Source organism: Candidatus Delongbacteria bacterium, from assembly GCA_020634015.1.
Lineage (GTDB): Bacteria > CAIWAD01 > CAIWAD01 > CAIWAD01 > CAIWAD01 > JACKCN01.
This window is the reverse complement of sequence record JACKCN010000005.1, coordinates 173,014-230,684: the sequence shown is the minus strand read 5'-3', so window position 1 is coordinate 230,684 and position 57,671 is coordinate 173,014. Positions and strand designations below refer to the sequence as shown.

At 63.3% G+C, this 57,671-nt stretch carries 29 protein-coding genes (2 of these 29 only partly in view); 13 read left to right on the top strand and 16 right to left on the bottom strand.

From position 1 onward, the window contains the following. The 3 genes from H6678_11105 to H6678_11095 all read left to right on the top strand — a co-directional run. Positions 1-1,189, top strand: the 3' portion of a protein-coding gene (locus H6678_11105; GenBank protein MCB9474348.1) for a CCA tRNA nucleotidyltransferase. The gene continues 194 nt to the left of window position 1, outside the view; only the last 1,189 of its 1,383 coding nucleotides appear in the window; its start codon lies off the left edge, out of view; its stop codon occupies positions 1,187-1,189. Positions 1,190-1,507: 318 nt separating this feature from the next. Then, positions 1,508-4,312, top strand: coding sequence for a hypothetical protein (locus tag H6678_11100; protein MCB9474347.1), 2,805 nt, complete (start codon positions 1,508-1,510; stop codon positions 4,310-4,312). Then, positions 4,309-4,539, top strand: coding sequence for a hypothetical protein (locus H6678_11095; GenBank protein MCB9474346.1), 231 nt, complete (start codon positions 4,309-4,311; stop codon positions 4,537-4,539). The genes H6678_11100 and H6678_11095 overlap by 4 nt, the downstream gene beginning before the upstream one ends. Positions 4,540-4,581: 42 nt before the next feature. Here H6678_11095 and H6678_11090 read toward each other — a convergent pair whose 3' ends face one another. After that, on the bottom strand, positions 4,582-6,951 hold the full coding sequence (locus H6678_11090; protein ID MCB9474345.1) for a hypothetical protein: 2,370 nt from the start codon (positions 6,949-6,951) through the stop codon (positions 4,582-4,584). Positions 6,952-7,340: 389 nt separating this feature from the next. On the opposite strand from H6678_11090, the gene H6678_11085 reads away from it, so the two are divergent. Continuing rightward, complete coding sequence (locus tag H6678_11085) at positions 7,341-8,273, top strand: radical SAM protein (protein MCB9474344.1); 933 nt, start codon at positions 7,341-7,343, stop codon at positions 8,271-8,273. A gap of 364 nt (positions 8,274-8,637) precedes the next feature. On the opposite strand, the gene H6678_11080 is transcribed toward H6678_11085, so the two are convergent. From H6678_11080 to H6678_11065, 4 genes are all read right to left on the bottom strand, one after another. Beyond that, complete coding sequence (locus H6678_11080) at positions 8,638-9,636, bottom strand: hypothetical protein (protein MCB9474343.1); 999 nt, start codon at positions 9,634-9,636, stop codon at positions 8,638-8,640. A gap of 283 nt (positions 9,637-9,919) precedes the next feature. Then, the gene (gene priA, locus H6678_11075; protein MCB9474342.1) at positions 9,920-12,424 is read right to left on the bottom strand and encodes a primosomal protein N'; all 2,505 of its coding nucleotides are present in this window, start codon (positions 12,422-12,424) and stop codon (positions 9,920-9,922) included. Next, positions 12,424-14,520 (bottom strand): ATP-dependent DNA helicase RecG, encoded by a 2,097-nt coding sequence (gene recG / locus H6678_11070; GenBank protein ID MCB9474341.1) that lies wholly within the window; start codon positions 14,518-14,520, stop codon positions 12,424-12,426. Before recG ends, priA begins: the two co-directional genes overlap by 1 nt. Positions 14,521-14,635: 115 nt before the next feature. Continuing rightward, positions 14,636-17,284: a CHASE domain-containing protein gene (locus H6678_11065; protein ID MCB9474340.1), complete on the bottom strand. Its 2,649-nt coding sequence runs from the start codon at positions 17,282-17,284 to the stop codon at positions 14,636-14,638. A gap of 286 nt (positions 17,285-17,570) precedes the next feature. On the opposite strand from H6678_11065, the gene H6678_11060 reads away from it, so the two are divergent. Continuing rightward, on the top strand, positions 17,571-18,266 hold the full coding sequence (locus tag H6678_11060; protein MCB9474339.1) for a biliverdin-producing heme oxygenase: 696 nt from the start codon (positions 17,571-17,573) through the stop codon (positions 18,264-18,266). Positions 18,267-18,272: 6 nt separating this feature from the next. Here H6678_11060 and H6678_11055 read toward each other — a convergent pair whose 3' ends face one another. From H6678_11055 to H6678_11045, 3 genes are all read right to left on the bottom strand, one after another. Further along, positions 18,273-19,124 carry a nucleotidyltransferase domain-containing protein gene (locus H6678_11055; protein ID MCB9474338.1) on the bottom strand — a complete coding sequence of 284 codons (852 nt, stop codon included), beginning with the start codon at positions 19,122-19,124 and terminating at the stop codon, positions 18,273-18,275. Positions 19,125-19,264: 140 nt separating this feature from the next. Beyond that, entirely contained in the window at positions 19,265-20,602 is a 1,338-nt protein-coding gene (locus H6678_11050; protein ID MCB9474337.1) for a DUF4139 domain-containing protein, read from the bottom strand. Positions 20,603-20,731: 129 nt separating this feature from the next. Next, positions 20,732-23,419, bottom strand: coding sequence for a valine--tRNA ligase (locus tag H6678_11045; GenBank protein MCB9474336.1), 2,688 nt, complete (start codon positions 23,417-23,419; stop codon positions 20,732-20,734). A gap of 227 nt (positions 23,420-23,646) precedes the next feature. Here H6678_11045 and H6678_11040 point away from each other — a divergent pair, with 227 nt between their 5' ends. The 8 genes from H6678_11040 (at position 23,647) to H6678_11005 (ending at position 51,298) form a co-directional block, all read left to right on the top strand. Further along, the gene (locus tag H6678_11040) at positions 23,647-26,373 is read left to right on the top strand and encodes a type IV pili methyl-accepting chemotaxis transducer N-terminal domain-containing protein (GenBank protein ID MCB9474335.1); all 2,727 of its coding nucleotides are present in this window, start codon (positions 23,647-23,649) and stop codon (positions 26,371-26,373) included. Between the two features lie 127 nt (positions 26,374-26,500). Next, complete coding sequence (locus H6678_11035) at positions 26,501-27,598, top strand: DNA alkylation repair protein (GenBank protein ID MCB9474334.1); 1,098 nt, start codon at positions 26,501-26,503, stop codon at positions 27,596-27,598. Between the two features lie 360 nt (positions 27,599-27,958). Next, positions 27,959-32,596, top strand: coding sequence for a T9SS type A sorting domain-containing protein (locus tag H6678_11030; protein ID MCB9474333.1), 4,638 nt, complete (start codon positions 27,959-27,961; stop codon positions 32,594-32,596). 37 nt (positions 32,597-32,633) lie between these two features. Beyond that, positions 32,634-37,292 (top strand): T9SS type A sorting domain-containing protein, encoded by a 4,659-nt coding sequence (locus tag H6678_11025; GenBank protein ID MCB9474332.1) that lies wholly within the window; start codon positions 32,634-32,636, stop codon positions 37,290-37,292. Positions 37,293-37,583: 291 nt separating this feature from the next. After that, complete coding sequence (locus H6678_11020) at positions 37,584-42,218, top strand: T9SS type A sorting domain-containing protein (GenBank protein MCB9474331.1); 4,635 nt, start codon at positions 37,584-37,586, stop codon at positions 42,216-42,218. Between the two features lie 647 nt (positions 42,219-42,865). After that, positions 42,866-43,294 carry an IS200/IS605 family transposase gene (gene tnpA / locus H6678_11015; GenBank protein MCB9474330.1) on the top strand — a complete coding sequence of 143 codons (429 nt, stop codon included), beginning with the start codon at positions 42,866-42,868 and terminating at the stop codon, positions 43,292-43,294. A gap of 180 nt (positions 43,295-43,474) precedes the next feature. Next, positions 43,475-46,084, top strand: coding sequence for a right-handed parallel beta-helix repeat-containing protein (locus tag H6678_11010; GenBank protein ID MCB9474329.1), 2,610 nt, complete (start codon positions 43,475-43,477; stop codon positions 46,082-46,084). Between the two features lie 567 nt (positions 46,085-46,651). After that, entirely contained in the window at positions 46,652-51,298 is a 4,647-nt protein-coding gene (locus H6678_11005; protein ID MCB9474328.1) for a T9SS type A sorting domain-containing protein, read from the top strand. Positions 51,299-51,772: 474 nt separating this feature from the next. On the opposite strand, the gene H6678_11000 is transcribed toward H6678_11005, so the two are convergent. From H6678_11000 to dnaE, 8 genes are all read right to left on the bottom strand, one after another. Beyond that, a complete protein-coding gene (locus tag H6678_11000) occupies positions 51,773-52,408 on the bottom strand; it encodes a CDGSH iron-sulfur domain-containing protein (GenBank protein ID MCB9474327.1) in 636 nt (211 codons plus the stop codon). Positions 52,409-52,508: 100 nt separating this feature from the next. Next, positions 52,509-52,928 (bottom strand): OsmC family protein, encoded by a 420-nt coding sequence (locus H6678_10995; protein MCB9474326.1) that lies wholly within the window; start codon positions 52,926-52,928, stop codon positions 52,509-52,511. A 92-nt stretch (positions 52,929-53,020) separates the two neighbouring features. Next, on the bottom strand, positions 53,021-53,833 hold the full coding sequence (locus H6678_10990) for an arylamine N-acetyltransferase (protein ID MCB9474325.1): 813 nt from the start codon (positions 53,831-53,833) through the stop codon (positions 53,021-53,023). A gap of 128 nt (positions 53,834-53,961) precedes the next feature. Beyond that, complete coding sequence (locus tag H6678_10985) at positions 53,962-55,227, bottom strand: HipA domain-containing protein (protein ID MCB9474324.1); 1,266 nt, start codon at positions 55,225-55,227, stop codon at positions 53,962-53,964. Next, positions 55,224-55,868, bottom strand: a complete 645-nt coding sequence (locus tag H6678_10980; protein MCB9474323.1) for a helix-turn-helix transcriptional regulator — start codon at positions 55,866-55,868, stop codon at positions 55,224-55,226. Before H6678_10980 ends, H6678_10985 begins: the two co-directional genes overlap by 4 nt. Positions 55,869-55,973: 105 nt before the next feature. Then, positions 55,974-56,303: a hypothetical protein gene (locus tag H6678_10975; GenBank protein ID MCB9474322.1), complete on the bottom strand. Its 330-nt coding sequence runs from the start codon at positions 56,301-56,303 to the stop codon at positions 55,974-55,976. 99 nt (positions 56,304-56,402) lie between these two features. Further along, a complete protein-coding gene (locus tag H6678_10970; GenBank protein ID MCB9474321.1) occupies positions 56,403-57,020 on the bottom strand; it encodes a hypothetical protein in 618 nt (205 codons plus the stop codon). Positions 57,021-57,058: 38 nt separating this feature from the next. Continuing rightward, positions 57,059-57,671 carry the end of a DNA polymerase III subunit alpha gene (gene dnaE, locus H6678_10965; GenBank protein ID MCB9474320.1) on the bottom strand. Its footprint extends 2,843 nt past the window's final position, so only the last 613 of its 3,456 coding nucleotides appear in the window; the start codon falls outside the window, past its right edge; its stop codon occupies positions 57,059-57,061.

Genomic DNA, 57,671 nt, shown 5'->3' with positions numbered 1-57,671 from the left:
CCGAACGGTCGCCGTGGGCGAAAGTTTTGGTGTGGTCATCGTGCAGGAAGACACTCTCGCCTTCGAGGTGGCCACTTTCCGGGAGGATCTGGACTACGAAGACGGTCGCCATCCGCATGAGGTTCGCTACAGCACGGCCGAAGAGGACGTGCGGCGGCGAGACTTCACCATCAATGGAATGCTCTGGGATCCGCAGACCGAAGAGATTCTGGATTGGGTCGGGGGCCGCCTGGACATCCAGGCCCGCCAGATCCGCGCCATTGGCGTGGCGGACGAGCGATTCCAGGAAGACCGGCTGCGCATGCTGCGCGCGATCCGCTTCGCGGCCCAGCTGGATTTCACCATCGAAGCGAGCACCTGGCAGGCAATCCGGGAGCGGGCCAAGGATCTGGCACCGGTGAGCACCGAACGCATCCGGGACGAACTGGGAAAGTTGCTGGGGGCTCCGGGGTGGCGGGAAGGCCTGCGCCTGCTGCAGGCCAGTGGGATGGAACCGGTGATTCGCGAGCGCCTGCTGCACGACTGGCAGAATCAGCACCGGGGTCGCACCTGCCCGATACCTTTGGATGGCACGCTCGGGGCTGCGGCATTTTCCAGCATGCCCGCGGATCCGGCCATTCCCTGGTTGTTGCTGCTGCTGCCCGCGATTCTTGGCATGCCACCACATGCCACAGCTTTGACCCCACTGGGAAATGCCCTCGATTCAGCATCAGTCAGTCAGCGGGACGCCCTGCCGGGCTGGCTGCGCGAACTGGGCATGGCACTGCGACTGTCCCAGCGGGAGGCTCGGGATCTGGAAGACTGCTGCCAGGTCCTGCTGGCCCTGCCCGCCATCCGGGAGGCGCGCCTTTCCAGTCAATTGCGCCTGCTGCGGCACCCGGGAATGTCACGGGCCCGACTCCTGCTGCCGATCGTCTGGCCCTCGGGTCTGGCCGACCTGGAAACCTGGTTGCAAAACCAGTTGCACAGTCATGATTCAATGCTTCATCCCGTTCCATTCCTGGATGGCAATGACCTGATGGCACTGGGCGTTCCCCGCGGGCCGTTGCTGGGCATGTATCTGGAAGAGCTGGAAAACCTCCAGCTTGAACAACGGCTGGCATCCATCGAGGACGCCCGGCGGATGGTAGCGCATTGGCTGAGCACTGGCAGTATGGCTGGTGGCATGCCAGACCCATGCCACCCCTGATTCTGCCAGGCAAAGACATCACATCGAGGTCGAATTCGACGAGTTTCAGGAGGGAATCGTCGATGAACTCGCATCCCAAGGAATCCAAACATGGCCATGGCAAAGGATAACTCGATCTTAGCCAGTCACAATGGGAGAGCGTGCCACCGCATGGGAGACCGGTCTCTGCTCCCTCTGGCTGCAGCGATCTGCGTTTTGCTGATCCCCGTTTGTGCCCCCGTCAGCCCGGCCGCGGCATCGGATCTGCCGGAGCCGAACCAGCTGCGGCACCGCTGCGGATGGCAGCCTGCCACCTCCGGAGCGCTGCTGGACTCCCGAGTGGATTCGCTGCATGGCTGGGACGCCTTGCGTTATCAGTCCGAACTGAGCATCGAACCGGCGGCAGGCACCATTGCCGGCCACATGAGGCTGCTGTTCACCTCCGACGTGGTGCTGGACAGTCTGGAACTGCACCTGCATGCGCTGGAATGGGGGTCGCCGGAGATCGCCGGACAGCCTCTCTCCGGACAACGCTCGGGCGATCGCCTGATGATCGCTCTGGGTGAGATGGCACCCGCACCAGGTGACAGCGCCTGGCTCGAACTGGACTGGTGGGGTACGCCCACCACACCGTCCAGCCTGGGCATGTTCATCACTGCGGGGCAGGTCTACACCTCCTCGGACCCCTGGGGCACGCGCAATTGGATGCCATGTTATGACGAGCCCTTCGACAAGGCTCTCTGGAGTCAGACGATCCGGGTCCCCGAGAACTTCCAGGTACTGTCCAATGGCATCCTGAACGAGGTCACGCCCCACGGAGACGGCACCCACTCCTTCCACTACGAACACGCCCATCCTGTGTCCACCTATCTGCTGAGCGTGTGCGCCTACCCCTATTCGGTGATCGAGTCGGACTGGAATGGCCTGCCACTGACCTGGATGGTCTACCCCTCGCACGTGGATGAAGCGGCCACGCTTTTCGCCCGAGTGCCGCAGATGCTCACTCTGTTCTCGACTCTCTGGGGAGACTATCCCTTCGAAAGCTATGCCATGGGCGAAGCCCCGATCTACGGGGGCACCGGAGGCATGGAACACCAGACCTGCACGACTCTGGGCCACCAGATCATCGCCAGCGGCAACCCGGCCTACGAAACCATCGTGGCCCACGAACTGGCGCACCAGTGGTGGGGCGATGCCCTCACGCCCGTGCACTTCCGCGAAGCCTGGCTCAACGAAGGCTGGGCCACCTACGCCGAAGCGCTCTTCGTCCAGGACGCCGCCGGCGGCGACCCGCAGGCATTCCAGGACTACTTCGAGAGCCAGATCCGCCAGCCCTATCTCTCCTGGGACAGCGCCTTCGATCCCATCGTGGATCCCAGCGCCCAGAACTTCAACGATTTCTTCAGCGTGAACCAGTACGAGAAAGCCGCCTGCGTGATCCACATGCTGCGCTTCCTGCTGGGCGAGCAGGCCTTTGAAGATGCCCAGCGCCTGTGGTACACGCGCCATCGCAACGGCGTGGTCAACAGCGAGGACTACCGGGCGGTCATGGAAGAGGTGAGCGGGCTGGACCTTGGCGGCTTCTTTCAGCAGTGGATCCACACGGGCGGGTATCCCAGCTGGGATGTGGCCGTGGAGGCCCGTGACGCCGGAAGTGATTCGCGAGTGGTGATCGGGGTCGCACAGAGCCACCCCCGCATGAGTGATCCACTGAGCCGGGTTCCGGTCCGTATCTCCACCAGCCAGACGGAGCTGGACACGGTGATGCTGATCCCGGGCTCCGGCGCCCAGCTCGTGGTGACCCTGCCCGGCACCGACGCCAGCGTGGAGTTCAATCACGGCCTGGTGGCACTGGGCCGCAGCGAACTGATCACGGTTCCCGCTGACGCGGCTCTGCGGGTCACGGCCTGGAGCCTGAACGACCAGATCGGCGGAGACGGTGATGGCAATCTCAGCGAAGGCGAGAGCGCCATGCTGAGCATCACGGTTCAGAACGAGGGCTACAGCCTCTGGAACCTGGCCCTGGCTTTCGACCAGCTTCCGGACGGACTGCAGCAACAGGGTTCCTTTCCCACGGTGGAGCTGCTGGGCTGGGGCCAGAGTGTGACACTGTCGGGAATCCTGTTGCAGAACCAGTCGATCGAGAACACGCAATGGGCCGATGCATGGCTGCTGGCCACCCACGATGATGGCTCCGGGTTCCCGGTGCCCTTCCGCTTCCGGGTGGGAGATCCGGACTTGCTGCTGGTGGATGCCAGCGCCACCGGGGTTGGCTCACGCTGGTGGTCCCCCGAGCTGGACAGTCTGAGTGCCTTCCACGATCGAGTGCTGCTGGCGGACCTGCCCGTCAATGCAGCATCCCGCTACCGGAACCTGCTGCTCGTGACAGGCGAACAGGACCGGATGCTGCCCGATGTGATCGTGAACACGCTGGCCCAGTTCCTGTCGGGCGACGGCTGGGTCTGGATCAGCGGGCAGGATGCTCTGGACGCCTCCGGCCCCGGTAGTGTGGCGGCCTGGCTGAACGTGACCATTGACAATGACGACGTGCCCGCCGTGTACGCCACCGGCAGCCCGGGTGGTCCGCTGGATGGCCTGACCGCCCTGCTGATCGGAAGCGGAGGCGCCGCCAACCAGACACGCCCGGATGCATTCTCGAGCACGGACCCATTCTGGGAGCCCGTGATGCAGTGGTCGTCGGGCGAGACGGCCGCTCTGTCCTCCCAGCAGTTTCTCGTGCTCGGTTTCGGGCTGGAAGCCGCCAGCGGCATGGGCACCAGCGATTCGCGCCGGGACCTGATCGATCGCTGCCTCGCGGTGCTGGATCCGACATGGGTCGGTGTGGGGGCTCCGGGTTCCGGAACTCCCGTCAGCCCCAGCGTCCGGGGCAATCTCAGCAGCGCCCCCAACCCCTTCAACCCGCGCACGCGCATCAGCCTGGAGCTTGCGTCTGCCGGAATCATCCGTCTTGATGTATACGACCTGAGGGGAGCGCGAGTGGCTTGCCTCCACGACGGCCGCCTCGAGCCGGGCCAGCATTCTTTCGATTTCGATGGAAGTGGACTTGCCAGTGGCTTGTACCTGGTGCAACTGGAAGAGAACGGAGTACCTCTGACCAGTCGGAAACTGCTGCTGCTCAAGTGAGCGGTCGCCTGTCCATGGGTGCCTGGTTGTTGCTGATATGTATTGAAAATTTCCTGAAGGGACTTCTGTCGGGAAGTCAGCACGAAATCACTTGGGATGCGGCCGCCATGCCAAGTGGTGCGTACGTCGCTCGCCTGTGTTCCGAAGAAACCGTCACCACTCGCACGCTGGTGCTGGTCAAGCAAGAGGACGATACACCTTTCCAGACACAACGGTGCCGTGGATGAGTGATCCACGGCACCGTTTTCTCGTTCTGCTGGAGAAGCGTTTCAGTTGCTGGCACTGACCCTGTAGATGCCCTTGAATGAGGCATCACGAGCCTGCACGAAGGGTGGCGCATTCACGGTTCCCACGACCGTGCCATCCTCGTTGGACAGCCAGGGCTCGTCGAAACGTCGGATCACGTATGCGTTGGCTCCCGAGACGGGAGTCCAGTCCAGGATCAGCTGGGGTCCGTTGAGCGTGATCTCCAGATCGTTGACCGCCGCCGGAGCCAGATTCAGGCTGGCTGTGGTGAAGGAATGAGCCGCGTGTCCGCCCACGTTGATGAAGCTGCCCCCTGTGAGCAATTGGTTTCCCTTCAGACACAGACTGCGGATCCAGGTGGCCGACGCGGGTTGGGTCTGCCCCATGGCCATGTCCTGCCAGCCATTGCCCGTGTATGCAGCCAGACCGCGGGACGGAACTCCGCCTATGGACTCGAAGGAGCCTCCGGCGAGCACGATTCCCCCGGGCAGTTCCTTGAGCACCAGAACCGAGGCCGGTGTCACGGCTCCTTCGGCGATCCAGCCCCCGGCATCCGTGTAGCGCGCCAGTCCCTGGCTCTGGCCTCCAAGCTGGAAATCTCCCGCTGCCCAGATCTCATCGCCGCGCGTCATCAGTGCCAGCACGAGACCCGGCAAGCCGCCCTGAAGTGCGTCCCAACTGTTGCCATCCCAACGGGCCACCGAGGCGATGGCCTGCCCGTCCACTGAAGAAATCTGCCCGCCCACCACCAGACGACCGCTGGCATCCAGGGCGAGGGCATCCACCGATCCTAGCGCTCCGCCCTCGGGATCCGGTTCACCCAGGGCTTCCCAGCTGTCCGTTTCACGATGCCACACCGCCAGACTCTGGGCCAGGGATTGGCCATCGCGCTGCAGCCAGAAGTATCCACCGGCGTACAATCGGTTTCCGTCCGGTGTGGGCAGCAGACAGGTGATGGTACCCTGGGGACCATCGAAGGGCTCTCCCATCTCGACCCACTGCTCGAGCGTGCGATTCCAGCGCCGCGTGCCCGAGAAATCCTGCACGAACACGTCGCTCTCGGTCACCGCCATCGCGGTGGCGTTCACATCCAGGGTGAAAGGGGCCGCCGTCCACTCCGTTCCCGTCCACAGGGCGGGCTGGGGCAGCAGACTTCCCCGTGCTCCCTGATAGTTGCCGCGGACCAGACTGCCCTCCGCCCCGAAATCCAGTATGCTTTCCACCGCGGAATGGTTGTAATACACCGACCCGAAGAGTCCCAGAGCTGGACCCGCCTCATGAGTGGGCCGCCACCCGGTCTCGCTCTCGAAGAGCGCCGCATGCAGCACGGGAACCCCGTCCAGCGCGGCGAATCCTCCCGCGGCAAGGATCTGGCCCTGCCCGTTGCTGGCCAGGGTGGCCACGCCACCGCCGCCGGAGTCAAGGACGGAGACACTCTCGCCCAGATTGTTCTGGCGATGCATGAAGTCCTCGCTCCAGCCGTTGCCGGCCCAGACCTCATCTCCCTCGAGCAGCAGGCAGGTGTAGCCCTGGGCGATGGGGCTGGTGGGTGCCGTCCATTGATCATTCTCGAACCGGACCAGGCCATTGGCGCCCAGCCCATTCCAGTTGGTGAAGGTGCCCGCGACCCAGACCACGTCGCCCTGGCAGGCCACCGCGTAGCTCTGGCCGTTGCCGTGCACGGTGGCGCCCATGGTCGACCAGCCGTTGCCATCCCAGCGTGCGACACCTGAACTGCTGGCGCCGTCGACACGGTCGAACCAACCGGACACAAGGACCCGCCCCTGAGCGTCCTCGGCGAAGTCCATCACCGTGGGATCCAGAATGCCGGTGTTTCCGAGAGGGGCGCCGATGGATGGATCACGCACTCCATCCACCAGCCGCAGCAGGCCATTGACCGTTGCTCCCTGATAGCTTTCGAAATCACCGCCGACCCAGAGCGCGCCCGCGGAATCCACGAACAGCGAGTAGACTCGTTCCCACTGGCCCAGTCCCGTGACACCTTCCCACTGGCTGCCATCCCAGTATGCCAGATGAGTTGCGGGCTGGTCCCCGACGCTGGTGAACACTCCACCCACGGCCAATCGTCCATCGGGCAAGGTGGCCATGGCGAAGACGGTGCCGTTCATCCCGTTGCCCGGGTCCAGTGGCGACCACTGGCCGTCCTGCAACACCGCCATGTGCCGCATGGCTCGCCCGGCCACCGACTCGAAGTTGCCGGCCAGAATCCAGCGGTCATTCTGCCAGATGGCCGCGTTGACCTTGCCATCGGGCCCGTTCAGCGCGAAGTCCGCACTCCACTGGGCTTCCAGCGCCAGTACGGGAGTGGTTGATCCCAGCAGGGTGGCCCAGCCGAAAGCCAGGGTGTACCATCGGGCGAAAGTGCTTGTCATGTTGTGTCCATCCTGCTGATCAGTGGTTGGTGCGCGAAACGTACCACGGCCAAGAGGAAAGAGGAACAGGAAAGGGCATTGGCGCAATTTTCTTCGGGCAGGCAAACTCTCCGCCATTCCAACCCATGCCCGTGCGCTGTGAAGGCGATTCTTCAGCATCCAGGGTCTCACGAGGCTGCCACAGCTTCAAGAATATTCACCGAATTGACATTGCTCAAGGCGACGAATGAAAAACTTTCCATTTCTGGCAGGTCGTTTCACGCCGCCGTGTGTTGACTCCTGCCTCGAAGCTGGAGTCCGTCGTGAACTGCAATCTGTCCGGCACACAGTCAGCACCCAACCACAGCCTGTTGTGGGCCCCACTGGTACCCAAGCTCAGGAACCGAGGCATGATCACTTTCGGCCCCATCCCCTCGCGCCGTCTCGGGCGCAGCCTTGGCATCAACAACATCCAGTCCAAGTCCTGCAGTTTCAGCTGTGTCTACTGCCAGGCGGGACGCACGGACTCGCTGGATGTGGAACGCCGTACCTATTTCGATCCGGCCTACGTGATCGACCAGGTGGAAGCCCGGGTGGCGCAGCTGAAGGAACAGGGCGAGGTGGTGAACCATCTCTCGATCGTTCCCGAAGGCGAGCCCACCCTGGACCTGAATCTGGGACTGATCATCAAGGGCCTGAAACCCCTGGGCGTGCCCATTGCCGTCATCAGCAACGCCTCGCTGCTCTGGATGGACGACGTGTTCGAGGAGCTGGCCCTGGCCGACTGGGTGTCGCTCAAGGTGGATTCCACGCGCTCCAGTGTCTGGCACGCCATCAACCGCCCGCGCCGAAGCCTGGACCTGGACATCATCCTCAGCGGCATGCTCAGTTTCGCCGCCCAGTACAAGGGACATCTGGTCAGCGAGACGATGGTCATCAAGGACATCAACGACAACGAGGAGGACTTCCTCTCGCTGGCGTCCTTCCTGGGTGAGCTGCAGCCGAAGACCGCTTACATCAACCTGCCCACCCGTCCGCCCGCCGAACGCACCATCGCCACACCGTCCGAGAACGTGGTGAATCGCTCCTGGCATATCCTGCGCAGCGCAGTGGACCATGTGGAGTACCTGCTGGGCGAGGAAGGCAATTCCTTCTCGAGCACGGGCGACCTGCGTGAAGACCTGCTGAGCATCACGGCCGTGCACCCCATGCGCCTCGAAGCGGTGCGTGAACTGGTGCGCAAGACGGGTTCGGAGTGGGTGGTGGTCGAGGAGTTGCTGGCCAAGGGCTACCTCAGCACCTGCGACTATCGTGGCGAGGTGTACTACTTGAGAAAGCTCTGACCCGCTGCGACCATCGTCAATGGAAATGAAGAACCCGGCCATGGCCGGGTTCGTTTCTCCGTGGGCATAAGGACCCCGGAAACGAATTGCCCGGGTCCTGCTGATGAACCCGGGCAATATCACTGTGGAAAAAGGGAAAGAGGCTGCTGCTGTACCCGAGGGTACCGGGATGGCGTCGGTCCTCCTGCATCAGGAATTCAGCGGACGACGGCCCCTCTGCCGCAGCATGCTGCGGAAAGCGGAGTCGGTGCAGCTGGTGTGTCGTGAAGGAGAGTCTGCTTGCCAATCGAAGGCCGAATCTAAGCGCGACCGGCTTTGAAGTCAAGCTGAAATCGGCTTTCTGAAAAATCAGTCAAAAACCCGTCTAGAGCTCCCAACTGTCCAGCTGCTTCAATCGCTCCTCTTCTTCCCAGCGCTTCAGGATCTGACGGCTGCGCCATTTGCGCACACTCCATACGCCGATCGCCAACATCAGGATGAAGCCCCAGACCCAGTTTCCGATGTCCTGGACCAGGTATCCTCCAAAACGATCTCTGGCCCAGTCGTGCCATTCATCATTGAAGCCGTACCAGCCGCCGCCCGTCACCTCGTCAAAGGCCTGCTCGAAAGGCACTCCTTCGCCCATCCTCAGCATCAACTGGATCAGAGTGAAGCGGCCATAGCGTTCCTTGAAGAAAATCACGGCGCTTTCGGCCTGCAGATAGGCCAGTTGCGCCTGTTCGCTGGAAAATCCGAAGAGGTTCTCCAGGTCCCAGAGGTCCATCATGGTGCCGCTGCCCAGGGCCGTGGCCATGGTGAGGGTGGACCCGTTCTGGCGGATCTCGCCGGATTCCTCCACCGCGATGCCCTCGCTGAGCCAGACCGGCAGACGATTGTCGCCCACCAGCCGCCCGGTTGCGAGGTGAACCATTTCGTGCATGATGGTGCCTGTGGGGTCCTCGTCCACCGTGGACCAGCGTGGGCTCTTCATCACGATCAGGTTGTCCGCGGGCCGTGCCAGTGCGGCACCCCAGTGGGGAAATCCCCCTCCGGACAGGCTTTCGAAGTGGTCGGTGTCCCAGGCGATGATGACCCGCGCTCCGCGGAATCCCACCAGACCGAACTGCTCGGCCAGCCGGTTTTCGGACAGCAGGATGGCATTGATCGTGCGGCCCGCATAGCGCTCGTCATCGGGATGGTAGCTGAGGGTGAAGTCCGCCACTCGCCGACTGACGAATTCGGACAGGGGCTCACGGCGCGCATGCAGTTCGGGCAGTGCGGCCAGAACCAAGAAGGCCACCAGCAAGATGCGCGCAAGGATCAATCGGGAAATGCGGCTCGCCAATGGGGCGCGCCGGCAGGGTGGGGTTTGAAGCTGGGTCAAGCGGGAATCCTTTCCAATTCCCTTCCCTGACAGGGATCCCGAGAATACGCATTTCCAAGCTGGGATCCTCCACCTGTTCGTGCCTGACGAATTTGCCCGACTTCCACGGGTGCTGGCTTCCTGCCAACAACCATGGCTGGCTCCGTGGGTGACCCCGTGGGTGGCGCCGTGGGTGGCTCCGGGCCGGGCAGGATGCCTGGCTCCGTGGGTGGCGTCCCGCCAGCACCTTCCGCTGGCAGGAAGCCAGGCTTGAAGCCAGCATCCGATGAGGCGAGGTGCTGGCCTACATCAGGGACTGCGGGTCCACATCCACGATCAGGCTCAGATCCTTGCTGCTGAGGCGGGACTCGAAATGGGCGCGTGCCGATCGTGCCAGCTCGCGCAGAGCGCGGCCCGACGGATCGGCACGGCGCGTACTCTTGAGCACGATCTGGTAGCGGAACTCGCGGCGCACCTGGCGCACCGGGGCCGGCCCGGGTCCCAGAAGCTGCACGGCTCCCCGGCGCTCGTTCATCCAGGCATGGAGTGCCTCGCAGCAGTTGGCGCAGAGAGTCTCATCCAGGGATTTCACGACCAGACGACAGAGCCTGCCAAAGGGCGGATACCCCAGAGCCTCGCGCTGGCCAAGTTCGCGGTCGGCGAAGGACTGGAAGTCATGGCGGGCGGCATCCTGCAGCACGGCGTGCTCGGGGTCGAAGCTCTGCACGATCACCGTTCCCGGCTTCTCGCCGCGCCCCGCTCGACCGGCCACCTGGCTGACCAGCTGATAGCCCCATTCCTGGGCGCGGAAGTCCTGAAGATTCAGTTCCGTGTCGGCGTTGACCACGCCCACCAGGGTCACGGCCGAGAAATCCAGCCCCTTGGCCACGCTCTTCGTGCCCAGCAGGATGTCGTAGTTGCCCGAGTTGAAATCACGCACCATCCGGACATAGGCGTCGGCCGCGAAGGTCGTGTCGCGGTCCATGCGCATCACGCGCGCCTCGGGAAACATCTCCTCAAGCTCCTCTTCCACCTTCTGTGTGCCGGACCCCAGCAGGAGCATGCTGCCCTCGTGACAGGCCGGGCAGCGCGCGGGTACCGGAATCTCCAGCCCACAGAGATGGCAGTGGCACTTGTTGTCCGTGCGGTGCCAGGTGAGACTGATATCACAACGGATGCAGCGCAGTGCCTCACGGCAGGCCTCGCACTGGATCCAGGGCGAATAGCCACGCCGGTTCTGGAGCACGATGGCCTTGTTGCCCGAGCCCACCGTCTCGACAAGGCGCTTGATCAGGGTGTCCCCGAAGGCGCGCACCGTGCGCCCCTTGCCCGCGATCTGCTCCAGAGTCTCCTTCATGTCCACCAGCTGGACTTCTGGCATGGGCCGCCCGCTCACCCGGCGGGTCAGCGTGATGCGCTCGAACTTGCCCTGATTGGCATTGTACCAGCTCTCCATCGAGGGAGTGGCACTGCCCAGCAGCACGGGAATCCTGAGACCGGCCCCACGCAGCAGGGCTGCATCACGGGCATGGTAGCGGGGCTGGGGCTCGAACTGCTTGAACGAGCTCTCGTGCTCCTCGTCCACGATGATCAGTCCCAGATCCTGCAACGGCGCGAAGAGCGCGCTGCGCGCTCCCACGACCGAGCGAATGCGTCCAGCGCGAATGTCCCGCCAGATCGAAAATCGCTGGCTGTTGCCCAGCCGGCTGTGGATCACAGCCACATCGCTGCCCAGGAAAGCCCGGAAGCGCGCGACGATCTGGGGAGTCAGCGAAATCTCCGGCACCAGCACCAGCACCGAGAGGCCCAGCTTGCGGGCCCGCCGGGCCAGTTCCAGATAGACCTGGGTCTTGCCCGAACCGGTGATTCCGTGCAGCAGAAATCCCTTGTGTCGCCGTCCCGGATCGCGGGGCTTGCGGATGAAGGCTCCCACCCGCTCAACGGCCAGCGCCTGCTCCTGGTTGAGCACCAGAGTCCGCACGCTGTGATCCGTGTCGTAACTGTCTTCGACGGAGTCGGCCACCAGATCCTGGCGCGCGATACCCCCGTCGATCAGACCCTGGATCACACCCGACCCGAAGCCCAGAGCCATCAGTTCCGAACGATCGACGGGAGCGTTGCGGGCCAGCAGCAGCGCATGCAGGGCACCCTGGCGCGGAGCACGTCGGAAATGGGCCTGCTGCTTCTCGAGCAGCGCCGGGTCACTCACCTTTTCCAGGCAGAGCACCTTCTTCTCCATGCCCTTGGTGCGGCCGCCACCCACGACTGACCGGGCCAGCAGCCATCGGCTGCGCACCAGCAGGTCCAGATCGTATACGAAAGGACGATTGCCCAGCTCGCGACTGAGCAGCGACTTGCTCACGGGCGCCATGGCCGCCACGGTGCGCAGAATGAACTCCCGGTTGGGAGTCAGGCGAATCGGCAGGCGCGTGTCCGGGTCCGGATTGGGTTCGAAATGGCACTGGGCCGAGGCGTTGATTCCGGGCGGAAGCGCTGCTCGCAAGGCCTCGCCCCAGCTGCAGAGGTAATAGTCGGCCAGCTGGCGGCAGAAGGTGAGCGTTTCCGGACTGAGCAGCGGCTCCTCATCCACCAGATCGACCAGCGGCTTCAGCTTGATCGGCTTGTCACCCACGACCGGCGGTGCTGCGTCCAGACCCACGATGTAACCCGTGAGTGTACGACGCCCCAGAGGCACGATCACCCGGGAGCCCACCCGAACCACCTCGCGCCATTCGTCGGGAATGGAATAGCTGAACACCCTGTCCAGCGGCAACGGAAGCACCACCTGGGCCTGACGCGGACTTTCCATCAGTGTTCCATTCTCCGGATGTCTTCCCCGTGATGCTCGAGCAGATGGGTGCGCAGGGCTTCGTGCTGCTCGAGGCGCGGGTCGCGGTCCACCAGCGCGAAGGCCGCATCCCGGGCCTGCACCAGCAGGTCACGATCCCGCACGATGTCGGCCAGCCGGAACACCGGCAGCCCACTCTGGCGAGTTCCGAAGAAGTCCCCGGCCCCTCGCATGCGCATGTCCACTTCGGCGATCTCGAAACCGTCCTGGGTGCGGGCCATGGTTTCCAGCCGCTCGCGGCCTTCGGCACTCAGGGCCTGCCCCGCCAGCAGGATGCACCAGGATTTGTCGCTGCCACGGCCCACCCGGCCCCGCAACTGGTGCAGCTGCGACAGTCCGAAGCGCTCGGCCTGTTCCACCACCATGATCGTGGCCCGCGGGTTGTCCACGCCCACCTCGATGACGGTGGTGGAAATCAGGGCCTGCAGGTCTCCGGCAAGGAAACGCTGCATCACCGCATCTTTCTCCCGGCCCTTCATCCGGCCATGCAGCAGGCCCAGACGACAGCCCGCCAGCTGGTTGGCCGACAGTTCCTCGAAGGCCGCTTCGGCGGCCCGCAGATCCAGCTTCTCCGATTCCTCGACCAGCGGATAGACGATGTAGGCCTGTGCTCCGTCGGCCAGTTGCTGTCTCACGAAATGAAAGACCTTGTCGCGCTGACTCTCGCGACGCCAGGCGGTGGTGATCGCCAGGCGTCCTGGGGGCAGTTCGTCGATCAAGGAGAGATCCATGTCGCCGTAGGACACGATGGCCAGAGTGCGCGGAATGGGTGTGGCGGTCATCACCAAAGTGTCCAGAGTGCGTCCTTTCTGCTTGAGCAGGGCGCGCTGCGCGACACCGAAACGATGCTGTTCGTCGATGATCGCCAGGCCCAGCCCGGCGAAGTCCACCGATTCCTGGATCAGGGCGTGGGTTCCAATCACGATCTGGCTCCAGCCGGTGCTGATTTCGGCCAGCGCCTTGCGCCTGATTTCGCCCTTGCGCGAGCCCGTGAGCAATGTCACACGCACGCCCAGTGGATCGCACCAGCGGGTGACGGTGCGGAAATGCTGTTCGGCCAGAATCTCCGTGGGGGCCATCAGGGCCGCCTGGCTGGAATTGGCCACCGCGATGAGCATGGCCACCAGGGCCACCAGGGTCTTGCCGCTGCCCACGTCGCCCTGCAGCAGACGATTCATCGGCTCGGGGCTTCGCATGTCCTCGTGGATCTCGCGGATCACGCGTTTCTGCGCTGCGGTCAGGTCAAAGGGCAGGAGCTCGAGCAGGCGATGCACGTGCTCACCCACCACCGGAAAGGCCATGCCCGTGTGTTGCTGTTTCAGCGTGGTGCGCCGGAAGGCCAGCATCAGCTCGAGGATGTAGAATTCCTGAAAGATCAGGCGCCGGCGGGCGCGCATCACCGCATCCAGGTCGGCCCCCAGATGCACGTCGAGCATCGCCTGGTTGCGGCCCACGAGGTGGAACCGTTCGAGCACCTCGTCCGGGAGGAACTCCGGGTACAGGAATGGCGTGTCACGCCACAGCTGCCGTACCATGCGATGCAGGGCCCGACTGTCCAGCCAGGCCTTGCGCAGTTCCTCGCTGAGCGGGTAGATCGGCACGATCTGCCCCTGGTACTCGAAACCCGCTTCGCTTTCCTCGTCGATGGCCAGCTTCTCGAGAGCCGGGTGTTGCATCTGCCAGCCCCGGAACTTCCCCACCCGCCCGCTCACGGCCACCACATCGCCCACGGCCAGGGCATTCTGGATCCAGCGTACACGGTTGAACCAGACCAGGCCCAGGCTGCCGGACCCATCGTGGAGCATCGCTTCGAAACGCACCGAGCGGGCGTAACCCTTGGTGCTGGCTGCCACGATCCGGCCCACGAAGGTGTGCTCGCCCGGTTCTGACAGCTCGGAGATCCGGGTCACACTGGTACGGTCGAGATAGCGCCGGGGAAAGTACTCGAGCAGGTCAGCACCCGTCGTCAGCCCTGCCGCGGCCAGAACCTGACCCTTGCGCGGCCCCACACCCTTGAGCCAGGTGAGTTCCTGAGTAAGGATGGGATTGGGCTGCATGACGGCTCGCGAAGCTGAAAAGGGAAAACGGGGCTGTCGTTGGACAGGCAGGATCACCGGGATGGAAGGTAAATCCCCTGGAGGGCGAAACAAAACCTGGAGCAGGAATCCGCAATCAGGACAGGGGCGGTTGGATGCCGGAGTCCAGCAGGCGATGCACACGCCCGGTAAGCACGCTGGGCAGGAAGGGCTTCTGGAGGAACTCATCGCGGCTGATGATCTTCTCTTCGCTGAAGCTCTCGTTGGTATACGCGGACATGTAGAGAATCTTCATGCCCGGATGCAGGATGTTGACCTGCTTGCCCAGTTCCATGCCATTCATGCCGGGCATCACGATGTCGGTCACGATCAGGTCGAACCGCTGGCGCGCATCGTTGAGAATGGTCAGCGCCATTTCCGCGCTGTCGGCCATGTTGGTCTGGTAGCCCGCATTCAGCAGCACCTGGTTGACCAGTTCGCGCACTTCCTTCTCGTCCTCGACCACCAGGATCGACTGGCTCTCGTGTGCGGGCTCGGCCTTCTGGCTGTCCTTTGTTCCACGCGTTCCCGCCGCGACGGGAAAGTCGACCATGAATTCGGTGCCGATGCCCGGGCGGCTGTCCAGGGAGATGGTTCCCTTGCAGCCGACCCTGACCACGTTGTAGACGGTGGCCAGACCCAGCCCATTGCCCTTTTCCTTCTTGGTGGTGAAGAAGGGCTCGAAGATCTTTTCCTGGATTTCGGGCGGAATCCCGCTGCCGTTGTCCGACACACTCAGGCGTACAAGGTCCCCCTCGGACATTCCCTGGGGCAGGGCGTTGTCCGACGAGTAGTGGATCGTCGATGTCGTGATCCGGATCCGGCCGACTTCCTTGATCGCGTCACGGGCATTCAGCACCAGATTCATCAACACCTGTTCGATCTGGGTGCGATCGGCAAGAATGCAGGGAAGTTCGGGCTCGCTCTTGAATTCCAGACTGATCGAACTGGGAATCAACCGTTCCAGCATGTGGCACAGATCTCCCGCGACCTCGTTGAGATTCAGCAGCTCCTTGCGCTGTTCTCGCGGGCGGCCGAATTCGAGCAGTTGACTTACCAGAGTTGCGGCCCGCTCGCCCGTGCGCATGATGTCCGTCACCACGGACCTGACGGGGCTGTCATCCAGCTTGAGCAACAGCAACTGGCAGGATCCGTGGATCGCGGTCAGGATGTTGTTGAAGTCGTGTGCCACGCCACCAGCCAGCTGGCCCAGCGCTTCCATCTTCTGGGAATTGGCCAGTTGCTTTTCCAGCGCCCGACGCTCGCTGACGTCACGCACGATGGTGATCGTATGCACCCGGTCGTTGTCCAGAGTGACCTGGTTGCAGGTGACCGCGGCCAGAATCGGCTTGCCAAACCCACGACGCAGCATGACTTCGCCGCTCAGTGGCCAGCCCTCTCCTTGCAGATCACCCCTCTCCCGCAGCACTTCGCGATCGGGAAGCACGGATGTCTCGGGCTTGCCCTGAAGTTCTTCCATGGTGACACCGAAGAGCTTTTCGAAGGCCGGGTTGACATACCGGATGGTGTCATCCGCATTGCTGACGCAGATTCCTTCGCGCGAGCTGCGCACCGACTCGGCCAGCATCAGGGTTTCGACACGCAGCGCTTCGTGATCCGCGAGGGATTGATGAAGTTCGGCGCTCACGCTCTGCAGATCCGTGCTCTGCTGCATGACCTGTTTGCCAATGGCACGATTGCGCTGCTGGAGCGCACGAAGATAGAGCGCGGTCATCATGGTGAAGAGCAGACCGACCACCAGCATGCCCCACTTGATGGAGTGGGGGTAGCTCGAGAAGAATTCGTCACTGGGGCGGATCACAAGCACAAAATCCTGACCCGCCAGACGGACCAGACTCTGCCAGCACTGGGCATCCAGATCCACGTCGCAATCGAGCATCTGGGTGCGAATCGACTGCCGGCGCACTGCGGAATCTTCAGTCAGCCGAAAATCCTGGCTCGAATTGTACATGGCCACTTCCAACCCGCCCAGTGCCGTTCCCTGGAGTGCGGAAGCCATCAGGTCATCCAGTTGGAACACACCTTCCAGCAGACCGATCAGCAGCTCCTCGCGGAGGGTCGAATCGGCCGGGATGTCGAATCCCCGGTAGATGGGCTGGAAGATCAGGATCCCCGAATTGGGCCGTGTGTCCTGTACAAGTGACACCAGAGTCGACGCCGCGGCATCCCCCGAAAGGATGGCCTTGCGAATCGTCACACTGCGCATCGGGGGACCGGTTGCCAGACCCAGGGCATCTTCATTGCCCTCGAGGGGTTGGATGTAAAGAATCGGGTAGTAGGTCTCGCGGGTCCCCACGGGAGTCCGCTGGTTGTTGGCATCACGATCGGCGAAGAAGAAATCGTGAAATCCTTCTGCGCGTGCGATGGATTCAAAGCGGGTGCGCTGGGAGTGGGAGACCTTGGGTACCCATTCCAGCGCCTTCAGTTCCGGTTGGTTGGCAAGAATGTGAGACGCCACACGGTTGAAGTCCGCGCGGGTGAGAGTATCCTGATGTACCAGCAGCGGTGCATGGGTCTTCAGCAGTGCGGCCGTGTTGGACAGTTCGCGCTGCAGGGTCTGGCGCAGATTGGTCGAACGCAGCAGGAAGTCGTTTTCCATCCGGTCGGCAACCAGATTGCCGGTCATGTTCCAGGCCAGCACACTCAGGAGAATGCCGCAGCCCAGTACGAGCAGGACCAGAAGATCCGGCCACCTGGATGTGGATTTGACTGATGGGGATTGCATGATCGCCCCGCCTTGCGAGTCCCTGGAACCGTTGGACACGTTAATCGGCAGTCAAGCGTACCGTATTGATGTTCTTTGTGGCATTGACGGGCAGTTCGTGAGTCCCGGGAATCAGTCGGCACTTCTATTGTTTGTCCATCCTAACTTTTTTAGGTTGGGCCATGCGGAAAGATTCCAAGGATCGACTCTGGCGCCGACTGGGCATTGCAGGACTGCTGTTCTTCAGCTTGAAGGGCCTGCTCTGGCTGGCTTTTCTGACGATCGTCACCCTGAAAGGGTTCTTCAGATGACAACCTCCGACCCGCACCACCCCGAAGCCGATCACAAGGGGGCAAGCTCTCCGGATCTGATCACGAGCAAACTGCGGCAATTGTCGGCCGATCACCACCGCCAGGCCGAAGGGTCGGCATTCCAGCGCCTGCTGGTCAGCGGACAGCTGGGCCGCGAGCTCCATCTGGAATGGCTGCGGCAGATGTACCTGCTGCACCAGGCGCTGGAGCTTGAACTGGCTCGCTGTTTCGCACCCGCCCAGCCGGACGGCGGCTTTGACCCCCGAATGTGGGAGAAGACGGGACAGCTCAAGCTTGATCTGGTGTACTGGGGCGAGACCGGAATGTCATTCCAGCCTCTGCCCGCCGTGGTGGAGTTCTCCGATGCCATGTCCCGCTGGGCCGTGGCCTGCCCCACCGCCCTGCTGGGCGCATTCTATGTGCTGGAGGGCAGCACCAACGGAGGCCGGTTCATTGCGCGGGCTCTGCGCCAGGCGTGGCGCCTGAATGAGGGAGAGGGCGTCGCCTACCTGGATCCCTACGGCGATCAGCAGGCCACACGTTGGCAGGAGTGCAAGCTGCTGCTGGATCGTTGCATTCCTCCGGCCACTCACGCGGTCGCGGTGGAAGCGGCTCTGTTCACCTTCTCGACCGTGACCGCGCTGGGTGCACAACTGCTGGGAGAGAGACCCGACCCGGAGAAGGCCGACTGATCGGCTTCAGGCCCATTGAATGCGCGAGTCACTGCTGAAGAACTCCAGCGCCGACGAGATCTCGATGGCGGGAAACCGCTGATGCACGTGTGTCAGGATTTCGGGAATCAGCCGCCCCAGATCGAGTACCCCCTCATCCATCGGACCTGACAGCTGGCGACAGAATCGTTCGTGCAAGCCTTGGCCCAGTGACAATCCATCCATTCGGTACTGAATGCCCTTGAGCTTGCCGGGATAATAGCGGCCATCCAGAGCGTAAATCAGCTTGAGCAAGCGTGTCTGAAGCTGCAGCACGGTTTCGCAGTAGAAGGGCCGGTCTCCGCGGGCCGCGCCCATGCTCTCCAGGATGGCCAGAGGAGTCATCCGCAGGTTTTCCCGAAGCAGCTTGAGCTGCAAGGCTTCCGGCATGGGCAGCAGGCGGTTCTGCCAGTCGCGGATGCGCTGCTCGCCATGCATGGGCAGCGCTTCCAGGATTCCCGCCAGCACCTGATGAGAGACCGCTTCCGTACTGTGCTCCTCCAGAACCGACTGGATCAGCGCATCGGTTTCCACGCTGCCCCCGAAGCCGAAGTCCACCTTGACCCCCTCGATGCGCCGGTAGACTCCATAGCCATGCTCGGCGCTGCCGAAGTAGAAGCCGCCCCCGGATTCCACGGCCCGACGCTTCTGCTCCTCGAACTCTTCCTCGCTGTGCGGGGCATTCAGGTACAGAATCAGATCCAGATCGCTGCCCATGTCGGTGCAGCCAATGGCCGCGCTGCCGGTCAGCATGATCGCGTCCACGCGCGGGTCCTGCCGGAATTCCTCACAGGCACGGTCGGCCACGTCCAGCAGACGCTGGTTCAGGTTGGGTGACATGGTTTTCTCCTTGGCGCTGCTGTGTTGAACGATCGCCCTTTGACAGCGGCGAGCCGCCAGGGTTTCGGACCAGAGCAGAAGGGCCGCCCGCTGGAATCAGCGAGCGGCCCCCGACATGCCGGATTCGGACCCGAAAGAAATCAGCGCCTGCCGCGCATGGTCAGGGTCACCGTCGCTTCCCCGCCCGCGTCCAGCTCCACCGGAATCCGCGCCCGGTTGGCATCCTTCTTGACCGCCTTGTGGCTGCACTTGACGATGTCCCAGTCGCCCCAGGCGTATTCATCCAGGAAAATCGTCACTCGCCCGTCCTTCTTGTGATTGCGCACCGTGAACTCGATGTCGGTCTCGTAACCACGGCCAAAACTGCGGTTGTCCTTGACCACCCGCTCCACCACCAGATCGAAGGCGTCGCCCGTGGTCAGCTCGATGTCCTCGTCCACGGGCGTGTGATCCACGCGGTCCTCGCCGATCAGCTGCTTGCGGCCGGCGCTGTCCTTCTTGTACATGCGCACCTTGCCCGCGGGAATGGGCATGCCCGGGCCCTCGCCCTTCTTGTTGACGAAGCGCAGCAGGGTCTTCACGCCGCCACCCTGGCGGCTGCTGTAGACATACTCCTTGGTGACCTTGGTCTCGGTGGTGGGAAAGAGCGTGATCTCCTTGTCCTGGTTGTTCTCCAGCGTCACGGGCCGGGGCAGGGTGTACAGATGGTACTCGAAGAAGCTTTCCTCCTCGAAGCCCCGGGCACGTTCCCCCGCATCGGCCATCTTGAGGGCGGAATAGTTCACCATGACCTCGGGACGGGCCTGGTTCAGATCCCCGGCCACCAATTGCAGCCCCGCATCCTGCCAGCTCATGCCCGTGGTGTTGCTCAGGTTGACCCAGGCGGCCAGCTCCATCGAGGTGTCGTCCTGGTTCAGCAGGCACACGTACTCGGCCTGCCAGCTCATGCCTCCCGTGGTATAGGTCACGGTCACGTCCTGGGGGCCGGCCTTGCGGGCATCGATGGTCCAGTTCAGTGCGGGCCGCGTGCGCAATCCTTCGGGCAGCTCCGGGTAGCGAATCGCCTGCAGTCCACCGCGACTGAGGCTGATGATGCCGGTGGCGGTCTGCAACACGATGTCCCCGCTGTAGGACAGCAGTCGCCCGCTGACCTGCTCGCCGCCCTCCTTGAGCGAGACGCTGATCTCCTTGTCAAGGAAGCGCTTCAGCAGGGCGTCGCCATTGACCAGATCGTAGACGTAGTTCTGCTCGAGCAGGGCCAGACCGCTGCCGTCGAACAACACCGACGAGGGCTCGATGTACTGACTCACACCGTCGAAGGGTACCACCTGAACACCCTTCTCGAAAACCATCTGACGAGTCTCGCTGACCAGGCCGAAGCCGTTGCTGTACACGGTGATGTTGGCACTGTCCGCGTGGCTTCCCGTGGCGGCGACCAGCATGGCGGCCACTCCGCTCAGGGTTCTGCGGTGATCCATGAATGACTCCTCTCCTGTTGTGGGGTGTCGCCCCGCTTGAATCCGGGATCGGGCCGAACGGTTCCCAAGGGAAACTTACGCCGCCAGATCACCGGATTTCAAAGCTGCAACCCGGTTGCCCGGGGACGTTCAGCCCAATTGTTCCAGGCTGCGCAGAATCTTTTCCAGCGCGTCCTGGGCATCGGCCAGTTTGGCGCGCTCCTTCTCGATCACAGCTTCGGGCGCGCGTGCCACAAAGTCCGCATTGGCCAGCTTGGCTGTGCCACTTCTGAGAAAACCTTCCAGGCGCACACGCTCCTTGCCCAGTCGTTCCCGCTCCTTGTCCAGGTCGATCAGACCCGCCAGCGGCACCAGCACATCCAGACCTTCCACCACGCTGGCGGCCGCCGGGCGCGGACGCTCGCCACCGAAACGCACGGGGTTGACGAAGGCCAGTTGCTGCAGGTAACCCAGCACGGGGCGCAGGCTGTCCATGCGCTCGCTCTCGCCCTGAATCACCAGCTCCAGCTCCTGGCGCGGCTTCAGATTCTGCTCGGCGCGAATGTTGCGCACGGCGGTGACCACACCCTGCACCAGCCTGAACTCGGCTTCGGTGGTGTCGTTTTGCAGGCTCGTGTCCACCGTGGGCCAGGCGTGTTTCATCATGAACTCGCCCCAGGGTGCGGGTGTGCCCACCTCCTCCAGCTCGTCCCGCACGATGCGCCAGATCTCCTCGGTGATGAAAGGCATGAAAGGATGCAGCAGCTGCATCGAGCGGCAGAACACATGCAGGGCGTTGTGCAGGGCCGCACGCTGGCGCTCGGGATTCTCCTTGTCGTACAGGCGTGGCTTGGCCAGTTCCACGAACCAGTCGCAGTACTCGTTCCAGAAGAACTCGTACGCGGCGCTCAGGGCGTCGTTGGGGCGATAGGCCTCCATCGAGGCGTCCATGCGCGCGGTGGTGCTGTGCAGGCGTGAGACGATCCAGGTGTCGGCCAGCTCGGCCAGACAGGGCTGGCTGATGTCCACATCGGGGCCCAGCACGCTCCAGTCCTGCATCTGCACGAAGCGGAAGGCCTGCCAGATCTTGTTGGCGAAGTTTCGCCCCATCTCGAACTTCTGCTCCGAAAGCTTGATGTCCTGGCCTTCGGTGTTCAGCGTGACCATGCAGAAACGCACGGCGTCGGCCCCGTACTTGTCGGCCATCTCCAGCGGATCGATGCCGTTGTTCAGGCTCTTGGACATCTTGCGGCCCAGCTCGTCCTTCACCATGCCGGTGAAGTACACATGGGCAAATGGCGCGCGGTCCGTGAACTCCAGCCCGGCCATGATCATCCGGCTGACCCAGAAGAAGATGATGTCGTACCCGGTCACCATCAGTTGCGTCGGGTAGTAGCGGCGCAGCATGGGCGTGTCGTCGGGCCAGCCCAGGGTCGAGAAAGGCCAGAGCCAGCTGCTGAACCAGGTGTCCAGCACGTCCTCGTCCTGGCTGATCTTCTCCGAGCCGCAGGCCGTGCACGCGCTCGGGTCCTCGCGGGTCACCATCGTCTCACCGCAGTCTTCGCAGGTGAACACGGGAATCCGGTGTCCCCACCAGAGCTGCCGGCTGATGCACCAGTCGCGGATGTTCTCCATCCAGCGCTCGAACACACCCCGCCAGCGCAGCGGGTGGAACTGCACCTCGCCGTCGGCCACGGCCTGCATGGCGCGCTCGGCCAGGGGTTTCATCTTCACGAACCACTGGCGACTCAGGTAGGGCTCGATGACCGTGTGGCAGCGCGAGCAGTGACCCACGCTGTGCGCGTGATCGCTGGTGGCGCGCAGAGTGCCGTCTTCCTCGAAGTGTTTCAGCAAGGCCTTGCGGCAGTCGTAGCGGTCCAGCCCCCTGTAGGCCCCGGCTTCCTCGTTCATGCAGCCGTTGATGTCCATCACGATCACCGGTTCCAGCGAGTGACGCTTGCCCATCTCGAAGTCGTTGGGGTCGTGAGCTGGCGTCACTTTCACGCAGCCCGTGCCGAATTCGGGGCTGACGAACTCATCGGCGATCACGGGAATCAACCGCCCCACAATGGGCAGCACCAGCCGCTTGCCAAGGAGATGGCGGTACCGCTCGTCCTCGGGATGCACGGCCACCGCCACATCACCCAGCATGGTTTCCGGGCGCGTGGTGGCCACGATCACGGTTTCAGTGGTGGGATTTCCCTCCGCGTCGGCGACCGGATAGGCCAGCTGCCAGAGGTGTCCGGCGTGATCCTCGTGTTCCACTTCCTCGTCGGAAATCGCGGTGTGACAGCGCGGGCACCAGTTGACGATGTAGTAGCCCTGATAGATCAGGCCCTTCTCGTACAGGCGCACGAAGACTTCGCGCACGGCGCGCGAGGGGCCGGGATCCATGGTGAAGACTTCGGTGCTCCAGTCGGCACTGTCGCCCAGCTTGCGCTTCTGCTGGGTGATGGCGTCGCCGTACTCCTGCTTCCACTCCCAGACCTTCTCGATGAAGGCCTCGCGCCCCAGCTGGTGCCGGGTGATGCCCTGGGCGGCCAGCTTCTTCTCCACCACGGCCTGGGTCGCGATGCCCGCATGGTCCTTGCCCGGCTGCCAATGAGCGTCAAAGCCCTTCATGCGCATGCAGCGAATGAAGACATCCTGAACGCTGTCCTGGAGGCCATGCCCCATGTGCAACCGGCCCGTCACATTGGGCGGCGGCATGGTGATGACGAAGGGAGTGGAAGGGGAATCGGGAGCGATGGCGAAACAGCCAGCGTCTTCCCATGACTGGTAAATGCGGGATTCCACCGCGCAGGCCTCGTGGACCTTGCTCAGTTCGTGCCTTGACATGACCGCTCCTGAACGGGTCGTGCCTTCATGTTGCGGGCGTCGGGCCGGACGCCTCCGAAGGCAGATGTAAGGTTGATATGTATGTACGGGCGAACCCGCCAGGCCCGGAAGGCCGCAACATAACCAGCGGACCCGGGCAATCCAAGCTTCGCCAGACGGGTCAATGCGGTGAGGCAAGCAGCCGATACGCGCACAGAACCGGATGACTCCAATCAGAGGACAAGGCGATGCTCACCAGTCTGTATCAACGATTCCTGAACCTGTCGATCATGACGAAGATCGCCCTCACGGCGGGCTTCGTCGTGATGCCGCTTCTGGCCGTCACCCTGCTGAGTCTGAGCTTCATCAGCAGCCAGCACGACCATGCTGAGTACATCAATCTGGCGGGTCGTCAGCGCATGCTGGCCCAGAAGTTCACCAAGGAAGTCCTGCGCGAGCAGATCGAGCGCAGCGTGAGCAAGCGTGCCGAAGAGGTCACTCCGCAGGCGCTCTCTGGCAAGACCGCTGTCCTGTTCGAAACCACGCTCAAAAGCCTGCGTTTCGGCGGAGAGACCTGGCTGGATCTTGCCATGCAGGAACCTGTGCAACTGGAAGGGTCCACGGACGAAGAGATTCTGGAGCATCTGGGCAACGTGGACGGCTACTGGCAGCAGCTGGTCCTGCAGGCCGGCACCTTCGGGCAGACCCAGTTCGGCGATCCTGCCTTCAGGGCCGCCATGTTGCGCCTCGAGGAAGCGACGGCCGTCGTGCTCCGCGAAATGAACGAGGCGGTCGAGCATTACCAGGCCGAATCGGATCAGGTGGGCCATACGCTGATCTCCATGCAGCTGGGTGCGATCGCCTTCGCGGTGGTGGCCCTGATTCTGGCCCTGTTCATCATTCAGCGGCGGATCTCCGCTCCGGTTCGTCTGGCGGCGACCCGGCTGAGCCAGATTGCCGCGGGGCAACTGAAACTGGATCCGCTGCCTGTGGAATCCGAGGATGAAGCGGGCAAGCTGGTCCAGGCCTGCAACGACCTGTTGAGCAGTCTGTCGGTGCTGGCGGTGAAGGCGGATGACATCGCCGAAGGGCGCTTGCGCTCGAAGGAGGTGGAACAACGCCTGTCAGGTGGCAAGGGTCTGGTCCAGGCGGCCCGCGAGATGGGACAGGAGGAATTCAGTGGGCTGCAGGGCGACCTGGCCAGTTCCTTCGAGAGCATGCTCACCACCTTGCGCGTCCTGACCGTTCAGGCCCGGCTGATCGCCGCCGACAAACTGAACGAGCCAGTTCTCAAGGAGCAGCAGCCCGGCGAGCTGGGATTGGCCTTCGCTGAGATGAATACGAACCTGAATTCACTGGCCGGTGTCGCACGCGAGCTTTCGCAGGGGCAGTTCGGCATCGAGGACATGCAGCGCCGACTGCGCGCCGGTGAGGAACTGGACACAGCGGCCCGCGAAGGCACCCGTGCGACCCTCAACGGGCGCCGGGGAGAACTGGCCGATGCCTTCAGCGCCATGCTGGTGCAGTTGAAGATTCTGACCGTGCAGGCGCAGGCCATCAGCAACGACCGCCTGGACAATCCCAGCCTCAACAATCATCAGCCCGGTGAACTGGGCAGCGCATTCGCCAGCATGATCTCACGGCTGAAAGGCTTTGCCGTCAATCTGGATCACCTGGCTCAGGGGCGCCTGGACAGGACAGACACACAGGGCGAGCACAGCGACGGTGTGCTGGGCAAGGCCGTGGGCAACACGGTGCAGCGCCTGCAGGAAGTTCTGCAGCAGGTAAGTTCCCTGATCCAGGCCGCACACGAGGGCGAATTGACGAGACGCCTGGACAGCAAATCCTGGAGCGGAGCCTGGGCCGAGCTGCTGGACAACATCAATGCCATGCTGGAAGCGATCACGGCACCGGTTAACGAGGCGGGTACCGTGCTGGCCCAGGTGGCCAGGGGCGACCTGCGCCGGCGCGTCGAAGGCGACTACCGCGGCGACCACCAGGTGCTCAAGAACAGCATCAACCAGGTGGTGGACAGCCTCTCGCGCACCATCAGCAAGGTTTCGGACACCGCCGACTCCACGGCACGCACGGGCGCCCAGCTGAGCAGCGGTTCCGACTTGATCGCCGAAGGCGTGAGCCATCAGGCGAGCACGCTGGAGCAGATTTCCAGCTCGCTGGAAGAAATCACCAGCATGGTCAACCAGAACGCGGATCACGCGGGCATGGCCCGCACCCTGTCGGAGACGGCACACCGCAATGCGGAAGAAGGCGGCAGCGCCATTCGCCGCATGACTCAGGCCATTGGCAGCATCAAGTCCAGTACGGACAAGACCGCACGCATCATCAAGACCATTGATGAAATCGCCTTCCAGACCAACCTGCTGGCGCTGAACGCCGCCGTGGAAGCGGCCCGCGCCGGCGAGTCGGGCAAGGGCTTCGCCGTGGTGGCCGATGAAGTTCGCGCGCTGGCCCAGAGGTCGGCGGAAGCGGCACACGAAACCACGGGCCTGATCGAAGAAGCGGTGGGCAACGCCGACAATGGCGTGCGCATCAGCATGGAAGTGGAAGCGGCTCTGGAGCGCATCCTGAGCGGTGCGGCCAAGGTGAACAGCCTGGTCCAGGAAATCGCCGTGGCCAGCCGCGAGCAGAGCCAGGGCGTGGGTCAGATCAGCACGGCCGTCTCACAGATCGACCGGGTCACCCAGAGCAATGCGGCCAGTGCCGAGGAAAGTGCCGCGGCGGCCCGCGAGCTGGAGCGCCAGATCGAGAGCCTGCGCAAGCTGGTGCACACCTTCAAGCTGGACAATCGCTTCCTGTCCGATCTGGATACGGACTCAAGCGATGGGGCACCGGATACGGTCGATGACACGTTCGTCGCCACCGCGGACAATGGCGGCACGGATGACTGGCCCGCACTGGATGACGAGGACTCGGTGGAAACCGAAGATTCCTCCTTCGCGGAATTCGACTTCTGACGATTGGCCAAGCCGGAACATGTCTCGGGGTCTTCCAGCCGGAAGACCCCGATCTTCTCATGGGCGCACCGGCCCTCGCCTGCGTGACACTTTCCCGCGGATGTCCCAAGTTGGGCCCATGAGACCCATGAAAGACGGCCTGAATCCCGCGGCCATCGACCGCATCCTCCACTCCTTCTCCACGTCCGGTTCCGGATTCGACGCCGCAGGCTTCCGGAAGCGCGCGCTGGCCGGCCTGGACCAGCTGGAACTGAAGCAGCGGGTGGAACACATCACGAACGCCCTGGCACACTCCCTGCCCACGGCCTGGGCGGACGCGCTGCCGCTGGTGCTGCGAGCGGGAAGCCAGTTCCCTCCCGGGCAACCCGGCGACAGTCTCGCGGGATTCGCGGCCTGGCCCGTGATCCACTGGGTGCCCCGGGCCGGCCTGGCCCACCCGGGCGACGCACTGGACGCCCTGCGTCAACTTACCGTGCTGTTCACGGCGGAGTTCGCGCTGCGGCCGTTTCTGTGCCAGTTCCCGGAGCTGACTCTGGAAAGACTGCGGATCTGGGCAGGCGATCCGGACTGGCGCGTGAGACGCCTGGTCTCCGAAGGCTCGCGCCCACGCCTGCCCTGGGGCGAGCGGCTGCGCGAACTCCAGCGCGACCCATCTCCCATGCTGCCCCTGCTTGAGCGACTGCACGACGACCCGGAAGACAATGTGCGCCGCAGCGTGGCCAATCATCTGAACGACATTTCAAAGGATCATCCCGGGCTGGCCGTCGAGCTCTGCCGCCAATGGTACACGCAGAGCGGAGAAACGTCCCTCAAGCGCCACGCCCTGCGCAGCCTGATCAAGGCCGGCGATCGGTCCGCTCTGGCTCTCGTGGGAGTGGGCGCGGCCCTGGATGTGAGACTTGTCACGTTTTCGCTGGACACTCCCCGGATCCGTCTGGGCGAGGCGCTGGAGTTTTCCTTCACCCTCGAGGGCCAGGATCAGGAGCTGGAGCTGGACTATGCCCTGATCTTTCCGGGCAGTCGAGGGCAGGAACGGCGCAAGGTCTTCAAGCTCAGTCGCGGCCACCTGTCAAAAGGCCGGAGCAGGAGCTGGCAGCGCAGCCATCCTTTGAAATCCATCACCACCAGACGCTACTACCCGGGACCGTGCAGCCTGGAGTTGATCCTCAACGGGAGCGTGGTCCATCGAGTGGGATTTCAGCTGGAGATTCCGGAGCTGGCCTGAGACTGTATGGAAAAGTTTCCACCCTGCGGAAAATTTTCCAGAAGTGCCTGCTCCTGTTGTCATGCGCGCCGCCCGGTTCGACTCCCCGATGCCGAAACTCTCCGTCGGTGGTGGGCCACCTCGGCCGCGACTCGCCCGGATCCAGGCCGCGCGAGCTCGCGTGCTGGCCGGGAAGCCACCATGGTGGCCGCTGCCCGGCACCCCGCTTTGGGTTCACTCCGCCGGTCGTTCCGGTCGGCCCACTGGCTCGCATCCTCGGGACGCATGAGGCACGATAGTTGCCAACAACTCTATCCGGATCGGGCAGGACCGTCGCGACTCGCCCTGCCTTTCCGTTCAAGACCAACTTCAGGACCCCCCATGACATCGCGCGCATTCTCCGCTTCTTTCCGGCCCTTGCACACCCTTGGCCTCCTGATGGGCCTGGCCGCCCTGACGCTCTGCCCACCGGACCTGCAGGCCAGCATGTCCCCGGATCAGACGACGAACAACCGCTCCAGCGGCTGTCTGCTCGAGCTGAGACCCGAGCTGCCGGAAAGCATCCCCGGTACGGCGGGATTCAGCTTCCGTCTGCCCGGTGAAGGCATGCTTGGCATGGCGGGCTGTCCCGACCTGCCGCTGATGACGCGCCTGGTCGAGATTCCCGCGCGCAGCGGAGTGCGCCTGGTCATCGACGAGGAAGTCTGGACCTCGCTGGGATCGGCAGCCGTCGAGCCCCTGCAGGAACGCCTGCACACCGAAGCTGACCTGCCGCTGGCCTGGATCCAGGATGCCACGGTCTACGGCAGCCAGGACTTCTGGCCCGCCCAGCCCTTTGCCCTGAGCGACCCGATGCTGCTGCGCGACACGCGCCTGGTGGAGCTGCAGGTCGCTCCCCTGCGCTGGAACCCGGCCACCGGGGAGCTGCTGCACCTGGAAAGCCTGCGCTGCCACCTGGTCTACGAGGGCGAGAACCCCGTGAATGCGCTGGATCACGAGCCCCGACCTTCGGCGCTCTTCGGGCCACTCATCGCGCGCTCCGTGATCGGACTGCAGCGCGACGGGGAACTGGCGGATGTCACATTCGAGAGCGCGGCCCTGCCGCTGAATTATCTGGTGGTCACGCGCACATCCTCGCTGAGCAACGACCGCTTTCAGGACTGGATCGACTGGAAGTACCGCAAGGGCCATCACATCACCGTGGTCACCGAGAACAACGTCAACTGGAACACCACGGGCATCCGCAACCGGATCATAAGTGAATACGCGGGCGAGTTCCCGCCGGACTACGTGATGCTGGTCGGCGACGCCGATGGCGGCGGCACCATGATGCTGCCCACCAGCAACAGCCAGTACGACCACTTCTACGCGATGATCTCGGGCAATGACGTGCTGGCCGACGTGGTGGTGGGGCGCATTTCGGCACGCAACACGACCACGCTGACCACCATCTTCAACAAGATCCTGGCCTACGAGCTGACCCCCGACCTGTCCAACCCGGACTGGCTGCACCGCGCCTCGTTCCTGACGGGCGAAGGACACTGCGGCCTGAGCATGAAGCAGCTGAGCCGCAGCATCGCCTTCGAACTGGTGGACGACTACGGCTACACCCAGATCGACACGGCCTGGTGTGCCCAGAGCCCCAGCTACGTGCCCAACTGGTACACCCAGGGCATCAGTTTTCACAACTACCGCGGCTGGGTGGGCATGGAAGGCCTGGACAGGAACGCGCTGCTGAACATGACCCAGGGGAACCGCACCCCCATCAGCGTGATCTTCACCTGCAACTCGGGCACTTTCAACGATCCGTTCTACGAGCCGGCCTTCACCGAGACCTTCCTGAGGGCGGGCACCGCCACCACCCCCGGTGGCGGCGCCGCCGCGATGGGATTCTGTACTCCCAATACCCACACGGCCTACAACAACATCGTCTGTGGTGGTTTCTGGTCCGGTGTGCTGGACTACCGCATCCGCCAGGTGGGCACGGCCATGTTTCTGGGCAAATACGAATTGTATCGCAGCCTGCCCAACGGTGACGTGAACATCAGCAACTTCAGCTACTGGGCCAATCTGATGGGCGACCCGGGCATGAATGTCTGGGTTGGCGAGCCGGATGTGCTGAGCATCGACGGTCTGCCCGCCAGCCTGCCCAGCGGGTCCACACGTTTCGAGGTGCACGTGGTGGACCAGCAGGGCAACCCCGTGAACCGCGCGGCGGTCTGCCTGAGCCAGCCCGACCTGTTCCAGGACGTCGCGTTGACCGATGCGGCGGGTCTGGCCGTGTTCACCCTGCCGGAGGATCTGGATGATGCGTATCACCTGCGGGTGACCGCCACCCACGACGATTGCGTGCCCGCACTGGCCGAGGTGAATGTGACCCAGGCGGCGCTGCCCATGGTGGACACGCCCATCTGGAACGACACCCAGAACTGGGCCATCCCGGGCGAGCCCTACGAATTGCTGCTGACCGTGCACAATCTGCACGATGAGGCGATCAGCGGTGCCACTCTCAGCCTGCAGCTTGACCCCGCGCAGGGTGTGGCCAGCGTGGACCAGGCGAGCATTCCCGATCTGGAACCCGGCGAATCGGCCCAGATTTCGGCCCCCTTCGTGCTGACCCTGGACCCCGGGCTGACCGACTCACCGGACATCTCGCTGGACCTGCTGCTGGAAGCCGGGCCGCTGACCGTGCTGCACCGCGTGAACACGACCTTGCGGGCACCGCGCATCGAGGTGACCGACCCCAATGCCGACGATGTGATTCTCGAGCCGGATGGCACTACCAACCTGACGGTGACCCTGCACAATTCGGGTGAGCTGGCCGCCGCCCCGCTGAGCTTCAGCGCAGAAGTGCAGGGCAGCAATCTGATCCAGTTGACCGCACAGCCTTCCTCGTTTGACCTGAACGCGGGGCAGAGCAGTTCTGATCTGGTCTTTCCGCTGGCCATGGACCCGGCCGCCTGGCCGGGCACGCGGGCGATCCTGGCCGTGGACTGGAGCGACCAGGGCGGACGCCATGGCTCCTTCCGTGTGCCACTGGCCGTGGGCGCAGGCACCGTGTCCGAGCCCTGCGGACCCGACGAGTTCGGCTATCTGGCCTGGGAGAACAGCGACAGCTGGTCCGAGGCTCCTGTGTTCGACTGGGTGGAAATCGCTCCCGCGGCCGGTGGATCCGGCACCCTGCTGAACCTCTCGGATCACGGCGACGAGCAGGATGATGCCGTGCTGCTGGACCTGCCCTTCCCGATCCGCTTCTACGGCATCGAGTACGACCAGATGGGTGTGTGCTCCAACGGCTTCGTCAGTTTCGGGCCGAATGCGCATCTGGAGACCGACTTCCGCAACCACTTCCTGCCCATCGGCATGGGTCCCGACCCGATGATGGCCGTGATGTGGGACGACCACTATCTGGGCGCCGGTTCCGAAGTCTGCTGGTGGCACGACGAGGAGAACGCGCGCGTGGTGGTGGAGTGGTACAATGTGCTCACCAATTCCAACGGCTCGCACAACACATTCCAGCTGATCCTGCCCGATCCGGCCGTGACACCCGGCCCCAGCGGCGAGGGCGAGTTCACCTTCCAGTACCTCAACTTCGAGAACAACCAGTCCAACGATCAGGACTTCTCCTACTGCACCATCGGCATCAAGGACGAAACAGCCCTGCGCGGACTGACCGTGACCAATTATGATACCTGGAGCCCCAACGCGACGGAGTTCACGGGGAATCGCGCGATCCGCTTCACGGTGCCGCTCTCGATTCCCGTCGGGGATGGTGCCTTCGGGCCGGTAACCGAGGGACTGTACTTCCAGCTTGGCGACGAGGAAATCGACAGCGCGGCTGACACCCTGTACTTCGAGAACATCGGCGAAGGCCTGTTGCCCTGGAGCGCGCATGTGGAGCTGGATCACGTCTGGCCCCTGGATGGCTCACGCAGCTCGGGTGGCGACGACCACGGCTACTCCTGGGTGGACAGCGACTCCCCGGATGGCCCCGTGTTCCAGTGGGTGGATGCGCTGGCGGACGGCACCGCCGTGGACTTCAGCGGCAACGACACGGCCTTTGGCCCCGTGGCGCTCCCCTTTGCGTTCCCCTACTATGGCAGCCTGCGCGACTCGCTGTACATCAGCCCCAATGGCTGGATCAGTTTCGGCGATTCGGGCAGCTGGTGGCAGAATTCGGGTGGACTGCCCACCACCGACGGCCCCTTCGATGCGATTGCCGTCTGGTGGGACGACCTGATGCAGAACGACGATCTCAGCGGCCATTGTGCCTGGCGGGCGACTGACGACAGCCTGATCGTGGCCTGGATCGCCACTCCTCACTTCAACCCCGAGAGCTACGGAGGGCCCTTCACCTTCCAGGCGATTCTCGAGAGCAATGGCCGCATCACCCTGCAGTACGACGAGATGACCGCGAGTGACAGCGACAGCGATTCGGGCACCATCGGCCTCTCCGGCCCCGACATCAGCACCGGTTTCGTGATCCGCCACATGCAGCTGGCACGCAACCAATATGCGGTGCGCATCACTCCGCCCGCCTGGCTGAGCGTACAGAACAGCTCGGGCAGCACTCTGCCGGGAGCCATCGCCCAGGTTGTGGTGCGTGCGATCAATGCTCCCAATGCACTGCTGATGCCCGCGGGAGACTATACGGCGCGCGTGATTCTCTCCTCCGCCGGCATCGAGGGGCTGGAGATCCCGGTGGGGCTCAGCGTGGGCACCACGGGTCTGCAGGACGAACCTGCCCTGCCCGAGACCATCACCCTGGGCCAGCCGGTGCCCAATCCCTTCAACCCGACAACCCGGATCAGTCTGGAACTGGCTTCGCCCACCCGGATCAGCCTGGGAATCTTCAACATTCGCGGACAGCTTGTGAGCAAGCTGGTCGAATCGCAAACTGTTGCCGCCGGCAGCTGGAGCTGGACAATGGATGGATCCGGACTGGCCAGTGGAGTGTACCTGCTGCGACTGGACAGCCCCAGTGGCTCGCAGGTCCGAAAACTGATGCTCATCAAATAGGCGCGTTCCGGGCGCCACACACAGGAAGGAATGACACGTGGAACGAAGGTCATGGCGGCACACCCTGCTGCTGGGCACATTGCTGTGCCTGCCTCTCACTGGACGTGTGGCCTCGGCCACGGAAACCCCCACCGTGAGCCAGCAGGTCCAGTGGGCCACTGCGGACACGGGAGTCCGGCTCACTCTGCGATTCCCACAGCCCGATGTGGAAGACATCGACGGCCAGCGGATCTACCGCATCGAGAATGAAGGCCTGATCGGCGAGGCGGGATCCCCCGACCTGCCGCTCGTGAATCGTCTGGTGCGCATCCCCGACCGCAGTGACGTGAGCCTGAACATCCTGGCCGAGGACTGGCAGCCACTGGATCCGGTGCGCGTGCGCCCGATGCAGGAACGCCTGCACACCGAAGCGGACCTGCCGCTCTCCTGGCTGGAATCCCCCGCGATCTATGGAATGGATGGCTGGTGGCCCCTGCAGGCGGTCAGCATCAGCGAACCGATGATCCTGCGGGATCAGCGCGTGATCCAGCTCAGTGTGGCTCCTCTGCGCTGGAACCCCGCCAATGGCGCACTGGAAGAACTGGTCACGCTGGATCTGTCGCTGGACTTTCATGGCCAGAATCCCGTGAACCAGATCACGGCCCCCATGCCCCACAGCCCCCTGATGGCCGAGCTTGTGGGTGACGCACTGATTTCGCCTCCCCCGGCCGAGGGCACCCTGCGCGAGATCGAATGGCACACGGCCGAGCGTCCGCTGAACTATCTGGTCTTCACTCCGGGCACCGCGCTGCAGAATGTGCGCTTTCAGGACTGGATCGACTGGAAGTTCCGCAAGGGACATCACATGACCATCGTCACCGATGGTGACATCAGCTGGAACAGCACCGCGATCCGCAATACCATCATCTCCGAGTACGGTGGCGAGTACCCGCCCGACTACGTGACGCTGGTGGGCGATCCCGACGGTGGAAGTTATGTCACACCCACCAATGGCTCACAGTATGACCACGCCTACGCGGCGATCGCGGGCAACGACATCCTGGCCGACGTGGTGGTGGGGCGCATCAGCGCGCGCAGTTCCACCCAGCTGAGCACCATCTTCAACAAGATCCTGGCCTACGAGCAGGACCCCGACCTGGCCAACCCGGGCTGGCTGCACCGCGCCTCGTTCCTCACGGGGCAGGGCCATTGCGGGCTGAGCATGTCCCAGCTCAGCCGGGGAGCCGCTTTCAGCCTGGTGGACAACTTCGGCTACACCCAGATCGACACGGCCTTCTGCGCGGCCAGCCCCAGTTATGTGTCCACCTGGTACAACGCGGGCACCAGCTACTACAACTACCGGGGCTGGATCGGCATGGAAGGGCTGAACACGACCACCATCCAGAATCTGACCCAGGGACGCCGCACCCCGGTCACGGTGATCTTCACCTGCAGTTCCGGCGACTTCGCCTCGGGCGGCGATCCGGCGTATACCGAAGCCTTCCTGCGGGCCGGAAACGCCGTCACCCCCGGCGGCGGCGTGGCCGCCATGGGATTCTGCACCTCCCAGACCCACACCGCGTACAACAATGTGGTCTGTGGCGGATTCTGGTATGCGATTCTGGACCAGGGCATCCGCCAGGTGGGCACCGCGATGTTCCGCGGCAAGTATGAGCTGTTCCGCAGCCTGCCCCCGGGCGACTCGAACATCAGCAACTTCAGTTACTGGGCCAACCTGATGGGCGACCCGGGAATGAACATGTGGGTCGGCGAACCCGATGTGTTGCAGATCAGCGAAGCTCCGGCCACCCTGTCCGCGGGTGATACTCGCCTGGCCCTGCGTGTGACCACCACCGGCGATCAGCCCGTGGAGAACACGGTGGTCTGCGCCAGCCAGCCCGACGGATTCCAGGTGCTGGGCCTGACCGGTCCCGATGGCCGCGTGGTGCTGACCCTGCCCGTCCTGGACGAAGCCAGCCCGCTCTGGATCACCGCCAGCCACGATGATTGTGTGCCCGCGATGCAGGACATCAGTCTGACTTCCGCCAGCGCCACCCCGAGTCTGGGCTCTCTTGAGTACGACAGCGACGGCAATGCCTGGGCGCTTCCCGGTACGGTCACCAGCCTGGACATGCGGGTGAGCAACCCCACGGCCAGCACCCTCAGTGGTGCCAGCCTGACCCTGAGCCTCGAGCCCGGTGTGGGCACGATCCAGGTGGCCAGCGCGGCCTTGCCCAGCATTGCTCCCGGCCAGAGCGCCAACCTGCTGAGCTCCCTGCAGTTCACAGTGGACGGCGATGTGTCCGGCGACGCTCCCGTCTGGCTGGACCTGAGCCTGGCCTGGGATGGCGGCAACAGTGTGAGCCACCGTGTGCTCGCCGATGTCCGCACTCCCCGGCTGGAACTGAGCAATCCCAATGTGAGCGGCCTGAACCTGATGCCCGGCACCACGAGCAACCTGCAGGTCGAGATTCTCAACTCGGGCAATCTGGCGGGCAACAACCTGAGCCTGGTGGCGTCTTTCCCCCAGGAGTCACGCTTCACGACCCCGGGCACTCCCGTGACCCTCAGCCTTCCCGCGGGCGGTGGCAGCGACCAGCTCTTCGTGCCCGTCACCGTGGACGCCGAGGCCTATGCCGGCAACAACACGATGCTCGACATCGCCTGGACCAGCCCGCTGGGCATGGGCGGCAGTTTCAGTGTTCCCGTGCGCTGCGGTGCCGGTGTGCAGTCGGAACCCAGCGGTCCCGATGCCTACGGCTACTACGCCTGGGAAGACAGCGACGCCGGAGAGATGAGCATGGCCTACGGCTGGATCGAGATCGCCCCCGCGGCCGGAGGTACGGGCACGGTGCTGAACCTGACCGACACGGCCGACGAGGCCGATGATGCGGCAATGGTGACCCTGCCCTTCGACTTCACGCTCTACGGTGTCACCTACAGCGAGATGAGCGTGTGCTCCAATGGCTTCGTCAGCTTTGGTCCCGATTCCCACCTGGAAACCGACTTCCGCAACCACTACCTGCCGGGCGCGATGGGCCCCCAGCCCATGCTGGCGGTGATGTGGGACGACCACAAGCTCACCGGCGGGGCCCAGGTCTGCGTGGAGTATCTGCCCAGTTCGCACATGGTGGTGGTGGAGTGGTACCGGGTGCGCGGCAACTCGCAGGGTGGTCCGAACACCTTCCAGTTGCTGCTGCTGGACCCCGCCGTGTACCAGACTCCCACGGGCGACGGTGATTTCGTGTACCAGTACCACACCTTCATTGACGACCAGAACAACTCCCAGGACTTCCCCTACTGCACGATCGGTGTCGAAGACCACACCGGCACCCGCGGGATGACCTTCACCAACTACGACCACTGGGATGCCACCGCGACCCCGATCACCGGGACCCGCTCGATCCGCTTCACCACCCTGCAGCAAGCACCCGTGGGCGGAGTGCTGGAAGTGCTGTCGCCCTCGCTGGACTATACCTTGAGCTCCACCGAGGCGATGCAGGAAACCGACTCCCTGCGCCTGGGCAATTCCGGCACGGGCCTGATCAGCTGGAATGCGCGCATCGAGGTGGAGGGTGACTGGCCGCCGTCTCCTGCAGGCCTGCTGCGCCCGGCGGCCTCCCGTGATACGGGCGGTCCGGACTCCTTCGGTTACCGCTGGATCGACAGCGACGAGGACAGCGGCCCCGAGGTCAACTGGGTGGCCCCGGGAGACGACGCGATTGCCGTGGACTTCGTGCAGAACGACGCGGCGGCCGGCCCCTTCGAGATCGGTTTTGACTTCTCGTACTACGGCCAGCTCTTCAGCAGCCTGTACATCAGCCCCAATGGCTTCATCAGTTTCACCGACAACGCCAACTACTGGAACAACGCGATCGGTGTGCCCAATGACCTGGCCCCCGACAACGCCATCTGCGGCTGGTGGGACGATCTGCTCCAGGAAGCGGACCTGAATGGCCATGTGTTCCGCAGCCACAGTGCCGACAGCCTGGTGGTGAGCTGGGTCGACACGCCGCACTACAACCCCGGACAGTTCGGTGGCCCTTTCACCTTCCAGATCATTCTGGAATCCAACGGCAGCATCACGCTGCAGTACGGCGAGATGACCAGTGGCAACCCCCTCAGTGACTCGGGCACCATGGGCCTGCAGGGACCCTCGGCAGAAGAAGGTTTCGCCATCCGCCACATGCTGATTTCGCGCAGCGACTACGCCGTGCGCATCAGCCCGCCCTTCTGGCTGGAACTGAGCACCAGTGGTGGATTGCTGGGCGCCCAGCAGACCACGGCCGTGCCGGTGGTGGCGCGCAACGAGCCCAGCGGCCTGCTGCTGCCCGAAGGTGTCTGGAATGCGCGGATCGTGGTGGAGAGTGGCGACCAGTCCTTTGACGTGCCCGTGACCCTGACCATCGCCGAGGTGGGCGTGGGTGGCGACCCGAATGCGAATCCCTACCCCACCGACTTCAGCCTGGGCCGGGTCTGGCCCAATCCCTTCAACCCCACCACCACGGTGGAGCTGGGCATTCCCGACTCGCGTCCCGTGCGCCTGCGCCTCTACAACCTGCAGGGCCAGCTGGTACGCACCCTGCTGGAGGGCAGCCAGGCGCCCGGCACTCTGCAGCTGACCCTGGATGCCTCGGCTCTGGCCAGCGGAGTCTATCTGCTGAGCCTGGAAGGCGATGGTTTCCAGCAGACGCGCAAGATCGCCCTGGTGCGCTGAGCCCGGCGGACAGTCCAATCGAAAGCGCCCCGCGGGAGACTGCGGGGCGCTTTTTCTTTCCACAGGGTGACATCCCGGGGCCGCCAGCGAATTTCCAACCAAGGCTGCTCAGCTTGGATGCCAGCTTGGCGATATGCAAACTGTTGGCGCCCACTTCCGGACCCATACAATAATGGACGGGGTCGGCCAGCGCCGCACGGCCATTCGCATGAATGGTCCGCCCTGCGCGAAACAGTCCGATGCTTGTCAAACCGGCGTGTTCCGGGCGCCGTACCCTGGAAGGATCCATTGGTGACTCACATCTCATGGCGGCAGATGATGCGGCTGGGTGCACTCTTGTGCCTGCCGCTCGCCGGATACACATCACAGACCGGAACGGTCAGTCAGCAGGCCGATTGGGCCGCTGCCGAGAGTGGACTTCAGCTCAGCCTGCAGTTTCCCCTGCCCAGCGTGGAAGACATCGATGGCCAGTCGATCTTCAGGCTGGAACACGAAGGTCTGCTGGGGCAGGCGGGCGCTCCCGATCTGCCGCTGGTGAACCGCTTGGTTCGCATTCCGGATCGCGCGGGAGCCAACCTGAGAGTGCTGGCCGAAGACTGGCACCCACTGGATGCCACACGCGTGCGCCCGCTGCAGGAACGCCTGCACGTCGAGGCGGAACTGCCGCTGCCCTGGATCGAGGATGCCGGGATCTACGCGCTGGACGGCTGGTGGCCGCAGCAGGCGGTATCGCTCAGCGAGCCGATGATCCTGCGGGACCAGCGTGTGGTACAGCTGAGCGTGGCGCCCCTGCGCTGGAACCCCACCACGGGCGAGCTGGAAGAGCTGGCTTCGCTGGAGCTGGCCCTCGACTTCGCCGGCGAGAATCCGCTGAACCAGATCACGGCTCCCATGCCATCCAGTCCGCTGATGGCGCAACTGGTCGGCGACGAGCTGATCGCTCCTCCGGCCAGCGAGGGCGCCCTGAGCGAGATCGGCTGGCACACGGCCGAGCGGCCGCTGAACTATCTGGTGTTCACGCCGGCCAGCGCACTGAGCAATGGCCCCTTCCAGGACTGGCTCGAGTGGAAGTTCCGCAAGGGTCACCACATGGAGGTGATCACCGACGCGGACATCAGCTGGACCACCACGGCCATCCGCAACACGGTGCTGGCCCGGTTCAACGGCGATACTCCTCCCGACTATGTGATGCTCGTGGGGGACTCCGACGGGGGCAGCTTCCAGACTCCCACCCACCCCAGCCAGTACGACCACTACTACGCCACCGTGGCCGGCAACGACGCGCTGGCCGACCTGGTGACCGGGCGCATCACGGCGCGCAGCGCGACCCACCTGAGCACCATCTTCAACAAGATCCTGGCCTACGAGAAGAACCCCGACCTGGCCAATCCCAACTGGCTGCACCGGGCCTCCTTCCTGACCGGTGTGGGACACTGCGGCCTCAGCATGTCGCAGCTCAGCCGCAGCGCGGCCTTCAGCCTGGTGGACCGCTACGGCTATACCCAGATCGACACCGCCTTCTGCGCGGCCAGCCCCAGTTACGTCTACAACTGGTACAGCTCGGGCACCAGCTACCACAACTACCGTGGCATCTACGGCATGGAGAACCTGAGCACCAACACGATCATGAACATGAGCCAGGGCCGCCGCACGCCGATCGCGGTGATCTTCACCTGTGCCTCGGGCGATTTCAATGCGGGCGCGGACCCCGCCTTCACCGAAGCCTTCCTGCGGGCCGGCAATCCCGTGACACAGGGCGGGGCGGCGGCCGCGATGGGCTTCTGCACCATCGAGACGCACACCGCCTACAACAACATCGTCTGCGGCGGTTTCTGGTATGCCATTCTGGACCTGGGCATCCGCCAGGTGGGCACGGCCATGTTCCGTGGCAAGTACGAACTGCTGCGCAGCCTGCCGCCCGGTGACGCCAACGTGACCAACTTCAGCCAGTGGGCCAACCTGATGGGCGACCCGGGCATGAACCTCTGGGTCGGCGAACCCGATGTGCTGCAGATCAGCGAGGCTCCCGCCAGCATCTCCGCTGGGGATACGCGAGTGGCGCTGCGCATTCAGACCACCGGCGGAGCCTCCGTCGAAAACGCCGTGGTCTGCGCCAGCCAGCCCGACGGCTTTCAAGTGCTGGGTCTCACCGGGGCGGATGGTCGGGTGGTACTTGCCCTGCCCGAACTGGATGCCGCCAGCCCGCTCTGGATCACCGCCACCCACGACGATTGCGTGCCCGTGCTGCAGGATGTGGCCCTCGGTTCGGCGCCGCTTCCCGGGCTGAGCAATCTTGTCTACCAGAGTAGCGGCAACGCCTGGGCGCTGCCCGGCAGCCAGACCAGTCTGGACCTGAGCGTGACCAATCCCCTGGCCACGGCCATCACGGGGGCCACTCTCAGCCTGAGCCTGCCCGCCGGAGCGGGCACGCTTGAGCAGGGCAGCGTCAGCCTGCCCAGCATCGCCGCCGGGCAGAGCGCCAGCCTGCCGACCCCCTTCCTGTTCACGCTGGACGCGGATGTCAGCAGCGGCGAGCCGGTCTGGCTGGATCTGGACCTGAGCTGGGATGGCGGCAACAGCGTGCGCCACCGGCTGATCGCCGATGTGCGCACTCCGCGGCTGGAACTGGGCAGCCCCAACCTGGCGGGCACGAGCCTGCTGCCCGGCCAGAGCGGCTCCCTTCAACTGCAGATTCTCAATGCGGGCAATCTGGACGGTGCCGAGCTGAGTCTCGTCGCGTCCTTCCCCGCCGAATCACTCTTCTCCACACCGGGCACTCCCGTGACACTCAGCATTGCCGCGGGCGAGAGCAGCGACCAGCTCGTCGTGCCGGTGAGCGTGGCCCAAGAGGCCTTCGCCGGCAACAACAGCATGCTGCGAATCGACTGGAGCAGTCCGCTGGGCCTCCATGGCAGCTTCGTGGTACCCGTGCGCTGCGGGGCCGGTGTGCCCCACGAACCCACGGGCCCCGACGAATACGGCTACTACGCCTGGGAGAATGACGACGAGGGCGACCAGAGCATGGAGTTCGGCTGGCTCGAGATCGCGCCCGATGCCGGTGGCTCGGGCACCGTGCTTGATCTGAGCGATCACGGCGACGAAGAGGACGACGCGACCCTGGTGAACCTGCCCTTCCCCTTCACGCTGTACGGCGTGTCGTACACGGAAATGAGCGTGTGCTCCAATGGCTTCGTCAGTTTTGGGTCCAACGCCCATCTGGAAACGGAGTTCCGCAACCACTATCTGCCCGGCGCGCTCAGCCCCAAGCCCATGCTGGCCGTGATGTGGGACGACCACAAGATCACCGGCGGGGCCCAGGTCTGCGTGGAGTACCTGGAAGAATCCCACATGTTCGCGGTGGAGTGGTACCGCGTGCGCGGCAATTCGACGGGCGGCCCCAACACCTTCCAGCTGCTCCTGCTGGACCCGGCCGTCTACCAGACCGACAGCGGCGATGGCGACTTCATCTACCAGTACAACATGTTCCAGAACGACCAGAGCAACGCCCAGGACTTTCCCTATTGCACCATCGGGCTCGAGGATCACACGGGCACCCAGGGGCTGACCCTGACGAACTACAACCACTGGGACCCGACCGCAACCCCCATCACGGGCACCCGCGCGATCCGCTTCAGCACCCAGCGCCAGGCCAGCTCCGAGGGCATACCGGCTCCGCAGGAAAGCGCGCTGGACTTCGCGATGAGCGATCTGGCCGACGAAACGGCCAGCGACACCCTGCACCTGCACAATCTTGGCGGCGGCCTGATGACATGGAGCGCGCGCATCGAGTTCGACACGGACTGGATCTCGTCGCCCGCTCGCCCGGCTGACAGCCGCGACGCCGGGGGTCCCGATGTCTACGGCTACCGCTGGGTGGACAGCGAGGAGGCGGGCGGCCCGGCCGTCCACTGGGTCACCCCCGACGCCGAGGCGCTGCTCGTGGACTTTCAACTGAACGACTCGGGCGTGGGTCCCTTCGCCATCGGTTTCGACTTCCGCTATTACGGCCTGACCCACGACAGCCTGTACATCAATCCCAATGGCTACATCAGCTTCACCGACAACGCCAACCACTGGAACAATGCGGTGGGTCTGCCCAACTCACTGGCGCCCGACAATGCCATCTGCGGCTGGTGGGACGACCTGCTGCAGAACACGGATCTCTCCGGTCACGTCTTCCGCAGCCATCGCCCCGACAGCCTGATCGTGTCCTGGGTGAATGCCCCGCACAGCTCCCCGAACCTGTCCGGCGGCCCCTTCACCTTCCAGATCATTCTTGAGAACAATGGCCGCATCACGCTGCAGTACGGCGAGATGAGCGGCAACAATCCGCTGAGCGACTCGGGCACCATCGGCCTGCAGGGCCCCGAGCCCGCGCAGGGATTCGCGGTTCGCCACATGCAGATCTCCCGCAGCCATTTCGCGGTACGGATCACACCACCCGGATGGCTCGAGCTTGGCACGACCAGCGGATTGCTGGGCGCGCAGCAGACCGTGGCGATTCCGGTGCTGGCCAACAACAGCCCCATGGGTGTCCTGCTGGCCGAGGGACTCTACCAGGCCCGGATCATCCTCAACGCGGCCGAGCAGAGTTTCGAGATTCCCGTCAGCCTGGCCGTGGGCAACGTGGACGTGCGACCCGGGCAACCCGTCGAGACGCCACACGACTTCAGTCTGGGCCGGATCTGGCCCAATCCCTTCAATCCCATGACCACCATCGAACTGACCGTGCCCGACGCCCGGCCCTTCAGCCTGCATGTCTACAATCTGCAGGGCCAGCGCGTCAGGACCCTGCTCTCGGGCAGCCAGACCCCCGGCACGCTCCGGATCGCGCTGGACTGCTCCGATCTGGCCAGCGGCGTGTACCTGCTCAGTCTGGAAGGGAACGGCTTCCGCGACGCAAGGAAGATCGTGCTGCTGCGGTGAGGGTCATTCACAGCCTCGTCACTGCCAGACTCGATGTCGGCAGACCCGATGCCGTCATACTCGTCATCCCCGCGCAGGCGGGGATCCCTTGCTGTTACACGAGCCACCCAATCTGATCCCCGCCCCTTTGTGGCACATCGCCCATGGCCCCCATCCCCCCTGCCTTCGGCAGGCCTTCCCCCGCTGCGCGATGGAAGGAATTCTGGCTTCGCCTCGGTACACGATCGCTGCCTGCCAAGCCCCGAATGGGGCATCACACATAACTAGCCCGTGGGGAATCCACGGGCGGACGCGGGGGAGCGTCACACAGTGCGGTAGCCCGGATGAAGCCACCGCATCTGTAGCGTCACGAAAATCGTCCCGGCGCAATCCGGGTTGTGTGGGAATCCACGGGCGGACGCGGGTGAACCGAAGCGTGATGTGTGTGCCATGAATCACCCCAAAGCGTCGCTTTGGGCATGCTCCCCGCGGCTGCACAAATCTTGCCCTGCGAGCGGCTTTGTTTGATTCCCCTGACATTGGAGCATGTTGTTTTTGGCTCATGAATGGTTCTCTGGAACCCAAAACTTTATCGGGGATAGGACAGATATCACAAGTTGGTGTCACGGGACGCAATCGGCTGCACTTGATGGAGAAAGACGCATTTAATGGGACAGTCTCAGGTTCGTAACTATGTGCATCTCGTTTTCTCAACCAGGAACAGGGCTCCGCTTATCCGCAAGGAACTTCGCAAGAAGCTGTTTGGATACATCTACTCCATCATCGAGAAATCAAACTGCAAACCACTGTGCATCAATGGGGTAGCCGACCATGTGCACATTCTGTTCGGTCTTGGGCAGACAATGGCCCTGTGTGACCTGGTCATGCTGGTCAAGACCTCTTCATCTCGATGGGTAAAGTCCCAGTCGGCCGACCTGGCTTGCTTTGCATGGCAACATGGTTATGGGGCCTATTCTGTGTCACCAACGAACTTGTGCAAGGTTCGACGGTACATAGACAATCAGGAACAGCACCATCGGAACTCCACCGCCGAACAGGAACTGGCTTGGTTCGATTCTTTGGATATGCCCATTTGACGGGGATGATGGCCAATCAGGTGGGACAGGCGCAGCAAATCCGCCCCGAAGGGGCACTGTTTCGTCAGCCCAAAGCAACGCTTTGGGTGGAGCACGACCAATCCCTCCTGCACCTCCGGCACCCCACCCATTGGCCGGGCACCGTGTCCATGGGTGGGGCAATCACCCCAAAGCGTCGCTTTGGGCATGCTCCCCGCGGCTGCACGAATCTTGCCCTGCGGGCGGCTTCTGTCTCCTGCACGGAATCTGCCAGCTGGACGAAAATCCTGCCCACGCCGCCAACCTTTCGCTAAACTGGGCGCACCATTTTCTTTGGCCGATGCCATCGCCCGCGAGAGGCCGCCCATGCTTCGAATCATACTGTGCCTGCTGCTTGCCACTTCCGCTGATGCCGCGATCATCGGCGTGCCCGGCGACCAACCCACCATCCAGTCCGCCTTTGACGCCAGCACCTCCGGTGACACCGTGCTCGTCGAGCGCGGGACGTACTTCGAACACCTGACCGCCCCCGGCCATGGCATCACCCTGATGAGCCACTACCCGGCCACAAGGGATTCCGCAGACTGGCTGGAGACGATCCTGGATGGCGGCCACAACGGGACCTGTCTGGTGATTCCGGACACGGATCAGGAATGGATTCGGCTGGATGGCCTAGTTGTCCAGAATGGTGCCGGCACCGACATGGCCGGTGGAATCTTCGGAATGGAAGAATCCTGTCTGGAGTTGGCACACATCATATTCAGAGGACATACTGTTTCTGGTGGCGGTCCCTCAGCCTCGGCCCCTGTGTTGCGATTGCGTGCAGCATTCAAACGATTGAAGATGCGCAACATCCTGATCAAGAATGGTGCGGCTGGCACAGATAGAAACGTCCGTGTTGATCTTGATCTGAGTCTTCAAGTAGACTCGCTTGTGTGTGATGGAACCGGTGACAATGGAAGTGCTGGATCGTTCATTTCGACGGACTCGGCATGGGTCAACGATGTACTTGTCCATGGCTACCAAACACCGGTCTTTGCCACTGATTTTGGCGGAAGAGCGTACAATTTCATCGATGGCTTTGAAGCACAGAACTTGATAAGTAGTTATCCCCCAAACCTGCAACTTGGGATAGGTCGCGGTACCGTGAAGAATGTCCACTTTCACGACAATCTCTACACCGGCAACGGGCCTGTCAGCATGCTGCAGATTCACGGTCAGGGTGTTCACATTGACAGCGTCCGCGTCATCGGCAACTCGACGGCAGGGTACGACGTCGTCGAGCTGGAATGCCCGCGGGATGAACTTGCCAACATCTACACGGGTACGATCGAGCATCTGCTTGTGGAAGGGAATCACGCGGGGGGGCCAAACCAGCCCGGCAATCTGCTGGGTGGCCGCATCGCCAGCATCAAGAACTGCAACCTTCTGAGCAGCAAAATTACGGGCAATGTCTCGGAGATGCCCACGCCTCTGGACTCGTTGGACTTCTGGAATATGCATTCAGGGGCTGCACTGTACGTGCACCATGATGGATTGGATACCCTGACAATCGAGAGTGTTGAAGTCAGCCACAACGTCGTGATTGACCACGCTAACTACTGGGCCATCGTCGCGGATTTTGGGCCAGACGATTTTGGCCCGAACCACGAAGGTCGCGCATTGTACTTGCTGCTTGGTGATACGCGGCAGGCCATCGTGCACAATTGCATCTTTCATGACAACAGGCTGTCGGCTGTCATCCCAGAAACAAACCAATCGTTTTCTTTGGGTTCCACAGTCCGGATCGAAGGCGGAATCGAAAACATCCCCTGGCGCACCAGACTGCTGGTGGAAAACTGTTCCTTCACCGACAACGACGAAGGATGCCTGCAGATCTTCGGGCACTCTCGGTCAGAAGTCCGGAACTGTGTCATCAGAGGCCCGCACCGCTATGGACTCTGGCTGGACAGTGACATCGGATTGGTGGAGAATGTCTTGATCGACAGTGTTCAAGCAAGGGATTTCGCGAACACATGGCTGCCCAGCCACCAGGCAGCCGTCGTGTTCTATTCCAGTTACGACAGTCCGCAGCAAACAGAAGTGCGGAACCTGACCATCACTAACAGCGGCGTGCGGAATCTGCTGGTTGGGGACATCGCGGACTATCCACAGAGCATCGTGCGCAACAGCCTGATTGCGAACAATTCCTTCCAGCACCTGGAGGCTCACTGGGGCATCATCCCCAACGATCAGCCCATCGAGTTCCTGTCGTGCTCCCTCCCAGTAGCGCCAACCGCTGGGGAAGGCAACATCATCGGAATGGATCCTGGGTTCGACCCAGAGCTTGGCTACCCATTTCTGGCAAGAACTTCCGTGTGCATTGATTCCGGTGATTCCAGCATGGCCTTCGATGATCTGGAAGACCCCGACAACCCCGGTGTCGCCCTCTGGCCCAGCCAGGGGGGGCTGCGCAACGACATCGGCTACACCGGTGGTCCCCGTGCGGGCACACTGGATCACCTGGTGGCCGTGCGTGCGCCGCTCAAGGAACCCCGGGCACACCCGATCGGCTTCGAACTGAGGCCGGCGTTCCCCAATCCCTTCAACCCCATGACCACCATCGAACTGATCGTGCCCGACGCACGGCCCTTCAGCCTGCATGTCTACAATCTGCAGGGCCAGCGCGTCAGGACCCTGCTCTCGGGAAGCCAGACTCCCGGCACGCTCCGGATCGCGCTGTACGGCTCCGATCTGGCCAGCGGCGTGTACTTTCTCAGCCTGGAAGGAAACGGCTTTCGCGACGCAAGGAAGATCGTGCTGCTGAGGTGAGGAGACAGATCGTGTCGACGCTGCAGACCATGAAAGGCCCCCATCCCCCCTGCCTTCGGCAGGCCTTCCCCCGCTGCGCAAGGAAAGGGATCATGGCTTCGCCTCGGTACAGGATCGCTGCCTGTCAAGCCCCGAATGGGGCATCATGCATACGTAGCCCGTGGGGAATCCACGGGCGCGTGTGGGGGAGCGTCACTCAGCGCCGTAGCCCGGATGAAGCCACTGTATCCGTGACCCCACCGGAATCGATCCTGCGCAATCCGGGTTCCGTGGGGAATACACGGGCGGGTGTGGAAGAGCGTCACTCAGCGCCGTAGCCCGGATGAAGCCACCGCATCCGTGACTCCACGGGCATCGTTCCGGCGCAATCCGGGTTCCGTGGGGAATCCACGGGCGGACGCGGATCAACCATGGCCTGATGGTGTCGACCCATCATGCACTTCAGATATTCGCACGGGCCGGACGCATTCCAGCCCTGTTTCCAAGCCCTTCCCAGGGCCAGCCAAGAGTTTCCTGCATCTCACCCAGGCGTGTTCCGGGCGCCGCAGCCAGGAAGGGCCATCCCCGATGGAACAATCAAATCGACATTGCGTGCCGTGGTTCGAGCTGCTTGCCGCACTACTGTGTCTTGCAGCGGCCGGAAACGCCAGCCAGACACCGCAGGTCACGACCCACGCTCAATGGGCTGAGGCGGGCGCGGGTGTCCGGCTGAGCATGGAGTTTCCCCCACCACGGAGCGAGACCCTCGAGGACCAGCAGATTCTTCGCATCGAGCACGAAGGTCTGCTGTACGAGGTGGGCGCTCCCGATCTGCCCCTGGTGAACCGGCTTGTGCGTATTCCGGATCGTGCCGGGGTCAGCCTGAGGATTCTGGCCCAGCACTGGCAGCCACTGGGGACGGTCCGGGTGCGACCCCTGCAGGAACGCCTGCACACGGAAGCCGACCTGCCGCTGCCCTGGGTGGAGAATGCGCAGATCTACGGCAGCGATGCCTGGTGGCCGTCGCAGGCCGTGTCACTCAGCGATCCGATGATCCTGCGGGACCGGCGCGTGGTGCAGGTGAGCATTGCGCCATTGCGCTGGAACCCGGTCAGCGCCGAGCTTGAAGAACTGGCTAGCCTCGAACTGTCGCTGGACTTCGCCGGCGAGAACTCCGTGAATCAGATCACGGCTCCCATGCCCTTCAGTCCGCTGATGGAGAACCTGGTCGGGGACGAGCTCATCTCAGCTCCCGATGCGGAAGGTGCGCTGCGTGACATCGCATGGCACACGGCGCAGCACCCGCTAAACTATCTGGTGTTCACCCCTGCCAACGCTCTGGGCAATGAAAGCTTCCAGGACTGGCTGGAGTGGAAGTTTCGCAAGGGGCACCGCATGCAGGTGATCACCGACGACGACATCGCCTGGGCCAAGGAAGCCATCCACGAGGCGGTGATCACCGAGTTCAGTGGCGACAACCCGCCCGATTACGTGATGCTGGTGGGCGATGCGGACGGCGGCAGTTTCATGACCCCCACCCATACCGGTCAATATGATCAGTATTACGCGACCATCGCGGGCGACGATGCGCTGGCCGATCTGGTGGTGGGTCGCATCAGCGCCCGCACCGCGGACCACCTGAGCACCATCTTCAACAAGATTCTGGCTTACGAGTTGAGTCCCGATCTCGAGAATCCCGACTGGCTGCACCGGGCATCCTTCATCACCAGTTCCTACAACTGCGACGAAAGCATGCCGCAATTGAGCCGCGGGGCGGCAATCCGTCTGGCGGAGGATCACGGCTACACCCAGATCGACACCGCGTTCTGCGCCAGCAGCGCGACCTGGGTACCGGGCTGGTACGAAGCGGGAACCAGCTTTCACAATTACCGCGGCTGGATCGGCATGGAAGGGCTCAACACGGCACAGATCCTGAATCTGGCGCAGGGACCGCGAACACCGGTCACAGTGATTTTCAGCGAAGCGACGGGCAATTTCGTCTCGGGTTCCGACCCCTGCTTCGCGGAGGCTTTCCTGCGGGCGGGCACACCCATCACTCCGGGAGGTGGTGTGGCCGCCATGGGCCTCTGTACTTCCAACATCCACACCCACCATGCCAATCTGGTCTGTGGTGGGTTCTGGTATGCCTTGCTGGACCTGGACATTCGCCAGGTTGGCACGGCCATGTTCCGCGGCAAGCTCGAGCTGTTTCGCACATTGCCACCCGGTGACCAGGCCATCACCAACTACGGCCGCTGGACCAATCTGATGGGTGATCCCGGCATGAATGTCTGGGTGGGCGAGCCTTCGGTGTTGCAGATCGCCGAGGCACCCGCAAGCATTTCCGCGGGGGACACCCGGGTGGCGCTGCGCATCATCACAGCTGAAAACCAGCCCGTGGAGGGTGCGGTCGTCTGTGCCAGCCAGCCCAGTGGCATGCAGGTGCTGGGGCTGACCGGCCCCGATGGACGGGTCGTCCTCACATTGCCCGCGCTGCTCGAAAGCGACCCTCTCTGGATCACCGCCAGTCATGACGACTGTGTGCCCGTGATGCAGAACCATTCGTTGACGCCAGCGAACATGACGCCCAGCCTGGAAGCCCTGACCTGGCAGAGTGGCGGCAATGCCTGGGTACTGCCCGGCAGCCTGACGAGTCTAAGTCTGAGCGTGCTCAATCCGCTGGCCACCCCGATGACCGGTGCCACACTGAGCCTGTCGCTGGCACCTGGTATCGGCACCATCAGCCAGGGTACGGCTGCCCTGCCCACGATACTTTCCGGCCAGAGTGCCCAGTTGCTCACGCCGCTGCAGTTCACTCTGGACAATGACGTGAGTGACGACGATCCCGTCTGGCTGGACCTGACGCTGGAATGGGATGGCGGCGCCGGTGTGACGCACCGTGTGCTCGCGGACACTCGCACGCCCCGGCTGGAATTGCTGAATCCCAATGTGAGCGGCGTGGTGCTGCAGCCCGGCAGCACGGGCCAGCTGCTGCTCGAGATCCTCAACTCGGGCGCTCTGGACGGGAACGATCTCAGCCTCAGCGCCAGCTTTCCGGAAGAGTCGTGGTTCTTTACGCCCTCGACTCCAGTCACACTGAGCATTCCCGCGGAGAGCAGCAGCACGGCACTGAGTCTGCCGATCACCGTGTCGGACCAGGCCTTTTCCGGAAGCATCGCCACGCTGACCATCAACTGGACCAGCCCCCTTGGAGTGCAGGGACAGTTCCTGGTTCCCGTGCGCTCGGGCGCAGGCCTGGTGAGTGACCCTACAGGACCGGACGAGTACGGGTACTACGCCTGGGAAGATGGGGACTCCGGCCCCATGGCGCTGGACTACGCCTGGCTTGAAATCGCCCCGATGGCGGGTGGGACTGGCACCGTGCTGGATCTGACGGACAACGCCAATCAGCAGGACGATGCGGTGATGGTGACCCTGCCCTTCGCCTTCACGCTGTACGGCGAGAGCTATGACGAAATGGGAGTGTGCTCCAACGGCTTCGTCAGCTTCGGACCGAACTCGAATCTGGAAACGGATCTGCGCAATCACCTCATGCCGGGCCCCATGGGTCCGCAGCCCATGCTGGCGGTGATGTGGGACGACCACCTGATTCCTGCTGAGGGGCAGGTGTGTGTGGAGTATCTGGAAGACCTGCACATCTTCGTCGTGGAATGGTATGGCGTACGGGGCAATTCCAGCGGAGGGCCCAACACCTTCCAGCTGTTGCTGCTGGATCCTGCGGTACATCAGACTCCCAGCGGCGATGCGGAGTTCATCTACCAGTACCGCGAGTTCCGCAATGACCAGAATCACTCCGAGGACTTTCCCTATTGCACCATCGGGCTGGAAGATCACACGGGCACCCGCGGCCTGACCCTCAGCAACTACTCGCTGTGGGACCCAACGGCCACCACGATCAACGGAACCCGCGCCATCCGCTTCAGCACACGGCAGCAGGATCTTTCCGGCGCAATGCTGGAAGTGTTTCCCGGCTCGATGAATTTTCACATGAGTGATACTCAGGCCACCGTCGCGACGGATTCTCTTCATCTGACGAACACGGGCAGCGGCATGGCTGCCTGGAACACACGCATCATCCTGGTGGGCGACTGGCCGCCCACTGCCACGGATATGCCGCCACTGGAGGTTCCCCGCGAAGCAGGTGGCCCCGATGCGTCCGGATACACCTGGATCGACAGCGACGAACCCGATGGCCCCATGGTCCACTGGCTGGCACCCGACGAGGACGCGCTCCCGGTGGTCTTCGCCCAGCACGATCAGGTGGCGGGTCCCTTCGCGATGGGCTTCGATTTTCCGTTCTACGGCCAGAGTTTCAGTACGGTGTTCATCAGTCCCGATGGCTATCTCAGTTTCAGCGACAGTACGGCGCATCCGGACAATGAGCCCGGCCTGCCCAGCGCTCAGGCACCGGCCAGTTCCATCTGTGGCTGGTGGGAGGATCTGCTGCGGGACAACGATCTGGCAGGACATGTCTTCCGTCGACAGAGTGCCGACAGTCTGGTGGTGAGCTGGGTGGAAGCGCCAAGTCAATTCGGCACCCATGGCGGGCCGTTCACGTTCCAGATCATCCTGGAATCCAGCGGACTCATCACGCTGCAGTATGGCGACATGCACGACAATCTCCTGTCCAGCCGCCATGGCACACTGGGTCTTCAGGGGCCCGGCCCCGAGGAGGGTTTCGCGATTCGTCACAGACTTCGCGCACGCAATGAGTACGCGATCCGGATCACACCGCGCTTCTGGCTCGAAATGGCCAACTACAGCGGCATGCTGGGTCCACAGCAGAGCCTGGCCATTCCCGTGACCGCAAGCAACACCCCACTGGGCCATCTGATGCCTGAAGGTCCGTATGCTGCACGCATTCTGCTGACAAGCGCCGAGCAGACATTCCATGTTCCCGTGAACCTGTTCGTGGGTGATGTGACCGTGTCACCGGAACCGGTTCTGCCTGCCAGCTTCTCTCTGGGCCAGGTCTGGCCGAACCCATTCAATCCCACGACCACGGTGGAGATCCGTGTGCCAGATACGCGTCCCTTCCGTCTGCGCCTCTTCAACCTGCAGGGGCAATTGGTGCGCACGCTGCTGAATGGCAGCCAGACACCCGGCACGCTGCAGCTCACGCTGGACGCTTCCGATCTGGCCAGCGGTGTGTACCTGCTGAATCTGGAGGGCGATGGGTTCAGTGACGCCAGGAAGATCGTGCTGCTGAGGTGATGCGACACATTCAGGGAGATCCGGAACGCCCCGCTGCTCACGCGGGGCGTTTCCACTCATGGGGCGGATCGTGGCGTTCTTGCGGGGCAAGACATCGTTGGTCCTTTCTGCGACGAAAGGCCCCCATCCCATCACGCCTGCGGCGTGCCTTCCCCCGCTGCGCGAGGGAAGGGAACATGGCTTCGCCTTGGCACACGATCGCTGCCTGCCAAGCCCCGAATGGGGCGTCATACATAACTAGCCCGTGGGGAATCCACGGGCGGCTGGGCGGGAAGCATCAATCAGAGCCGTAGCCCGGATGAAGTCTCAATATCCGTCACACGACTGGAGTTGCTCCGGCGCAATCCGGGTTCCGTGGGGACTCCACGGGCGGCTGGGGGGGGTAACCGACAGGAAGAGGGTGTGCGGTGCAATTCTCGAGGTTCCCGCATGCGCGGGAATGACGAGTTTTGTGTGTCACCCGATTCCCACAACTCAATCCTGGAAGCCGGCCTGGCGGTGGCTTCCGTCGCAGTGGGGCTTGCGGGACGAGGCGCCGCAGCGGCAGAGGGCTCCGCCCGTGCAGGTTTCGGGCTCGCTCGTGTGACGCAGGATCCAATGTCCCGAGAGCAGGATCGGGCCATGTTCGCGGAAACTGACCTTGAGCGGGCCCGAATCGGGAGTGGGACTCAGGCTGCGGTAGCCGGGGCTGCCTTCGGCCTTGAACGGGGCGCGGCGGTGGCTGCCGTCGCAGAAGGGCCGGTTGGAGCTGTTGCCACAGCGGCAGAGTGCGGCGGCCTTCATGTGTTGCACCGTGCCGTCCAGGCGCGTCAGCTCGATCCGGCCCCGCAGGTAGAGCGGGCCATTGGCGGAGACGACCACCTGGTTGCCCAGAGGGAACTCCTCGGGGGTGGTGCCATCCACGCGCCTGCAGGAGAGGGCGCCCGTGGGGCAAAGTGCCACGGCACGCTCGATCTCGGCCGCGCCGCCCTCGTCGGGCATGATCCAGGGACGCTGGGCCGTGTCGAACACGGCGGGCAGGGTGCGCACGCACTCTCCGGCATGCAGGCAGCGGCGGGCATTGAACTCGACCTGGATCGATTTGCCGGAGTACAGTTTCGATTCGGCCATGGGGTTCTCCCGGGCAGGACGACGGCCCCGCGTGATCCGTCAGGGGCCGTTGCAATTGAAATGGGCGGGCACCCGCGGGTGCCCGCCCCCGTGTGTCGGTTCAGGCCTGCAGACGGGCTTTGAGGGTGACCTTGGGACCGGCCAGCGCCTTGGATACCGGGCAGCCCGCCTTGGCGGTCTCGGCGTGAGTCAGGAAGTCCTCTTCCGAAATTCCCGGGATTTCCGCTTCCAGGTCCAGCTCGATCAGCGCGATCTCGGGGCCCGCCTCGAGATGCACCTTGGCCGTGGTGTGAATCCGGCGCGGCTCGAAGCCGGCCTTGGTGAGCACGGCGGAGAGGAACATCGAGAAACAGCCCGCATGAGCCGCACCCAGCAACTCTTCGGGATTGGAGCCGGGACCTTCCTCGAAACGCGAGGCGAAACTGAACGGCCCCTCCCAGGCACCGCTGCCCAGAATCATCGTGCCGTGACCATCCTTCAGGGTTCCGTTCCATTCGGCGGAAGCACTGCGCATTGTCATGATCGACTCTCTTTCTGATGTGGGGACCGGAATTCGCTGACCAGGGCCGACAGCCCGGTCAGGAGGCCCGTTCCCGTAATGGACCGCACGGCTCAGGTGCCGGCGGTATCGGATTCTGTCGACGTGGCTCCCGTGGGCCACTGGATGCCGAAGATCTCTTCCAGCACCTGGCGGACTTCCGCCTCGTCCCGCAAGCTGCGCCCCGAGGTGCCGGATGCATCCTCCACGCTCAGCTCCCGATCGCGCAGGTGCGTGCGCCGTTCGGGAGTGACACGCTGGGCGATCAGGCCTTTCCGGAAGATCGATCCGGGATGGGTGGCAGTGTACCAGTTGGCCAGCTCCATGTCCACCGCCTGCTGCTCCTGCAGGTCGAAGGCGTACAGATCGCGCCAGTCGCCGTCCTCGGGAATCTGCACGACCCAGAGTTCCCCTTCCCGCACAAGGCGCGTGGTCCACAACCCGACCCGCGATTCCGCCCCTTCACGAAACGGCAGCGGTTCCAGCAGACCGTGAGCGCCAAAGCCCACATCGGCCAGCCACTGCTCCTGTCCCGCGCTCACCAGCAGCAGCATGTGAGTGCGCGGCAACACGTGCTGCCCGTGCCAGCGTACGCGCGCCGACAGCCGGCGTACACCGAAGCCGATTGCTTCCAGCATCAGGGCCAGCAGGGAATTCTGCTCGAAGCAGTAGCCACCGCGCCTCTGCTCCACCAGCTTGAGCTGCAGACCGGCAGGATCCAGACGCGGCACTCCGCCCAGCAGCACCTCGATGTTCTCGAAGGGAATCGTGCGGGCGTGCGCCATGTGCAGCGAGCGCAGCACCGCCGGGCTTGGCTCGACCTCAGGGCAATGCCCGATACGTTTCAAGTAGGCGGCAAGTTCAATGGCATTCTGGGGCAGGCTCATGAAATCAGTCCCATCTTCGACTCTGTTTTGCTTGGGCGCGCGCCACGGGCATCACACTGGTTTCAGTCGGTCCGTGGCACGAATGAAACCCTGGGTCAGACAACCAGCTGGGTCATGCATCGAGCCGTCTACTTCGGGCGTGCCGTTCTCAACAATGGAATGCTCTGGCTGTGAGCGTCGATCCGGTCCGCGTGTCGCTCATCCAGGGGAAGATCCTGCCGGTGTTTTCTCCAGGTCTCGATGAAGGCCTGGACCGTGCGGTCGGCTGCCGCCAGTACCAGTTCCCGAGGAATCCGGGCTTTGGCCGCGAATCGTTCGAGTGTGTCCCACGACAGGTCCAGCATCGATCTGGTTCCGGCCAGACTGAGCGCCATCTCGCGGTCATCGGGAATCCAGGCGATGGTGGAAACGAAATCGTAACACGGTGCCAGACGCGGATGCCGTTGGTCGGGGTAGATCAAGGACCAGTTCTTCAGGTGCATGTCGGCGTTTCCGATCAGCGCATTGAAGACCAGACGGCTCACAAGTTCGGCCAGATCATCGCCCCCGGAATCCCGCCAGAGGACTCTGGCCAGACTCTGGCAGCTCGCCTTCTCGTATTTGGCTTCAGGATAGACACCATAGACCTGGGCGAAATCCTCGATGTGAATCGGTGATCCATCCCCGGCTCTGTCAAAGCGTCTGACGGCAAGCGCCTGACCGGCGAAGTCCTCCATGCCGATCGGCAGACCTTCGATCTCGCGGGCTGGAATCAGCCTGACCTCGGGTACCTGCATGCCGATATGTCGTGCCAGCTCCAGCATCGAGTACTCGTTTTCTGGGACGCGGGCATACAGGGCCGAGGGCAACTTGATGATCCAGTTTCCGCCAACGCCTTCTGCCGGAATGGTCAAACCGCCCGCCGCCTCGAGAATCGCGGAGAATTTGAGCTGAACCCCCGCCAGAGAAAAGCGCATTCTCGAGGGTGAGTTTGCGGAGCCTGATTCAACCGTGCCGCGCTCCTGTGCGGACAGCAGTGTGAACACATCATCCAGCTCCCGGGCTTCCACGGTCAATGCACCAGGCAGATCCTTGCCCAGCACGGCCAGCAGAAAGAACTCCCGGCTTGATTTCACGCCTGCCCGCTTCGCCAGGTACTCCCGCAGAGCTCCTTCCGGCAGAAGATTCGAGAAGAACGGGTGCAGGCGCATGCGCGTTGGATGAAACTCCGTCAGCAGCTCGCCGGCCTGGTCCATGAACCCAAGTCCCAGAGTGGGGCGATCTGGGTTCTGGATGTAGTCGTCCTCAAGCACGAGGAGGTTCCTGTCGTCCGCAAGGCGACTGATGGTGGCGATTCGCCTGCCGTGCAGAAGAATCTTCAGATCGGACGTGTTGCCTGTGGCGCCGCCTGTCATTCGTCGTCACCCAGGCGGTAGGCGGGCTGGCGCTCGAACGGGGCCTCGCCCATGATTCCAGCACTCAGCTGACGCAATTCGGCCAATGCGCGGCTCACTTTTTCGGGGTCCTGGGACACCTTCCCGATCTCTCGCAACAAGTCCAGCACGCGCCTCTGCCGTGTGTCGGGAATGGCAGGCACCATGGACAGAAGTTCAGCGAGCGTCTGGTCGACAAGTTTCCCATTCTCTGCGCTGACCGCCTGTGTGGCCAGTCGCTGTCGTATCCTGCGGATCAATCGGGCGGTGGACTTCTCCCAGGCATCGTTCCTCCCGGGAGAGCTTTGCACCTTGGAGCCCAGGACGCTTTCGGCGAGCAGGACCTGCTGACGGGGAATCAGCATCAGTTCAAGGTCGAGGGCGCGTGCCAGGTCGAGAAATGTGGACAGTTTCGCATCCACGACACCTTTCTCGATTCGGGATACATGGCTTTGCGGAAGCCCCGTTGCCAGGCCAAGTTCCTTCTGGCTCAGTCCACGGCGAATCCGGGCAAGCCGGATTGCGGTTGCAAGCTCCTGGATATCATGGCGCATCGGCGGACTCCGGTCGGTGGTTGCGGAATGGGTCCGGCAGAACATACTGCTCAACGCACCGATCGTCAATTTCAAATGCTTTTCCGCGCATAATTTTTGTAAAGTATATGCGTCAACAAATATTTCTAGCCATGTAAAGCAGTTGCTCGTTCCGTGTCAGCTTTGTCGCCCCGCTCAGGAAACCAGGCGAGCCAGGCGCGGGGATTCCCGCTTGATCAGGCTGATCAGCCGATCGATCGTCAGCAGGCGGCGCATGGATCGCATGACAAGATTGACGGCCAGCGCGGCCAGCGCCACGCTGATCAGGATCACGGGGACCAGCAGCTGCCACACGGCTGCCAGATCGTAGAGGCGGGAGGTCGCGATCAGCACGCTGAGCACCGAAATGGGCAGGGCCATGATGGCGATGCCGGTGCGCAAGACGGCCAGCGCCGTGCGCTTCTCCGCCAGCAGCAATTGGATCTCGTTGATGTGCAGGGCAAACATCCGGTCCTCGGGTGACATGTCTTCCCCGATCGGCAGGTCCAGAACTGGCTCATCCATGAACGATGCTCCCTTTCGTCCCGCGTGTTCCATGCTGCGACCCAGGACGACACCGATTCATCAAGACTCCGTGCACCAGGTGCGCACCCGCGACTCAAGCCCCTGATGACGTGGGTGACCCGGCTCGTCTTCCAGGTCACTCATCGAATGCTGCTCACGCAAGTGCCGCATGCCCGCGGCATTGGCCCAGTACCAGAAGCCCCAGTGTTCCAGGCTCCAGCGCGCATCCCAGGGATTGGCTTCGTAGTCGATGTATACCAGTTCCGTTCCCCGGCGCACGAAGTTGGGCGGAAACCAGTCCAGGTTCAGCCCCTCGGCCTTCGCCATCAGCGACATCCGGCGCAGCGCGCGCACCAGCTCGAGATCCACCCGATCATCGGCCGCCAGCAGGCAGCCCGTGTCACCGGCGATGTACTCCTTGACCAGACAGTTTCCCTCAGGATCGAAGCACAGCGGCTCGGGTAGCGGAATGCCCGCCCGGCTCAGGACCTGCCAGGCCCCGCGCTCGTGCTCGACCTTGTTTCCCGAAAAGCGGTAGAACGAGCACGGCTCGTCGTGCATGGCCTTGTAGACGACCAGCTCGCCAAGGGCCGTGCGAGCCTTCCAGGAATAGCCCGACTTTCCGCGGCCCAGAAGCTCCAGCAGTTCAAGTGGTCCGATGGGCGTCGTGACGCACATTCCAGATTCGAGCAGTCGCGGATCGGACACGCGCCCACTCATCCCGACACGAGCACGGAATGGCCGCTGAGCAGCTCCTTCAATGAGTCGATGAAGGAGGCGGAAATGCTGACGGTGAATTTTTCGCTGCGGAATACCAGCGGTCGCTCATCCTGGGACTGCAGACAGAAGTATACATCCGCCTGGCCCTTGTGCTGCTCCAGCAGACGCTCCAGTGGCTCCATGAGCGATTCATTGAAGGTGGAGGCCTGGATTCCGATGGTGAGACGGTTTCCCAGCAGACTGCACATGTCCTCGATGGGCAGCACATCCTCGGCCAGCAGGGCCACATCGTCCTCGTCGCGGATCGAGAGCTTGCCCTTCATCGTGACCATCGCATCGGCCTGCAGCAGAGCCTGGCAGCGGGGCAGCGAATCCTCGAAGACCATGAATTTGATTGTGCCGGTGAAGTCTTCCAGCGTGCCCATGGCCATGCGCTTGCCGCGCTTGGTCAGCAGGATGCGGCACTCGGTGATCATGCCGCAGGCGCGCACGGGGCTGTTGTGTGCCAGAGTGGGCATCTTGTCCAGCGAACTGGTGGAAAAGGAACGGATGTCGTCGCGGTACTGCTCCAGCGGGTGCCCGGAAATGTAAAAGCCCACCAGTTCCTTC

Bases quoted from the DNA above. Each gene is read 5' to 3' on its own strand.
- H6678_11090 (MCB9474345.1), bottom strand. From the start codon at position 6,951: ATGACAAGCACTTTCGCCCGATGGTACACCCTGGCTTTCGGCTGGGCC.
- H6678_11085 (MCB9474344.1), top strand. From the start codon at position 7,341: ATGATCACTTTCGGCCCCATCCCCTCGCGCCGTCTCGGGCGCAGCCTT.
- priA (MCB9474342.1), bottom strand. From the start codon at position 12,424: ATGGAAAGTCCGCGTCAGGCCCAGGTGGTGCTTCCGTTGCCGCTGGAC.
- recG (MCB9474341.1), bottom strand. From the start codon at position 14,520: ATGCAGCCCAATCCCATCCTTACTCAGGAACTCACCTGGCTCAAGGGT.
- H6678_11065 (MCB9474340.1), bottom strand. From the start codon at position 17,284: ATGCAATCCCCATCAGTCAAATCCACATCCAGGTGGCCGGATCTTCTG.
- H6678_11060 (MCB9474339.1), top strand. From the start codon at position 17,571: ATGACAACCTCCGACCCGCACCACCCCGAAGCCGATCACAAGGGGGCA.
- H6678_11055 (MCB9474338.1), bottom strand. From the start codon at position 19,124: ATGTCACCCAACCTGAACCAGCGTCTGCTGGACGTGGCCGACCGTGCC.
- H6678_11050 (MCB9474337.1), bottom strand. From the start codon at position 20,602: ATGGATCACCGCAGAACCCTGAGCGGAGTGGCCGCCATGCTGGTCGCC.
- H6678_11045 (MCB9474336.1), bottom strand. From the start codon at position 23,419: ATGTCAAGGCACGAACTGAGCAAGGTCCACGAGGCCTGCGCGGTGGAA.
- H6678_11040 (MCB9474335.1), top strand. From the start codon at position 23,647: ATGCTCACCAGTCTGTATCAACGATTCCTGAACCTGTCGATCATGACG.
- H6678_11035 (MCB9474334.1), top strand. From the start codon at position 26,501: ATGAAAGACGGCCTGAATCCCGCGGCCATCGACCGCATCCTCCACTCC.
- H6678_11030 (MCB9474333.1), top strand. From the start codon at position 27,959: ATGACATCGCGCGCATTCTCCGCTTCTTTCCGGCCCTTGCACACCCTT.
- tnpA (MCB9474330.1), top strand. From the start codon at position 42,866: ATGGGACAGTCTCAGGTTCGTAACTATGTGCATCTCGTTTTCTCAACC.
- H6678_11005 (MCB9474328.1), top strand. From the start codon at position 46,652: ATGGAACAATCAAATCGACATTGCGTGCCGTGGTTCGAGCTGCTTGCC.
- H6678_11000 (MCB9474327.1), bottom strand. From the start codon at position 52,408: ATGGCCGAATCGAAACTGTACTCCGGCAAATCGATCCAGGTCGAGTTC.
- H6678_10995 (MCB9474326.1), bottom strand. From the start codon at position 52,928: ATGACAATGCGCAGTGCTTCCGCCGAATGGAACGGAACCCTGAAGGAT.
- H6678_10990 (MCB9474325.1), bottom strand. From the start codon at position 53,833: ATGAGCCTGCCCCAGAATGCCATTGAACTTGCCGCCTACTTGAAACGT.
- H6678_10985 (MCB9474324.1), bottom strand. From the start codon at position 55,227: ATGACAGGCGGCGCCACAGGCAACACGTCCGATCTGAAGATTCTTCTG.
- H6678_10975 (MCB9474322.1), bottom strand. From the start codon at position 56,303: ATGTCACCCGAGGACCGGATGTTTGCCCTGCACATCAACGAGATCCAA.
- H6678_10970 (MCB9474321.1), bottom strand. From the start codon at position 57,020: ATGTGCGTCACGACGCCCATCGGACCACTTGAACTGCTGGAGCTTCTG.